Raw genomic sequence first — 57,015 nt, 5'->3', positions numbered from 1 at the left:
GCGTAACATCCGACTCTTGGCAATCGGACGACTTGGGCAATTTGATTAACATGACAACTCCGCAGCATTGGAGGACTGATGCGCCAATAGACTGCGGAGTATGGGGGAAATTACATCACTCGACGTTTTTGTGACGGCGAAGACGTAACAAATATTGCACCGGGCCGGAGGCGGCATAGGCGAGGAAAACCAGCAGCAGAATGCGCGGCGGGTCACTGAAAACTACAGCGAACACCAGCACCACCGCCAGAATCGCAACAAAAGGCACTCGCCCTTTCAGATCCAGCTCCTTGAAGCTGTTGTACTTGATGTTGCTGACCATCAGCATGCCAGCGGCAGCAACCATCAGAGCAACAAGGAAGGACATTTTGGAGCCCTGGATGCCGTAATCGCTGAACGCCCAGACAATCCCGGCTACCACACCTGCCGCGGCCGGACTGGCCAGACCGATGAAATAACGTTTGTCTGCAGTACCCACCTGAGTATTGAAACGCGCCAAACGCAATGCCGCGCCCGCTACATAGACGAATGCGACCATCCAGCCTACCTTGCCCATATCACCCAAGGCCCAGCCAAATGCCAGTAACGCGGGCGCGACGCCAAAGGCGACCATATCGGACAACGAGTCATATTCAGCGCCGAAAGCACTCTGGGTGTTGGTCATCCGGGCAACGCGACCATCAAGGCCGTCGAGCACCATGGCGACGAAGATCGCGATCGCGGCAAAAGCAAAATACTTGCTCGCGCTTATCGCGTCACCAGCACTCAAAGCGCTCTGTGCGCTCATGGAATTAATAATGGAGTAAAACCCCGCAAACAGGTTCGCGGTGGTGAACAGATTCGGCAGAAGATAGATACCACGATGCCGGACTTTACGGCCTTCAGCGTCATGTCCTTCTTCGACATGCTCATCGATCGGTAGCAGGCTTTCGGCGTCAGAGGCCTGGTTTGGCTCTTCGGGACGTTCGCTCATGGACATTACCTTACAACGGTGTGGAAAGTTTCGACAGGTGTCTGCGACAACGGTTCGCACGCAGATCCAGCTTTATACCAGAACCTGTCTACACAAACGAAAAAACGCGGCCTAAGCCGCGTTTTCTCTTCAAGGCTAGAACTTAGTTCTTGGCTTTGTCGACGATCTTGTTGGCACCGATCCACGGCATCATCGAGCGCAGTTGCTCGCCGATGATTTCGATACCGTGAGCGGCGTTGTTACGACGCTTGGCGGTCATCGATGGGTAGCCGGTAGCGCCTTCACTGATGAACATCTTGGCATACTCGCCGTCCTGAATGCGTTTCAGGGCGTTGCGCATGGCCTGACGGGATTCGGCGTTGATCACTTCAGGACCCGTCACGTATTCGCCGTATTCAGCGTTGTTGGAGATCGAGTAGTTCATGTTGGCGATACCGCCTTCGTACATGAGGTCAACGATCAGCTTCAGTTCGTGCAGGCACTCGAAGTAGGCCATTTCTGGCGCGTAGCCAGCTTCAACCAGCGTTTCGAAACCAGCTTTAACCAGTTCAACAGTACCGCCACACAGAACAGCCTGTTCGCCGAACAGGTCGGTTTCGGTTTCGTCTTTGAACGTGGTTTCGATGATGCCGGTACGACCGCCGCCAACGCCAGCAGCGTAGGACAGAGCAACGTTTTTGGCGTTGCCGGAAGCATCCTGATAAATAGCGATCAGGTCAGGGATACCGCCGCCCTTGACGAACTCGGAACGCACGGTGTGGCCCGGAGCTTTCGGCGCGATCATGATCACGTCGAGGTCAGCGCGTGGCACAACCTGGTTGTAGTGGATCGCGAAGCCGTGGGAGAAGGCCAGGGTTGCGCCCTGCTTGATGTTCGGCTCGATTTCGTTCTTGTACAGAGCGGACTGGAACTCGTCCGGGGTCAGGATCATGACCAGGTCGGCAGCGGCGACAGCGCTGGCAACGTCGGTCACTTTCAGGCCGTGAGCTTCCGCCTTGGCAACGGTTGCCGAGCCTTTGCGCAGACCAACAGTCACGTCAACGCCAGAGTCTTTCAGGTTGCAAGCTTGTGCGTGGCCTTGGGAGCCGTAACCGATGATGGCTACTTTCTTGCCCTGGATGATCGACAGGTCACAGTCTTTATCGTAATAAACTTTCATGAATTTCCCCTATATATCCAGGCCGTTCAGGCCATTCGCTAATTTGAGTTAGATGCTCAGCACTTTGTCGCCACGGGCAATCCCGGTGACGCCACTGCGTACGGTTTCCAGAATCGCGGCAGTGCCGATCGACTGAATGAAGCTGTCGAGCTTGTCGCTGGTACCGGTCAATTGAACGGTATACACGCTAGCGCTGACATCGACTATCTGCCCACGATAAATGTCGGTAGTACGCTTGATCTCGGCGCGCTGGGCACCGGTGGCTTTGACCTTGACCAGCATCAGTTCACGCTCGATGTGAGCACTTTCCGACAGGTCGACCAGTTTGACCACTTCGATCAGCTTGTTGAGGTTCTTGGTGATTTGTTCAATCACTTCATCATGGCCAACAGTGGTCAGCGTCAAACGCGACAGAGTCGGGTCTTCAGTCGGTGCCACGGTCAGGCTTTCGATGTTGTAGTTACGCTGGGAAAACAGGCCAACAACGCGAGACAAGGCGCCCGGTTCGTTTTCCAGAAGCAAGGAGATAATGTGCCGCATGATTAAGTACGCTCCGTCTTGCTCAGCCACATATCGCGCATGGAGCCGTCTTTGATCTGCATCGGGTAGACGTGTTCGCTGGTATCGACCTGAATATCGAGGAACACCAGGCGATCTTTCATGGCGAACGCTTCTTCCATCTTCGGCTTCAAATCCTTCAGATCAGTGATGCGTATGCCCACGTGACCATAGGCCTCGACCAGCTTGACGAAGTCAGGCAGCGATTCCATATAAGAGTGCGAGTGACGACTGCCGTAGCTCATGTCCTGCCACTGACGAACCATACCCAGCACGCCGTTGTTCAGGTTGACGATTTTTACCGGCAAACCATATTGCAGGCAGGTCGACAGTTCCTGAATGTTCATCTGAATACTGCCTTCACCGGTGACACAGGCAACATCAGCATCAGGGAAGCTCAACTTGACGCCCATGGCAGCAGGGAAACCGAAGCCCATCGTCCCCAGGCCACCGGAGTTGATCCAGCGGTTAGGCTTGTTGAACCGGTAGTACTGCGCCGCGAACATCTGGTGTTGGCCCACGTCGGAGGTCACATAGGCATCGCCCTTGGTCACTTCGCAGAGGGTTTCGATCACGGTCTGCGGCTTGATGATGCTGCCGTCGCCCTTGTCATAAGGGAACAGGCCGCGATCACCGCGCCATTCCTCGACTTGCTTCCACCAACTGGCAACGGAGTCCTTGTTCGGGGTCTCGCCGATTTCCTTGAGGGTCGCAACCATTTCGGTCAGGACGCTCTCGACCGGACCAACGATAGGCACGTCTGCCTTGATGGTCTTGGAAATCGAAGCCGGGTCGATGTCGATGTGAATGATCTTGGCATTCGGGCAAAACTTGGCCGGGCCGTTGATCACGCGATCGTCGAAACGCGCACCGACTGCGAGGATCACGTCGGCGTGGTGCATCGCCAGGTTGGCGGTGTAGCTACCGTGCATGCCAAGCATGCCGATGAACTGACGATCAGTGCCAGGGTATGAACCCAGGCCCATCAATGTATTGGTCACCGGCAGGTTGAGCATTTGCGCCAGTTCAGTCAGCGGTGCGGAGCCGCCACCGAGGATCACGCCGCCGCCCGCATAAAGAACTGGACGCTTGGCCGCCAGCAGCATTTCTGCCGCTTTGCGGATTTGGCCGGAGTGACCACGAACAGCCGGGCTATAGGAACGCAGCTTGGCTTTCTTCGGGAAGATGTATTCGAACTTCTCGGCCGGGTTGGTCATGTCTTTCGGGATATCGACCACGACCGGACCAGGACGACCGGATTGCGCCAGGTAGAACGCCTTCTTCATGACTTCCGGAATTTCCGACGCATGCTTGATCATGAAGCTGTGCTTCACGATCGGCCGGGAGATACCGATCATGTCGGTTTCCTGGAACGCATCGGTGCCAACCATGGTGCTAGGCACCTGACCAGAAATGATCACCATCGGAATGGAGTCCATGTAGGCCGTGGCAATACCGGTGATGGCATTGGTTGCGCCCGGGCCGGAGGTCACCAGTACCACACCGGCTTTACCGGTGGCACGAGCGTAGCCGTCAGCCATATGGGTCGCGGCCTGTTCATGACGAACCAGAATGTGGGTCACTTCCGGTTCTTTGAACAGGGCATCGTAAACATGAAGGAGAGCACCACCCGGGTACCCGTAAATATATTTGACGCCTTCGTCACGCAAAAAGCGGACGAGCATCTCACCGCCAGATAAAAGCTCCACGTTGTTCACCTCTAAAACGCCAGAATACCGTCCACTAAAAAGGGAACGGGTCTTAATAGGTTTACTGCTTAGCAGAGCATGAGCGACGGTGGTCGCCGACTACGTCAGCACTGACTGAGCAAGTATTGGGAGCTCCCCAAGTGTTGCGGGGTTTTCCCACCCAGCGCGAGGTAACGCGTTGCGGGTGTAACAGGTCGGCGCGGATGTGCGCCTCATGATCTACTGAGCGGGTCTGCTTCTGGCAGTCCCTCTACAGCGGACTTTGGATTGTTCTGATTCGCCCTCTCCAAGTCAAGTCGTCAATGTGCTTTATTCAAACCAAGTACATGAGAAAGCAAGAAAAAACCTTTAAACAGCAGCTGTGTTAGCTTCAATTGCGCAACACATGACCAGGAAATGGGTCGACGGTGAGATGCGCCGCCTGACCGACCAACAACGTCAGGAACGCATCACCGAAGCACAGAAACAGATTGCAGATATCTGCCAGCAGGTACTGGCAGCCTCCAATTCAGCGAGAGGCGGTGATCAGCAGATCGAATTCTTTGAGCAAGACCTGCAGTTGCCGATCCTTGCCCTGGACATTTCGGGCAGCGAAGACCATTTCGGCCATCTCCTGAATACCCGAGACATTGGGCAGCGGTAGATCGCTTTCCAAAATCGTTTTCATCCGCGGCAGGAAGATCCATTGCAGCCATTGCTCGAAGTCCAGGGTATCGATCGAGAACGGTTCGACACTGAGCAGAGCTTCTGCCGATGGCGAGACTTCACCCCACCACCCCTGAACCCGCAGCTCACGCTCGATCAACAGGAGTTGTTCGGCAATTTTCGGAAAGCGTGCATCCATCAGAGAGAAACCTTGGCCTTCTGACGAGCCAGTGCCGCGCCTGCGGGGTCACCCTGTTTCTCACGCGCCTGAGCGATCAGCTCCCACAGGTTCGCCTGAAGAGCCGGACGACCATTGGCGAAGGTCAGGCCCCGACGAGCGAACTGCTCGGCTTGCGCCGCATCACCCTGAGCCATGCGCACCTGCGCCAAACGGTAGAGCACTTGCGGTTCGCGCGGGGCGACACGCTGGGCGCGCTCCAGACTGGAGGAGGCACCGTTCAGGTCACCGCTCGCCTGTTGCTGCTGGGCGGTGGTCAGCAAGGCCAGCACAGGACCATCCAACTGCTCGTCAGCGGACAAACCACCAGTGCTGGCGGAAGGAATCCCGCTCGGCGTCGACGGCATACTGTAATTGCCCTGATTGATCGGTGCCGACTGAACAGGCGATGTATCGATCGGTCCTGGAGTGATCGGCCCCGGGGTAATCGGCGCACTGCTGATCGGCGCCGAAGTGGTCGCGCCACCGCCCGGAATCATCACCACCACGCCCGAGTCTTGCGGGACGGCCTGAGTCTGAGCTTGCGTCGGGCGCTTGACAGTCGTCTGACGGAAGCCGCCATTGGCCGAAATCCTCTCGCTGTTGGAAACGGCGCTGCCGGAATCCACCACCGGAATCGCGCCGCGCTGCACGCTGGAGCAACCGTTGAGCAAAGCCAGAGCTGTAATAGCTGGAATCCACCACTTGTTCACTTAAATCCCTCTTCGCTTAATTCATCCAGCCTTTGACCCAATCCATAACCGACTCAACGGAAGCCGGGCTTGCGCCACCGCAAGCGGCACCGGGAGGCGGTTCACTGCCGCGAATATACGGCATCTGCACCGCGCCCGGGCAGCTCGCTTCGGAACCCTGCCCGGTACGGGAGTCGACCCAAGCCTGAACAACGTTTTCCGGCTGCGGCATATCCAGCGGCAACGGGTCAGCCTTGCGCATGAAACTGGTCCAGACCTGCAGGGCGCCAGTGGCACCGGTGAAGGGTGTTTTACCGTTGTCATCGCGACCGAGCCAGACCACTGCCAGCAAATCCTGGCTAAAACCGGCGAACCAACTGTCTCGTGAATCGTTACTGGTGCCGGTCTTGCCCGCCAGCGCCAGGGTTTTCGGCAGGACGTTGTAGACCGAACTGCCGGTACCTTCGCGCATCACCCGCTGCATGGCGCTCTGGATCAAGTAGATCGAACCCGGATCGAAACGCTGCTGAATCTGGAACGGATAACGCTTGAGCGGCTGGCCTTCGGCGGTCAACACGCTACGAATCCCACGCATCGGCGTATTGAAACCGCCGTTGGCCAGGGTCTGATACATAGTCGCCACTTCCATCGGACTCAAGCCACCAGCCCCCAGCAACATCGACGGGAAGGCTGGAAACTCGCGGGTAATACCCAGGCGCGCCAGTGTCTTGAGGACATTTGGCACGCCGACTGCCAGGCCCAGACGTGCGGTCGACAGGTTGTAGGAATGCGCCAACCCCTGGTACAGGAAGACCGTGCCGTGGGAACGGCGATCATAGTTCTGCGGCTTCCAGATCTGACCGTCAGCCCCCTTCACCGAGAAAACATCATCGGAGAGCCAGCTGGTCAATGTGTATTGGCTCGGTTTCTCAAGTGCAGTCAGGTAAACCGCAGGCTTGACCAACGAGCCGATTGGCCGCACGGCATCCAGTGCCCGGTTGAAACCGGCAAAGCTTGCCTGACGGCTGCCGATCATGGCCTGGACCTCCCCCGTTTCCGGGTTGGTCACCACCATCGCGGCTTCGACCTCATCCGACCCCTTGCGGCCGGCAAGACGCTTGAAGGTATCGTTGACCGAGGCCTCTGCCTTCATCTGCAGAATCGGATCGAAACTGGTGAAAATCCGCAGCCCTTCTTCGGTCAAGTCTTCGTCGCGGTAGTCTTCGCGCAACTGACGTTTGACCAGATCAAGGAAACCCGGGAACGAGCTGTCAGCCAGACTGCCGCGCGTGGTTACGCCCAACGGCATCTTCTTGGCTGCTGCCACTTGCTCGGCAGTCGCAACGCCTTGCTGCTCCAGCAGATCGAGTACCAGGTTACGACGCTCAAGCGCATGTTCAGGGTAACGACGCGGGTTATAAAAGGACGGCCCCTTGACCATGCCCACCAGCAACGCGACCTGATGCAGTTTGAGTTCGGACAGCGGCTGGCTGAAGAAGAACTGACTGGCCAGCCCAAAACCGTGCACCGCCCGCTGACCGTCCTGACCGATGAAAACTTCGTTGAGGTAAGCCTCAAGGATTTCGCGCTTGTCGTAATGCATCTCAAGCAGCAGGGCCATCATCGCTTCGGTCAGCTTACGCGACAGGCTGCGCTCGTTGGTCAGGAAGAAGTTTTTGACCAGTTGCTGAGTCAACGTACTGCCGCCCTGACGCATTTGCCCCGAAGAGGTGTTGACCCAAACGGCCCGGGCAATCGACTTCGGAGAAACCCCGAAGTGGTGATAGAAGTCCCGGTCTTCCACGGCTACCAACGTATCAAGCAGGTACGGTGGCACCTGATCGATCTTGATCAGGATGCGATCTTCGAGGTTTTTCGGGTAAAGACCGCCGATCAATAGCGGTTCCAGACGCACGACCGAGACTTTCGAGCCATTGATCGCCGAAAGCTCGGCCACATAGTCTCCGGAGAAACGCACCCGCACCGGCTGGGCCTGCTCCAGACCTTCATAGAACTGGAAACCGCGAGTATTCAAATCGACCGTGTTGCCATTGACCGATGCTGCGCCGGGACCATTGGCGACGCTTTCGCGCCGGTAACCCAGAGCATCGAGTTCAGTCAGGAAATCTTCCTTGCTGAGCTTTTGTCCGACGAACAGCTCCAGCGGCCGGGCATAAACCTTGGCCGGGATGGTCCAGCGCTTGCCGGAGAACTTCTCCTGAACCACTGCATCGAGATAAACCGCAAAGCCGGCGAGCACCACCAGGCCGACCAGGCTGAGCTTCAGAGCCCAGCCTAACCAGGGGCGCAGGCCACCAGAGGGACGTTTTTTAGCGGAACGGGGGGATCGAGTACGAGTCATGGCGGCGGATTATACGCACTTTATTGAGACTCAACAGGAGCCCTCCCAGGTTTGCACTCCCGCCGCTTGCAGCCATAATGACGCCCTTGAATTTTTCCCGACTCCAAAGGATCGCCTGTGAGCCAGTCCCTGATCGCCGCCCTGCAAAATCCGGCCCTCTATCCTCATCCCGTAGAAGGGTTTCAGGTCATCGAGACGCATATCTCCTGGGTGCTGCTCACCGGCCCCTACGCCTATAAAGTGAAGAAGCCAGTCAACTTCGGCTTCCTGGACTTCACTGGCCTGGAGGCTCGCGAACACTTCTGCGGCGAAGAGCTACGCCTGAACCAGCGCCTGACCCATGATTTGTACCTGGAAGTGTTGCCGATTACCGGCAGCGCCGAAGCTCCGCAATTGGCTGGCAGTGGTCCGGTGATCGACTACGCGCTGAAAATGCGTCAGTTCCCGCAAAGCCAATTGCTTAGCACCCTGCAAGCCAATGGCGAGCTGACGACTGCGCACATCGATGCGATGGCCAAACAGATCGCTCAGTTCCACCTCAGTGCACCAGTGGTTCCGGCAACCCACGAGGCCGGCACTCCCGAAAGCGTCATGGCACCGGTTCGGCAGAACTTCGAACAAATTCGCCCATTTCTCAGCGACAAGGCTGACCTGCTGCAACTCGACGCCCTGCAAGCCTGGGCAGAAAGCAGCTTCGAGCGTCTCAAGGCACTGCTCGCCCAGCGCAAGGTCGAGGGGTTTATCCGTGAGTGTCACGGTGACATCCATTTGGGCAACGCCACCGTCATTGACGACAACGTAGTGATCTTTGACTGCATTGAGTTCAACGAACCGTTCCGCTTCACCGACGTATACGCCGACACCGCGTTCCTCGCGATGGACCTGGAAGATCGCGGCCTTAAAAGCCTGGCGCGGCGCTTCATCAGCCAGTACCTGGAGCTGACCGGCGATTACCAGGGACTTGAACTGCTGAACTTCTACAAGGCCTATCGCGCGCTGGTTCGCGCCAAAGTCAGCCTGTTCAGCATGCCGGCCGAAGCCGACCCGGTACAGCGAGCGGCCACGCTGAAGCAATACCACAACTACGCCAATCTGGCAGAAAGCTACAGCACCATTCCTTCACGTTTCATGGCGATCACCTGCGGCGTTTCGGCTGTCGGCAAAAGTCATGTAGCCATGCGCCTGGTGGAAGCATTGGGCGCGATCCGCCTACGCTCCGATGTCGAACGCAAGCGGTTGTTTGGCGAGCAACAGGTGCAAAACAACGTTGAGGCGGGCATTTATAGCGCCGAATCCAGTGTTGCCACCTACGCCCGCCTGCATCAGATTGCCGATGTAATTCTGCGTGCCGGTTTCCCCGTAGTGATTGACGCCACATACCTCAAGCGCGAGCAACGCGATGCCGCTTCGAAAATCGCCGAAGCCACCGGCGCGCCGTTCCTGATCCTTGACTGCAATGCTCCGCAAGCGGTCATCGAGAGCTGGCTCGCACAGCGTCAGGCGGAAAAAAATGATCCGTCCGACGCAACCATGGCAGTTATCGAAGCTCAGCAAGCTACTCGTGAGCCCCTGACCGCTGCGGAAATTCTGTGCAGCAAACGTGTCGAGACCAATGAAAGTGGCACGCTCGACAGCTTGGTCGCACACATTCGCCAACGCTTGCCGGGCCTGTAAGCAACTATTTCAGCCGTGAAACCGGTATCGGCTTCACGGCTGCAAAATAGTGGCACTATAATGGCGCCATAAATCCAACAGGTGACGCCCCATGAGCCAGCCGAAATTTCTAGACACGCCGCTTTACACGTTGCTGCACAAAGACGACATCGAAGGTTTCAATAGAGAAAGGCCTAACGGCGGACCTATCGACATGCGTGGCGGTGATTTCCGCGGGCTCGACCTACGTGATCTGAACGCCGAAGGTATCGATTTCACTGACGCCTATTTCCGCTCAGCTGATTTGCGCGGCCTGGATTTGCGCAGTTCTTCCATGGAAGGCGCGAGCCTGGCACATGCACAAATCTCTGGCGCTTACTTCCCACCAGAGCTGACAGCCGATGAGATTCTCATGTCGGTGAATTTCGGCACGCGCTTGCGCTACCGCACCAGGTAATTCACTCACCTGAAGTCCGGCGCCCCCTTACTATGCGCTGGACTGTGCATCGTGATTTCCGCTGTCAACCAGCGTGCCCGCTCTCAACCTCCTTCCCACTGCGTTTGCAGCCCTTTCTATAGTTCTCTGACCTCCCGGCTTAGAAGCTTTTCATCGAAACCTACCAAACAATCACGCTTTTCCTACTGACCGCTACACTCCTTTGAAGCTCGCCCACGCACCGCTCGGCCGTCGCAAGGAGGCTTGATGAATGATGAACTGCAGCACCTGAAAAACCTTGGCAAGACGTCGGCGCAATGGTTACACGCCGTGGGCATCCACAGCGCTTCTGACTTACGCCGCCTGGGGGCGGTGGATGCATATCGGGCCGTGCGAACCCGGGGGTTTCGTGCATCGAAGGTGTTGCTCTATGCAATCGAAGGCGCGCTGATGGACGTGCACTGGAACGACATCCCGGCAGAGCGCAAAGAGGCATTAAACAAACAGCTGGATGCCATATCGTCACGCCATAAGATTTGAGCGGGCAGGATTTTCATGTATTTACTCGGGAAGCAACCGGCCTGCGCCGACGTACTGATCGTTCGACTACAACGGATTCGAAATCCGTTGCTGAAGGACCTTATGCCATGCAGTGAGGTGCTCCGGTTTGAATCGACCGAAGACCTCTCGACGTCATTTCCGGGCAATCAAAGAAGTCATCCGCTTCTATTCGCTCAAAGAGAAGAGCTTGAAGCCCCTGCATATAGGCGATCAGAAAGAGCGCTTGGCTCAATTCACAGAAATGAGAAAACAGCTGTTGACACAGAAATGAGAATCGTTATGATTACCACAACTGATCGCGAGATCAGTCGATAACCTGGAAGACCAGTGGTTCGGACTCTCAGCTTATCTCCTCATCAGGCTAATCACGGTTATTTGACCCGGCTTTTGCCGGGTCTTTTTTTACCTGTCGAAAAGTGGCCAAAATCCGTGCTGAACGGCTTTTCAATTCGCGCTACTGGATCAAGGGAGGATTCCTGGCCCGTCCGTGGGCACACCACAAGCCCCGGCGAAGCATTTGGGTGAGTTCTATGGCCAGTCAGGATTTTACTGACGCAACTGAGCGCAATAATCCCGTTCCGGCATGGCGGCGGTATACCAGACATAGTCCGCCGTTTCCGGAGCAACCTCGACACCTTCCTGTGCCAGCATCAATACGACCGTCCCGCTCGCCGCCCCAAGGTCAAGCAGATGGACCGGTACTCCAACATCCTTGCGCGCGTGGTAAGCACCGGCAAATAGCAGCGAGGGTATGGGGGCCGCCAGCAGGCGCTCAGCCATCCGCCGATCACGTTGCTGCTGGACAGCCAGCATCGCGGGCATTTGCGCTTCCGGTAGCAGACCACAATGAGATTCGCGTACTTGTGCCAGCAGTTCGTCCTTTACCGAAGCCGAGTTCGAACGAACACCACTCAACGCAGGCGCCTGAGTATAAATTCGCCGTACTTCACTTCTGTCCAGATTGGCCGCCAACAACGGATAAGGCTGAGCCAGGGCAAAGCGCACGACAGGACCGTACAGCGTCCAGTCCCAACCGGATTGCCACGCCAACGCCCCAGGTAGATCGCCGGGCCAGCCAGACGCCTTCAACCCCATGCGGACCTTGTCGACGCGTGACTGCTGATCCGGCATCAACATCTCCAGAAGAAGACTGCCTTGAACACGACGATCAGCCAACGCCTTTAACAACTGCAATTGCAGTGCATGGTGATCGGGATTGTCGTGCTGCTCACCGACGACGACCCGCGAAGCCTTGGCCAAGTGACCGACCAGTTCATCCACCGTCAGCACCTGTCCATTATTGAGATCACGGATCACACCGGCAGTTGGCTCTTTCGAACTGTTTGAAACCGGTGTGTCCGGCAATATCGCCGCGTTATGACATGCACCGAGGAGCATCAGAGCCAGTATCAGAATTGCGCGCATGCTCTCACTCCGAGGGTGCTCTTAACGGGCGATGATCAACGGGTGCCCGCGCTCCGGATGCTGCTGCACCAGCACATCCAGCCCAAAAACGGCTTTCAGGGGTTCCGGTCGCAGCACCCGCGCCGGGCTGTCCAGCACATGAGGGCGTCCGCCCTCAAGCAACAATAGACGATCACAATAGCGCGCTGCCAGGTTCAGATCATGCAGGATCACCAACACTGCCGCGCCGTGGTCGGCAAACTCGCGAATCGCCTGCAACGTGGTGTGTTGATGCAGCGGATCGAGCATCGACGTCGGCTCGTCGAGCAGCAGGGTTTGCCCGACTTGCCCCGGCCACAGCTGCGCCAGCACTCGCGCCAGGTGCACCCGTTGCCGCTCACCACCGGACAACGCCAGGTAACTGCGCCCGCTCAGATGTCCGGCGTCGGCTGCATGCAAGGCGGCGGCAATAATTTCGTCGTCGCGGACTCGACCGCTTTGGTGGGGCAAACGCCCCATACCGACCACCTCTTCGACCCGAAAGGCAAAATCCAATGTCGAGGTCTGTGGCAATACCGCCACGCGTTGTGCCCTTTGCGCACCATCCCAGTGTCCCAACTCACGCTCATCCAGCCAGACCTTTCCCTGAGCGGGACGCAACTCACCGCACAATGCACCGAGCAAGGTGCTCTTGCCCGCACCGTTCGGCCCGAGCACGCCGAGCACTTCGCCCGGTTTGAGCTCCAGGTTGATATCCGCCAACACCGTCTGCTTGCCGCGGTGGATCTGCAGGTTTTCCGCTCGCAGCATCAGGCGCGCCCTCGTAACAACAAATACAGAAAAAACGGTGCACCGATAAACGCCGTGACTATCCCGATCGGTAGCTCGGCGGGCGCCAAGGCCAAACGCGCCACCAGATCGGCAAACAGCAGCAGACTCGCCCCCGCCAACACCGAGGCAGGCAACAAAACCCGGTGATCCGGCCCGACCAACAACCGCACCAGATGCGGCACCACCAACCCGACAAAGCCAATCATCCCGGCCGCCGCAACCGCCGCGCCGACTCCGAGCGCCGTGCAGAACACCAATTCACGCTTGAGCCTTTCAACGTCGATGCCCAAATGGCTGGCCTCCGATTCGCCCAGCAACAGTGCATTCAGCGCCTTGGCCCGACGCGGAAGCCACAGCGCCACCGCTGCGCTCACCAGCAGTAACGGCCACAGTCGCGAATAACTGGCGCCGTTAAGGCTGCCCAGATTCCAGAAAGCCAGCGTACGCAATGTGGCGTCATCCGCCAGATAAGTGAACAAACCGACTGCCGAGCCGGCCAGCGCGGTCAGGGCGATCCCCGCCAACAACATGGTCGCCACGCTGGTTTGACCATTACGACGGCCGAGGCGATAAACCAGCGCCGTCACCCCCAGCCCGCCGAGAAAGGCACACAGCGAAAGCAGGTAAGGACCTATCGCCTCAGGCAGCCCGCCAAGCGCCGCGCCACCAACAATCGCGATCGCAGCGCCCAACGCGGCACCACTGGATACGCCGACCAGCCCTGGGTCGGCCAACGGATTGCGGAATAAACCCTGCATCGCCACGCCGGACAACGCCAGTACCCCGCCCACTGCCAGGCCGAGCAACGTCCGTGGCAGACGGATCTGGCCGAGGATCAGTTCGGCCTGCTCCAGCCCCTCTGCCGGAATTGGCAACCCGCTCAAGCGCAATGCTGCGCGCAACGTATCCAGCAACGGCAAACTGACCGGCCCCAGCGCCAATGACAGCCAAATCGCCAATACACACAACAGGCTCAAGCTGATAAACAACGCTCGCGGCTTTACCAGAGTGCTCATAGGGCAGTTTTAGCCTTGGCTGATTCAATGGAATAGAAGCTGGCCGACAATTTCACCAGACTTTCCGGCAACCGTGGACCGAGACCGCCTACCAACAAGCTCGGATCGAGCTCAAACACTTGCCCGCCCTTGGCTGCACGGGTTGAGGCAAGGATCGGGTTCTCCTTGAACAGTGCGGCGCGCGCAGCTTCGCCGGTCAAGCTGCGGTCAGCGAAGACCAGTACTTCGGGATTCAGGCCGGCCAGAGACTCGACTGAAAAGGGTTTGTAGCCGCTATGAGTCGCCAGATTCTGGCCGCCCGCCTCCTGCAGCAACCAGTCAGCTGCCGTGTCCTTGCCGGCAACCAAGGGCTTGCCACCCGCATGCCCCAGTAACAACAGCACACCCGGTGCTTTTTGCCGGGTCTGCAGCTGGCTGACCCAGGCCCTCTGCTGTTCCAGTTGCTGCTGATAGTTCCGGAACAATTGCGCGGCCTTGTCTTCGGTGCCCAACAGCTTGCCCAGATGCTGCAAGTTACCCTGCAAGGTCGGCAAATCAGGTTGCGCCGAGAACAGCTCGACCTGCACGCCTGCGCTACGAATCTGCGACAGCGTCGGCGGTGGGCCCATTTCTTCGGTGCCGACGAGAATCTGCGGGCGCAAACTCAAAATGCCCTCAGCTGACAACTGCCGCTGATAACCGATACTGGGCAGTGCCTTGAGTGATTCCGGGTGCTGGCTTGTAGTATCTACACCAACCAGCTTCGACTCGCCCCCCAATGCGCTGACCCACTCCGACAACGCTCCACCGGCACTGACCCAACGTTGCGGCAATTGAGCCGCTACGGCGCCATGGGCAAGCAAAAGTCCGACACAGAACACAATAGCGCTGGAATTCAGGCGCATAAGAGGTTTTCCTTTGAGGGGCTGCCCCACTGGATTACGCGTCAATGTGACATGCCGAGGACCCTCGGCATCGTAATCAGCGAGTGCATGCACAACGAGCGAAGCGCGCATTTGATAATTGCTTGCATTTGAGCGTCAAGCACAGACATGTTTCGTCACATCACACCATGGCAGCCCGAGCATAGAGCCTTCGGCATTTGAGGATAGACATGAAGTTTCTTTGCACCCACGCCGAACTGGGCGATGCCAGCAGCCGCGGTTTTGATATCGACGGCCAGAAGCTGTTCGCCGTACGCCGTGACGGCCAGGTCTACGTCTATGTAAACCGCTGTCCGCACCGGGGCGTTGCGCTGGAATGGCAGCCCGATCAGTTTCTCGACCAGAGCGCCAGCTTGATCCAGTGCGCCACCCACGGCGCACTGTTCCTGATCGAAAGCGGTGAATGCATCGCTGGCCCTTGTGCCGGGCAATCCTTGACCACCGTCCCCTGCAAGGAAGATAGCCATGGGATCTGGGTGCAACTCTAGCCGTTCAGGATGACCTCCAGACGCCGGTCGATGCAAACCTCTTCTGCGCTCAGCCGCACGCCGTAAGCCAACACCTCGACCCCGGACGCAATCGCCTCACGCAGCGCCGCGGCATAACCCGGATCGATCTCCTCGGCCGGACGCACTGCCTCGATGCCGGTCAGGTTGACGCAATACAACTGCACCGCACGAATACCGTCCCGCGCCAGACAGGCCAACTCCCGCAGATGCTTGGCGCCGCGTACGGTCACGGCGTCGGGAAACGCGGCGATCGGTGAACCATTGAAGCCTAGCGTGACACTTTTGACCTCGACAAACGCCGGGCCACTTGGGTAATCCAGGCGGAAATCGATACGGCTGTTTTCCTGACCGTAAGCCACTTCGCGCTTCAGCCCGGTGAAGCCATTGAGCTCAGCGATCAAACCGGCGCGCAAAGCCTCCTCGATCAAGCCATTGGCCCGTGCCGTATTGACGCACGCCAGCCGCCCCTGTGGGGTTTCGCTGATTTCCCAGGTACCGGGCAATTTGCGTTTAGGGTCATTGGAACGACTGAACCAGACCTGCCCGCCTTCCACCATGCAGTTCAACATCGAGCCGGTATTGGGGCAGTGAATGGTCAGCAACTCGCCGCCAATGGTTTCGATATCCGCCAAAAACCGTTTATAGCGACGTAGCAAACGACCTTCTTCGAGTGGAGGATGAAAGCGCATCAGCCTTGCCAGTTCCGCAAACCGCGAGCAATCCGCTCGACTGCTTCCTGCAAACGATCCAGGTTCTGGGTATAGGCAAAGCGCACGTGATGGCCGGCCTGATGACGGCCGAAGTCCAGCCCCGGCGTAAAGGCGACGTGCTCGGTTTCAAGGAAATGCCGGCAGAAAGCAAAGGCATCGCCACCAAACGCGCTGATATCCGCGTATAGGTAAAACGCACCTTCCGGTTCCACGGCAATACCGAACCCCAGCTCCCGCAGGGCTGGCAACAGGAAGTCACGACGACGGCCAAACTCGGCGCGCCGCTCTTCAAGAATGCTCAGCGTGTCGGGCTCGAAGCAGGCTAATGCGGCGTGCTGGGCCATGCTTGGTGCACTGATATAGAGATTCTGCGCAAGTTTTTCCAGTTCACCGATGGCCGCTTGCGGCGCCACCAACCAACCCAGGCGCCAGCCCGTCATGCCGAAATATTTCGAGAAACTATTGAGGACAAACGCGCTGTCATCGACTTCCAGCACGCTGGCCGCGTCAGTGCCATAGGTCAGACCGTGATAGATCTCGTCCACCACCAGATGACCGTTACGCGCCTTGATCGCAGCAGACAACCCGGCCAATTCGTCACGACTCAAAATGGTCCCGGTCGGATTGGCCGGTGAAGCCACCAGCGCACCGACGCTATCCTGATCCCAATGATGCTCGACCAGCTGCGGGGTGAGTTGATAACGCGTGTGCGGACCCACCGGCACCAGCTGCGCTGCACCTTCCACCAATCGCAGAAAGTGCCGGTTGCACGGGTAACCCGGGTCCGCCAGCAGCCAGTGTTTACCCGGATCGACCAGTAAACTGCTGGCCAGCAGCAGCGCACCCGAGCCACCGGGGGTGATCAGAATACGCTCGGGATCGATGTCCAGGCCGTAACGCTGCCGGTAAAAACCAGAGATGGCGGCTCGCAACTCCGGGATTCCACGGGCGGCGGTGTAACGGGTTTTCCCCGCTGTCAGCGCAGCCTGGCCAGCCTTGATAATCGGCTCAGCCGTGGTGAAGTCCGGCTCACCGATTTCCAGGTGAATGACATCGTGGCCGGCCGCCTGCAACTCGTTGGCGCGTGCCAGCAACGCCATGACGTGGAAAGGTTCGATAGCGCGGCTGCGCGCACTGTAGGGCTGAGCCATTAGCCATTCCTTCAATGGGGAGCAAAAAACTGATTCTACCCAACGACTGGATCGAGGGAGAGCTTAAAGCAGTTTGAACCATCAGATCGCAAGATCAAACAACTCGAACGTCTGGCTCAAGTTTGACTAAAATCATTAATTGAGCAGGCTCCAGACCTACCAGGCCAGACTTTTCAACCTTTTGCAAACATCACGGACCGCAGGCTCGACAACCGGGAGTAGCGCGGCCCGTTTTGATCTGGTAAGTTCGCCCGCTTGCAGCCGCAGGGCCGGCAGGTGTCGGTATGGAACATTCCTGCGCAATGGATTACAAGAGTAGAGGCGGTCCATTCATGCCCACCCAAGCAAAGCAAAAGCAGAGCCAGTCGATCAGCGGCTTCGAACCCTACGTTGAAACCAAGGGTGAGGAGTACATGGGCGAGCCCATGCGCAAGCACTTCACCAAGATCCTGAACAAGTGGAAACAGGACTTGATGCAGGAAGTCGACCGCACTGTTGATCACATGAAAGACGAAGCGGCCAACTTCCCTGACCCGGCCGACCGTGCCAGTCAGGAAGAAGAATTCAGCCTTGAACTGCGTGCCCGCGATCGCGAGCGCAAGTTGATCAAGAAAATCGACAAGACCCTGCAGCTGATCGAAGACGAAGAGTACGGCTGGTGCGAGTCCTGCGGCGTCGAAATCGGCGTCAAGCGACTGGAAGCCCGCCCTACCGCCGACATGTGTGTCGATTGCAAAACGCTGGCGGAAATCAAGGAAAAGCAGGTCGGCAAGTAACAGTCGACTTGAACGAAGAACGGAGCGTGCAAACGCTCCGTTTTTGTTTCTGGCGCCTGAGCGCCCGCAGGAGCAGCCGGTCGACGCTCGATTGGTCCGGGCGGCGTTCCGACGATGTCGATTTCAAGGACACCATCGCCGGCAAGCCGTGCGCCTACCGGAACAGACAACGTAACATCGCACCCATGACTACCATTAAATCCCCCGCGTACATCGGGCGCTTCGCCCCCACTCCCAGTGGTTACCTGCACTTCGGCTCGCTGGTCGCTGCCCTGGCCTCGTACCTCGATGCCCGCTCGGTAGGCGGACACTGGTTGGTACGCATGGAGGATCTTGACCCACCACGGGAAGAACCCGGCGCCCAAGTTGCGATCCTTGCTGCTCTGGAGCACTACGGCTTCGAATGGGATGGCGAAATGGTCCGACAGAGTGACCGTCACGACGCTTACGCCGAAGTGCTCAATCGCCTGTTCAACCATGGTTTGGCCTACGCTTGCACCTGCTCACGCAAACAGCTTGAGCCCTATCACGGCGTCTATCCCGGCCTGTGTCGCAATGCTGGCCACGCCAGTGACAACGCCGCAATCCGCTTGCGGGTGCCCGAGCTTGAATACCATTTTGAAGATCGGGTGCAGGGAGAGTTTCGTCAACATCTGGGGCGCGACGTCGGTGACTTCGTCATTCGCCGCCGCGACGGGCTTTACGCCTATCAACTGGCCGTAGTGCTCGATGACGCCTGGCAAGGTGTGACGGATATTGTCCGCGGCGCCGACCTGCTGGACTCCACACCGCGTCAGCTGTACCTGCAAGAATTGCTGGGACTGCCGCAACCGCGCTACCTGCACGTGCCGCTGATAACACAACCGGACGGCCACAAGCTGGGAAAATCCTACCGTTCAGCACCGCTGGCCGACGATCAAGCCACGCCACTGTTACTCCGAGCACTGCGTGCCCTGGGCCAGAAACCCGCTAGCGAACTCGACTACGCCAGCCCCCGGGAAGTGCTGAACTGGGGCATTAAGCACTGGGATGCTTTGCAGATCCCGCGCACACTGACCCTGCCCGAAGCGCAAATACGCTGACGGCGCTTGCAGCTTGGCGCCCATCCGTTACCATCGCCGCACGTTTTCGGGCACGCGCACAATAAAGAGAGGCCAGGATGTACATCTATCGTTTGGTCCTGCTCCTGGTAGTCGGGATCTATCTGTTCTCCCCGGCCATCATGGATTGGTGGATCGACGCCACTGGCGCCTGGTATCGCCCTTATCTGCTCTGGCTGATTCTGATCGTCGTGACCTTCATCCTGCAGAGTCAAAAAGATGCCGATGAGCTTTAGCCTGACCCAGATGATCCTGATCAGCGCCGCCTACCTGGCGGTGCTGTTCGCAGTGGCCTGGATCAGTGAGCGCGGGATGATCCCGCGCTCGATCATTCGCCACCCACTGACCTACACCTTGTCGCTGGGTGTGTATGCCAGCGCCTGGGCGTTTTACGGCACTGTCGGCCTGGCCTATCAGTACGGCTATGGCTTTTTGTCCAGTTACCTCGGAGTTTCCGGGGCCTTCCTGCTGGCGCCAGTGTTGCTGTATCCGATTCTGAAAATCACCCGCACCTACCAGCTATCGTCGCTGGCCGACCTGTTCGCATTCCGTTTCCGCAGCACCTGGGCCGGCGCGTTGACGACGATTTTCATGCTGATCGGCGTCTTGCCATTGCTGGCGCTGCAGATTCAGGCAGTCGCCGACTCCATCAGCATCCTCACCCGCGAGCCGGTACAGCATCGCGTGGCCCTGAGTTTCTGTGCGCTGATCACCCTGTTCACGATCTTCTTCGGCTCCCGGCATATCGCTACCCGGGAAAAGCACGAAGGGCTGGTGTTCGCGATCGCTTTTGAGTCTGTGATCAAGCTGATCGCCATCGGCGGCGTCGGTCTGTATGCCCTGTACGGTGTGTTCGACGGTCCGCAACAGCTTGAGCTATGGCTGCTGCAGAACCAGACCGCCCTCGCCGCCTTGCACACACCTCTGCAAGAAGGCCCATGGCGCACGCTGTTGCTGGTTTTCTTCGCCTCGGCAATCGTCATGCCGCACATGTACCACATGACCTTCACCGAAAACCTCAACCCGCGCGCTTTAGTGAGCGCAAGCTGGGGCCTACCGCTTTTCCTGCTGCTGATGAGCCTGGCGGTGCCACTGATTCTCTGGGCCGGCCTGAAACTGGGTGCCACCACCCATCCGGAATACTTCACCCTGGGTGTCGGCATTGCCGCCAACAGCAAGGCACTGGCGCTATTGGCTTATGTCGGCGGGCTGTCGGCCGCCAGCGGGCTGATCATCGTCACCACCCTGGCGCTGTCCGGGATGGCCTTGAACCACCTGGTGCTGCCGCTCTATCAGCCGCCCGCCGAAGGCAACATCTATCGCTGGTTGAAGTGGACCCGCCGGGCACTGATCGTCGCGATCATCATGGCCGGCTACGCGTTCTATCTATTGCTGGGAGCCGAGCAGGATCTGGCCAACCTCGGCATCGTCGCCTTCGTCGCGACGTTGCAATTCTTGCCCGGCGTGCTGTCGGTGCTGTATTGGCCTACGGCCAACCGCCGCGGCTTCATTGCCGGGTTGCTGGCGGGGACGCTGGTGTGGCTGGTGACGATGCTGTTGCCGTTGATCGGCAATCTGCAGGGCTTCTATATTCCGCTGCTGAACATGATCTACGTGCTGGATGACACCAGTTGGCACATGGCGGCCATCGCCTCGCTGGCCGCCAACGTGCTGATGTTCACCCTGATCTCGCTGTTCACCAATGCCAGCACCGAAGAAGCCAGCGCCGCTGAAGCCTGTGCAGTGGATAACGTCCGTCGCCCGCAACGCCGAGAACTTCACGCGGCCTCGCCACAGGAGTTCGCCACGCAACTGGCCAAACCGCTGGGGGCCAAAGCCGCACAGAAAGAAGTCGAACAGGCGTTGCGCGACCTTTATCTGCCCTTCGATGAGCGTCGTCCTTACGCCTTGCGCCGGTTGCGCGATCGTATCGAGGCCAACCTCTCCGGCTTGATGGGGCCGAGCGTGGCCCAGGATATGGTCGAGACTTTCCTGCCATACAAGGCCGGCGGTGAGAACTATGTCACTGAAGATATCCACTTCATCGAAAGCCGCCTCGAGGACTACCACTCGCGCCTGACCGGCCTGGCGGCCGAGCTCGACGCCTTGCGTCGATATCACAGACAAACCTTGCAGGAACTGCCGATGGGCGTCTGCTCGCTGGCCAAGGACCAGGAAATCCTCATGTGGAACAAAGCCATGGAAGAGCTGACCGGCATCGCCGCCCAGCGTGTGGTGGGTTCGCGTCTGAGCACCATTAACGATCCGTGGAAAGAATTGCTGCAAGGCTTCATCAACCTGCCGGACGAGCATTTGCACAAGCATCACCTGGCCCTCGACGGCCAGACCCGCTGGTTGAACCTGCACAAAGCCGCCATCGACGAGCCGCTGGCGCCCGGCAACAGCGGCCTGGTGCTGCTGGTCGAAGACCTGACCGAAACCCAGATGCTTGAGGACAAACTGGTGCATTCCGAGCGGCTGGCCAGCATCGGCCGACTGGCTGCCGGCGTGGCACATGAAATCGGCAACCCGATCACCGGTATCGCCTGCCTGGCGCAAAACCTGCGTGAAGAGCGCGAAGAAGACAGCGAACTGACCGAAATCAGCGGCCAGATCCTTGAACAGACCAAGCGCGTCTCACGCATCGTCCAGTCGCTGATGAGCTTCGCCCACGCTGGCAGCCATCAGCACAGCGACGAGCCCGTGTGCCTGGCCGAAGTGGCGCAGGACGCCATTGGCTTGCTGGCACTGAACCGACGCAACTTCGAAGTGCAATTTTTCAACCTGTGCGACCCCGAGCACTGGGTCGACGGCGACCCACAGCGGCTCGCCCAGGTACTGATCAACCTGCTGTCCAATGCCCGCGACGCCTCACCGGCCGGCAGTGCAGTACGGGTCAAAAGCGAAGCCGGCGAACACACGGTCGATTTGATCGTCGAAGACGAAGGCAGTGGTATCCCGAAGAACATCATGGACCGATTGTTCGAACCCTTCTTCACCACCAAGGATCCTGGTGAAGGCACCGGTCTGGGCCTTGCACTGGTCTATTCCATCGTTGAAGAGCATTATGGACAAATCACCATCGACAGCCCGGCTGACTCCGAAAGCCAACGCGGCACCCGTATCAGGGTGACCTTACCGCGTCATGTCGAAGCGACGTCCGCTGTGAACTGAGACCGTCGAGAGAATCGAATCAATGCCGCACATTTTGATCGTCGAAGACGAAACAATTATCCGCTCCGCCTTGCGCCGCCTGCTGGAACGTAACCAGTACCAGGTCAGCGAAGCCGGTTCCGTGCAGGAAGCACAAGAGCGTTTCAGCATTCCCACGTTTGACCTGATCGTCAGTGACCTGCGTCTACCGGGCGCACCTGGCACCGAGCTGATCAAGCTCGGCCAGGGCACTCCAGTGCTGATCATGACCAGCTACGCCAGCCTGCGCTCGGCAGTCGACTCGATGAAGATGGGCGCGGTGGACTACATCGCCAAGCCTTTCGATCACGACGAAATGCTTCAGGCCGTCGCACGCATTCTGCGTGACCGGCAATCGGCACAGAGCGCTGCGGGTGAACGTCCTGCCGGCAAAGCGGCCAATGGCGCAGAGAAAGCCGGTGTTGATAACAGCAACGGCGAAATCGGCATCATCGGTTCCTGTCCGCCCATGCAGGATCTTTACAGCAAGATCCGCAAAGTCTCGCCTACCGATTCCAATGTGCTGATCCAGGGTGAGTCCGGTACAGGTAAAGAGCTGGTCGCTCGCGCCCTGCACAACCTGTCCAGACGCGCCAAAGCGCCGATGATTTCGGTGAACTGTGCGGCCATTCCGGAAAGCCTGATCGAGTCCGAACTGTTCGGCCACGAGAAAGGCGCCTTTACTGGCGCCAGCGCTGGCCGTGCGGGCTTGGTCGAAGCCGCTGACGGCGGCACTTTGTTCCTCGATGAAATCGGCGAGTTGCCGCTGGAAGCTCAGGCTCGTTTGCTGCGCGTGTTGCAGGAAGGCGAAATCCGCCGGGTCGGCTCGGTGCAATCGCAGAAGGTCGACGTACGCCTGATCGCCGCGACTCACCGTGATCTCAAGAGTCTGGCCAAAATAGGCCAGTTCCGTGAGGACTTGTATTACCGTCTTCACGTAATTGCCCTGAAGTTGCCAGCCCTGCGTGAGCGTGGAGCCGACGTCAACGAAATCGCCAACGCCTTCCTCGCCCGGCAAAGCGCCCGGGTCAACCGCACTGACCTGAAGTTCGCCCCGGATGCCGAGCAAGCGATTCGTCATTACTCCTGGCCGGGTAACGTTCGCGAACTGGAAAATGCGGTCGAACGTGCGGTGATTCTGTGCGAGAGCCCACAGATTTCCGCCGAGCTACTGGGAATCGATATCGAGCTTAGCGACCTGGAAGATGACGATTTCATCGGTTTGGCGCCGCAACAGGGCAGCGCCAACAACACCAGCCACGAGCCCACGGAAGACTTGTCACTGGAGGACTACTTCCAGCATTTCGTCCTTGAGCATCAGGATCACATGACCGAGACCGAACTGGCCCGCAAGCTCGGGGTCAGCCGCAAATGCTTGTGGGAACGGCGCCAGCGCCTGGGTATTCCGCGGCGCAAGACCGGGGTTGCCAGCGAGAGCTGAGTCCGCTCAGCCACACGGGTAACACCCTCATACGTAAAAAAACTGTTACCTAAGCTTTTTCACGTAACAAAAGCCGGGGCTTACGGTAACGAAGCCCCGGCTTTTTTACGCCCTGAAAAACCTCCGCCTACCGGCTAACCCCTTGTTTTACTGAGCCTCTCAAAAGTTGGCACGACACCTGCTATATGCTTAGTACAAAAACAATAACAAGCAACGTAAAAGACAATAAAAATAAGACGAATCGGCTCACGCACAATAAAAACAACACGGCGGAGGCGCAGCTAACTGATTCTTTTGGAGAGGCGTTGTATTTGGGGCTTGCCCCGCAACCAGGCCGAGAACAACAAAAAACTGTCCTAAGACAGAGCCTGAACTGGTTGGATCACTGGATCATGCAACACAGCGACCAAAGCAATCCGTTTGCTCTTGGCTCCCGATTGGGAGGGTCACGAAGGCAAAACCTCGTGGCAAGGGCGATCAACAAAAACAAAAAGCCCAACACCAATAATAAAAATAGAGCATGCAACTACTTCTTGGGGAGCTTCGGCTCCCCTTGTAGTTTCTGCGATTCCTGACACCGCGATCAGAACCCGCCGCCTCAGCTCTTAAGAGTTATCCGTATCAGCGTGGCGCAGCTTCCTACACCATCCCCCGACTAAATGCTAGAATCCCCGCCCATCATGCGGTCATTCTTCGTTATGGCCGAACATTCCTTCAAACAGTGCATCCCATGCTGAAGAAGTTGTTCCAGTCATTCCGTTCTCCCTTGCGTCGTACGCAACACATTCGCAGCACGCCTGAAGTGCTCAACAGCAGCCAGCATTCGCTGCAACGCGCCCAGTTCAGCCGTTATGCGGTAAACATCGTCGAACGCCTGCAGAACGCCGGCTACCAGGCTTATCTGGTCGGCGGCTGTGTGCGCGACATGTTGCTTAACATCACCCCCAAAGACTTCGACGTTGCCACCAGCGCCACACCGGAACAGGTTCGCGCCGAATTTCGTAATGCGCGGATCATCGGCCGTCGCTTCAAACTGGTGCACATCCACTTTGGCCGCGAAATCATTGAAGTCGCGACCTTCCGCGCCAATCACCCGCAAAACGACGACGAGGAAGACAGTAACCAGTCCTCTCGTAACGAAAGCGGGCGCATTCTGCGGGACAACGTCTATGGCACACTGGAAGAAGACGCTCAACGTCGCGACTTCACCATCAATGCCCTGTATTACGATCCGGTCAGCGAACGCATTCTCGACTACGCCAACGGCGTACACGACATCCGCAACCACCTGATCCGTCTGATCGGCGATCCACGACAACGTTACCAAGAAGATCCGGTACGGATGCTGCGGGCCGTGCGTTTCGCCGCAAAACTGGACTTTGGCATCGAGAAGCACAGCGCCGCGCCTATTCGTGAGCTGGCGCCGATGCTGCGGGAAATCCCGTCGGCCCGACTGTTCGAAGAAGTGCTCAAGCTGTTCCTCTCCGGGCATGCCGCCGACACCTTCGAAATGCTGGTGGACCTTCAGCTGTTCGATCCATTGTTCCCGGCCAGCGCCGAAGCACTGGAACACAACCCGACGTACACCCACACCCTGATCAGCGAAGCCTTGATCAACACCGACCTGCGCATCAAGCAGAACAAGCCGGTCACCCCAGCGTTCCTGTTCGCCGCCCTGCTCTGGCCTGCCCTGCCGGCCCGCGTGCTGCGTCTGCAGGACCGTGGCATGCCGCCGATTCCGGCGATGCAGGAAGCCGCTCACGAGCTGATCAGCGAGCAGTGCCAGCGCATCGCGATTCCGAAACGCTTCACCATGCCGATCCGCGAGATCTGGGACATGCAGGAACGCCTGCCTCGGCGCAGCGGCAAACGGGCCGATCTACTGCTGGACAACCCGCGCTTCCGTGCCGGTTACGACTTCTTGCTGCTGCGCGAAAGTGCCGGCGAACAGACCCATGGCCTGGGCGATTGGTGGACCGATTATCAGGACGGCAACGACAGCGAGCGGCGCGACATGATCCGCGACCTCAGCAGCAAGGACGATAGCGCCAGCGGTGCCCCGCGCAAACGGCGCCGCAGCGGTGCCAGCAAGCGCAAGCGCAGTGCCACTGCCGGTACACCGAGCGCGTCGGGCGAGTAAGTTCATGGAACGCATCTACATAGGTATGGGCAGCAACCTGGCAGCCCCGGTGGAGCAATTGCGTAACGCCGTCGATGCGTTGGCGCAGTTGCCGCAGTCCGAACTGGTCGGCGTGTCAGCCTTCTTCCAGAGCGACTCTCTGCTCCCCGGTCAACCGCGTTACACCAACGCCGTGGCCGCGCTGGACTGCAGACTCGCGCCACTGGAGCTGCTCGATGCGCTGCAAGCCATCGAAAACGATCAGGGCCGCGAGCGCAATGAACGCTGGGGACCACGCACGCTGGACCTGGACATCCTGCTGTTCGGTAACCGACTGATTGACGAACCGCGCCTTAAAGTCCCCCACTACCACATGCAGGCCCGAGCCTTCGTGCTCTACCCCTTGGCCGAACTGGCCCCCTCAGGCCTGCAACTGGCTGATGGCCGACTTCTCAGTGAATTGCTCGCCAACTGTCCATTTATCGGACTCGAACGTCTGGCGTAGCTTTGATTTTTTGCAGGAGCGAGGTGCTGAATCGCATCAGTAACGTCGGTAACACCACCGCCGTAACAATGCGGTAACACACACAATTGACTTCCAGAGTTCTCCTCACGACTATAGGCGTCCCGCTGCCGCCAACCCGGCGCTAAAGGGCGCAATCCAGGCCATATAAGCACCACGAAAGAGGGTGCGCCTGTATAAATGACGAATCACGCGCGTTACTCGCAGTAGTTTCCACAGCGCCTGAATGAGGACTTTTTTCATGCCAGACATCACCCTGACCACCCTGCAAAGCCTCAAGCAAAAAGGTGAAAAAATCACCATGCTGACTTGCTATGACGCAACCTTCGCCCACGCCTGCTGCCAGGCTGGCGTCGAAGTGCTGCTGGTGGGCGATTCCCTCGGCATGGTGTTGCAAGGGCATGACAGCACACTGCCAGTGACCACCGCTGACATGGCATACCACGTTGCAGCCGTCAAACGCGGTAACACCGGAGCACTGATCCTCGCGGACCTGCCGTTCATGGCCTACGCGACCACCGAACAGGCCCTGACCAACAGCGCACAGCTGATGCAGGCCGGGGCCCATATGGTCAAGGTCGAAGGTGCGGTCTGGCTGGCGGAGTCGATCCGCCTGCTGGCTGAACGCGGCGTACCGGTATGTGCACACATGGGGTTGACGCCGCAGTCGGTGAACATCCTCGGTGGCTATAAAGTCCAGGGCCGCAATGAGAACCAGGCCCGGCAGATGCGCGCCGACGCCATTGCCCTGGAGCAGGCGGGTGCCGCCATGTTGCTGCTTGAGTGTGTACCGAGCGAACTGGCACAAGAGATCACCCAGGCAGTGAGGATTCCGGTAATCGGGATCGGCGCCGGTAGCGCCACCGACGGCCAGGTGCTGGTTCTGCACGACATGCTCGGCCTGTCCCTCACTGGCCGCGCACCGAAGTTCGTGAAGAACTTCATGGCGGGTCAAGATAACATTCAGGCGGCCTTGAACGCATACGTCACTGAAGTCAAAGCCGTAACTTTCCCTGGCGCTGAACACGGATTCTCTGCATGAACACTGTCAAGACCGTGCGCGAGTTGCGCGCCGCTGTAGCCCGCGCCCGCAGCGAAGGCAAGCGTATCGGCTTCGTGCCGACCATGGGCAACCTGCACAGCGGCCATGTGGCGCTGGTGACCAAGGCGGCCCAGCGAGTGGATTTCGTGGTGGCGAGCATTTTCGTCAACCCGCTGCAATTCGGCGCGGGTGAAGACCTCGACAAGTACCCGCGGACCCTGGCTGCCGATCAGGAGAAACTGCTCCAGGCCGGCTGCCATCTGCTATTTGCCCCAGGTGTTGAAGAAATGTACCCGGACGGCATGGCCGGCCAGACTCGGGTCAGCGTCCCGCAACTGTCCGAAGGTCTGTGCGGCGCCAGCCGTCCCGGTCATTTCGAGGGCGTGGCGACGGTGGTCTGCAAGTTGTTCAATATGGTCCAGCCAGATCTGGCGATCTTCGGCCAGAAAGACTTCCAGCAACTGGCGGTCATTCGCGCCCTGGTCCACGACCTGAACCTGCCGATCCAGATTATTGGCGAGCCGACCGTCCGCGCCGCTGATGGTCTGGCGCTATCCTCGCGCAACGGCTACCTCACGGAGGAACAACGCGCCATCGCACCGGCCTTGTACCGCAGCCTGAGCCAGATTGCCGAAGCCATCGAACAAGGCGAGCGCAATTACCCCAAGCTCCTCTCAATGCATAACCAAAAGCTCGAAGCGGCCGGCTTTCGCCCCGACTACCTGGAAATCCGCCAGGCACTGAGCCTGCGTCCGGCCACCGCGGATGACCGCGACCTGGTGATCCTCGCCGCAGCCTATCTGGGCGCCACCCGGCTGATCGACAACCTGCATTTGAACCTCGACGCGTAAAAGAAAGCGGCTCCGCCACATACTTGTGGGAGCGGGCCGGGCGACGTTCGCTTGCTCGCGATGACGGCTTAACATTCAACAAAGATGTTGACTGCCAGACCGCTATCGCGAGCAAGCGAACGTCGCCCGGCCCTTCCCACATATTGCCCGCCTCAAAGGCTTCGGGCAAACTCCCCGCCGTTCGGATCTGACCAAGGAAACATTCATGCACGCCATCATGCTCAAAGCCAAGTTGCATCGCGCCGAAGTCACCCATGCTGTGCTCGACTACGAAGGCTCTTGCGCCATCGATGGCGAATGGCTGGACTTGTCCGGAATCCGCGAGTACGAACAGATCCAGATCTACAACGTCGACAACGGCGAGCGCTTCACCACTTATGCGATCCGTGGCGAAGAAGGCTCACGCATGATTTCGGTCAACGGCGCCGCAGCACACAAAGCCAAGGTCGGTGATCGGGTAATCATCTGCGCCTATGCCCACTACAGCGAAGCTGAACTGCTCAACTTCAAGCCGCGCATGCTCTACATGGCGCCGGGCAATGAACTGAGCCACACCAGCAATGCCATCCCGGTTCAGGTCGCCTGACCAACCGCGCATTTCTCCACACTGAAAGCCTGGCGGTCATGTCCGCCGGTCGCGATGTTATAAAAAAGTACCGTTCACCGGTCAGACAAAGCCAAGACAGATCAAGACGCGAGGTTTACTGTATTCGCCCTGCGCTTTTCAATCGTGTTAACGCAGGTTGACTGGACATTGTCTTGTGACTGAGCAGGACATTCCGGGCTTTTTAGTGTCCAAAAGGCAGTTCAAGTAAAAGGAAACCCGCTGCGATGGCGTACTACCGCACTCCTCACGACGTTACCGCTCTGCCCGCCTGGCAAGCGTTGAATCAACACCGCGAAGCCATGCAGGATTTCAGCATGCGCGAAGCGTTCAATGCCGACCCCCAGCGCTTCAATGAATTCACCTTGAGCGGCTGTGGGCTTTTTCTCGATTACTCGAAAAACCTGATCAACAAAGAAACCCGCGACCTGCTGGTGGGCCTGGGTAACGAAGCCGGTCTGCAGGACGCGATCAAGGCGCTGTTCGCTGGCGAGCTGGTCAACTCTTCTGAAGGCCGCCCTGCCCTGCACACCGCACTGCGCCGCCCGGTAGGCGACAAGCTGTCGGTGAACGGCGTCAACGTGATGCCGGAAGTGCACAAGGTTCTGAACCAGATCACTGAGTTGGTCGGCCGGATCCACGACGGTCTGTGGCGCGGTTACACCGAGAAGCCGATCACCGACGTGGTGAACATTGGTATCGGTGGCTCGTTCCTCGGTCCGGAGCTGGTCTCCGAAGCGCTACTGTCCTACGCCCAGAAAGGCGTGCGCTGCCATTACCTGGCGAACATCGACGGCAGCGAGTTCCACGAGCTGTCGGCGAAGATTCGTGCAGAGACCACGCTGTTCATCGTTTCCTCGAAATCCTTCAACACCCTGGAAACCCTGAAAAACGCTCAGGCCGCTCGTGCCTGGTATCTGGCCCAGGGTGGCTCTGAAGCCGAACTGTATCGTCACTTCATCGCAGTCTCCAGCAACAATGCCGCCGCCGTGGCGTTCGGTATTCGCGAAGAGAACATCTTCCCGATGTGGGACTGGGTTGGCGGGCGTTACTCGCTGTGGTCGGCCATCGGCTTGCCGATCGCCCTGGCCATCGGCATGTCCAACTTCAAGGAGTTGCTGTCCGGCGCCTACACCATGGACCAGCACTTCCAGAGCGCGCCATTCGAAAAGAACATGCCGGTGCTGCTGGCGTTGCTCGGCGTCTGGTACGGCAATTTCTGGGGCGCGCAAAGCCACGCGATCCTGCCGTACGACCACTACCTGCGCAACATCACCAAGCACTTGCAGCAACTGGACATGGAATCCAACGGCAAGAGCGTGCGCCAGGACGGAACACCGGTGTCCACCGACACCGGCCCGGTCATCTGGGGTGGCGTAGGTTGCAACGGTCAGCATGCATACCATCAGTTGCTGCACCAGGGCACCCAGTTGATTCCGGCCGACTTCATCGTGCCGATCGTCAGCTTCAACCCGGTGGCCGACCATCACCAATGGCTGTACGCCAACTGCCTGTCGCAAAGCCAGGCGCTGATGCTCGGCAAGACTCGCGCCGAGGCCGAAGCCGAACTGCGTGACAAGGGCATGAGCGAGGACGAGGTGCAGAAGCTTGCGCCGCACAAGGTGATCCCGGGCAACCGTCCAAGCAACACGCTGGTCGTCGAACGCATCAGCCCGCGTCGCCTCGGCGCACTGGTGGCAATGTACGAACACAAAGTCTTCGTGCAAAGCGTGATCTGGGGCATCAACGCCTTCGACCAATGGGGTGTGGAGCTGGGTAAAGAGCTGGGCAAAGGCGTCTACAACCGTCTGGTCGGCAGCGAAGAAACCCTGGCCGAAGACGCATCCACCCAGGGCCTGATCAACTACTTCCGCGGTCGTCACCGCGGGTAATCTGAAACTTGCTCCCGTAGGAGCCGAGCTTGCTCGCGATGCAGACGCCGCGGTGTATCAGGTACACCGCGTTATCGTTCATCGCGAGCAAGCTCGGCTCCTACAGAGTCGCTTCTTCCCCCTCTTGAACCCACCTGCTACTCGGCGCATCTTTATCACTTGTCGCAAAACAAGAATAAGGAACCGTCATGTTCGATATCAGCACTTTCCCCAAAGCCGATGCCGTCCGCCGGGCTGCGCAACTGAGTCAGGACGACTACCAGCGCCTGTACCGCCAATCCATCGAGCAACCCGACATCTTCTGGGCTGATCAGGCCAAGCGTTTCCTCGACTGGTCAACACCGTGGCAAAGCGTTCACCACGCGGATCTGAAAACCGGCGCGGCGAGCTGGTTCGCGGGCGGCCAACTGAACGTCAGTTACAACTGCATCGACCGCCATCTTGAACAGCGCGGCGACCAGATCGCGATCATCTGGGAAGGCGACGACCCCGCCGAATCGGCGCAGATCACCTATAAAAAACTTCATCACAACGTCTGCCGCCTGGCCAACGTACTGAAAAGTCGTGGCGTTAAAAAAGGCGACCGGGTCTGTATCTACATGCCGATGATTCCCGAAGCCGCCTACGCCATGCTCGCCTGCACACGCATTGGCGCGGTGCACTCGGTGGTCTTCGGTGGTTTTTCCCCGGACGCCCTGCGTGACCGGATTCTCGACGCCGACTGTCGCACTGTGATCACCGCCGATGAAGGCGTGCGCGGCAGTAAGCTTGTCCCACTGAAAAAGAACGTCGACAAAGCCCTGCTCAGCTGTCCGGACGTCAGCACGGTGCTGGTGGTCGAGCACACCCAAAATGAGGTCAACTGGGTCGAAGGCCGTGACCTCTGGTATCACCAGGCCCTACGCAGCATGAGTGACGACTGCCCCCCCGAACCAATGGGCGCTGAAGACCCACTGTTCATCCTTTACACCTCTGGCAGCACCGGCAAACCCAAAGGTGTACTGCACACCACTGGCGGCTACCTGCTGCAAGCGGCGATGACCTTCAAGTACGTATTCGACTACCGTGACGGCGAAGTCTTCTGGTGCACCGCCGATGTCGGCTGGGTCACCGGCCACAGCTACATCGTCTACGGGCCGTTGGCCAATGGCGCGACCACACTGATCTTCGAGGGCGTGCCGAACTACCCGACCAGCTCGCGGTTCTGGCAGGTCATCGACAAACATCACGTCAACATCTTCTACACTGCGCCCACCGCATTGCGCGCGCTGATGCGTGAAGGCACAGAGCCGTTGCAAGAGACATCGCGCAGCAGCCTGCGGTTGTTGGGCACTGTCGGTGAACCCATCAACCCGGAAGCCTGGGAATGGTATTTCAATGCCGTCGGCGAGCAACGGTGTCCGATCGTCGATACCTGGTGGCAGACCGAAACCGGCGGCATCATGCTCAGCCCGCTGGTCAGCACCCGCCGAATCAAACCCGGCTGCGCCACCCAGCCAATGTTCGGCGTACAACCGGTGTTGCTGGACGAACAAGGCAAGGAAATCAGCGGCGCCGGTAGCGGCATACTGGTGATCAAGGCCAGCTGGCCGGCGCAGATCCGCAGCGTCTACGGCGACCCGAAACGCATGCTTGAAACCTACTTCAAACCCTACCCGGGCTATTACTTCACTGGCGACGGCGCCCGTCGCGACGACGACGGCGATTACTGGATCACCGGGCGTATCGATGACGTGATCAACGTGTCCGGGCACCGCATCGGCACCGCTGAAGTAGAAAGCGCGCTGGTTCTGCACGACAGCATCGCCGAGGCCGCAGTCGTCGGTTACCCCCACGACGTCAAAGGCCAGGGGATCTATGCCTTTGTCACACCGATGAATGGCATCGAACCCAGTGACGCACTGAAGAAAGAACTACTGGCGCATGTCAGCAAAGAAATCGGCAGCTTCGCCAAACCGGATTTGATCCAGTGGGCACCGGCCTTGCCGAAAACCCGTTCGGGCAAGATCATGCGACGGATTCTGCGCAAGATTGCCTGCAATGAACTGGACAGCCTGGGCGATACTTCGACCCTGGCCGACCCGAGCGTGGTCGAGGGTCTGATCGACAAACGCCTGAACCAATAAACCTGCGCGGCCAACGCCGCGCCTTGCTTAGCGCTGTAACAACCGAGCAGTCATGGAATTCATTCGTAGTCGTATCGAAACCCAGATCATGAGCCTGAGCGGCCTGTCCCTCGGCAAGCTTGATCTGGAGAACCCCAAGGGCGATCCCGGTCTGTTCGGCCCGGATTCGGTCAGTTGGCAAGTGCATGGTGACTTCAGCAGCATGTTGATCGGCGGCATCAGCGCCTTGATGCTGCAAGCCCTGCATCCACTGGCGCTGGCCGGGGTCTGGGATCACTCGAACTTCCGTGAGGACATGCTCGGCCGACTGCGCCGTACCGGGCAGTTTATTTCCGGCACTACCTTCGGCTCTCGACAGGACGCCGAGTGGCTGATCGACAAGGTTCGCACCATCCACCTGCAAGTGGTCGGCACCGCGCCCGATGGCCAGCCTTATGCGGCCAGCGACCCGCAGCTGCTGACCTGGGTGCACGTGGCTGAGGTGAGCAACTTCCTCACCGCTCACCTGCGCTACCGCAACCCGAATCTGTCGCCGGCCGATCAGGATCGTTACTACGCGGAAATCGCCGTGGTCGCCGAGCGCCTTGGTGCCCAGGATGTACCGCGTTCACGCCAGGAAATTGCCGACTACCTTGTACGAATCCGCCCACAGTTGGTGTGCGATGAGCGCAGCCACGAAGTGCTGCGCCTACTGCTGGACGCCCCGGCACCGAGCCGTTTGGCCAAGCCCTTCGGTGCGCTGATGATGCAGGCCGGTATCGATTTGTTACCAGACTGGGCGAGCGACATGCTGGGTGTCAGCCAAGGCTCGCTGCAACGCCAATTGATCCGCGCCAGCGTCAACCGCAGTGCGCCGTTGCTGCGCTGGGCGGTGCGCAACGGCTCGGTGCATCGTGCCCGGCGCCGCATGGGTTTGCAGACCTGAGACGGCATGAACAAAACGCGACCGGCCGGTTCGCGATTGGAACCGCTCAGGTTTTGTGTGCAACCATGCGGTCTTGATCGTCAACGCCTCAGGCACGAGCTCCCCGCTTCACAAGGTCGGCCGCGAACCGAGGTGACATCCAACAATAAAGAGGACCTGTGCCATGCAAGACGTCGTAATCGTTGCCGCCACCCGGACCGCTGTGGGTAGTTTCCAGGGTTCGTTGGCGAATATTTCTGCCGTTGATCTGGGCGCTGCGGTGATCGTTCAGTTGCTGGCGCAAACCGGTCTGGACGGTGCGCAGGTCGACGAAGTGATCATGGGCCAGGTCCTCACCGCTGGCGCCGGGCAAAACCCTGCCCGTCAGGCCGCGATCAAGGCCGGCCTGCCTCACGCCGTTCCCGCCATGACCCTGAACAAGGTCTGCGGTTCGGGCCTCAAGGCGCTGCATCTGGCGACCCAGGCCATTCGCTGCGGCGATGCCGAAGTGATCATTGCCGGCGGTCAGGAGAACATGAGCCTGTCCAACTATGTCATGCCCGGCGCACGCACCGGTTTGCGCATGGGCCACGGCCAGATCGTCGACACCATGATCAGCGACGGCTTGTGGGATGCCTTCAACGATTACCACATGGGGATCACCGCGGAAAACCTGGTGGCCAAGTACGACATCAGCCGTGAAGCACAGGATGCGTTCGCCGCAGCCTCGCAACAGAAAGCTGTGGCGGCCATCGAAGCCGGGCGTTTCGTCGATGAAATCACTCCGATCCTGATCCCCCAGCGCAAAGGTGACCCGCTCGCCTTCACCACCGATGAGCAGCCACGGGCCCATACCACGGCGCAATCCCTGAGCAAGCTCAAACCCGCCTTCAAGAAAGACGGCTCGGTCACCGCCGGCAACGCCTCGTCACTGAACGATGGTGCCGCCGCAGTGATTCTGATGAGCGCCGCCAAAGCCCGCGCTCTCGGACTGCCAGTGCTGGCGAAAGTCAGCGCTTATGCCAACGCAGGCGTTGACCCGGCAATCATGGGCATCGGCCCCGTCAGCGCCACACGTCGCTGCCTGGACAAGGCCGGCTGGACGCTGGATCAACTGGACCTGATCGAAGCCAACGAAGCCTTTGCCGCACAAGCATTGGCGGTCGGCAAGGAACTGGGTTGGGATACCAGCAAGGTCAACGTCAATGGCGGCGCCATTGCCCTCGGCCACCCGATCGGTGCCTCAGGCTGCCGTGTGCTGGTGACCCTGCTCCACGAGATGATCAAACGCGATGCGAAAAAAGGCCTCGCAACCTTGTGCATCGGTGGCGGTCAGGGTGTGGCATTGGCGATCGAGCGCTAGTTCTCCCCGCCTTGCAGGAGCGTCGACCGGCTGCTCCTACAGGGGCTGCGGTGAAACTGATAGACTGCCGCGCCCAATCACCTTGCAAGGCGCCCGGCATGTCTTCCTTGAATCAGGCGCTGCGCGCCGCCCTCGATCATCGCAAAGACCTGCTCGCTGAACTGCATCAGCAAGGCACCGACTGCTATCGGTTGTTCCATGGCAGCCAGGAAGGTGCCGGCGGCCTGACCATTGACCGTTACGGCCCGCAACTGCTGGTGCAAAGCTTTCACCAGCCGTTGGAACGCGACGCACTGCTGCAACTGCATGAAACCATCAATCAGCATCTGGACCTGAACACCCTGCTGGTCTACAACGACCGCTCCCGGGGCAATTCGCGCATCGATCGGGAAGACTCGGTCTACCGTGCCGAAGACGCCGCCCTGGAAGATATGATCGGCCACGAATGGGGTTTGAATTACCGCGTCCGCGGCCGTCATGCCGGACAGGACCCTTTGTTGTTTCTTGATCTGCGTAATGCTCGTGGCTGGGTCAAAGACCACAGCGCCGGTAAAAGCGTACTGAACCTGTTCGCCTACACCTGCGGCGTCGGCTTGAGCGCAGCCGCTGGCGGCGCCAGCGAGGTGTGCAATCTGGACTTTGCCGAGGGCAATCTGGCGGTCGGCCGTGAGAACGGCCAGCTCAATCCACAATTGCCGAAAATGCAGTTCATTCAGTCCGACTATTTTGCAGCGATCCGTCAACTGGCCGGTTTGCCAATCATTCAGCGCCGTCACAAATTGCCGAGCTATCCACGCCTGGAACAGCGCCAATACGACCTGGTCCTGCTCGACCCACCCGCCTGGGCCAAAAGTGCTTTTGGCACCGTTGACCTGTTGCGCGACTATCAAAGCCTGCTCAAACCGGCCCTGCTGAGCACCGCAGAAAATGGCGTACTGATCTGCTGCAACAATCTGGCAAAGGTCAGCATGGACGACTGGCGAGAACAGGTACTGCGCTGTGCTGAAAAGGCCGGGCGTCCGGTGCGCGACTGGCAGGTACTGATCCCGGGCAGCGACTTCCCTTCCATGGATCAGCAACCACCCTTGAAAACGCTGATTCTGCAACTTTGAGTCGCCTGTCAAAATCAGAAAAAATCCTGATAACGGCGATTGCTTTGGAACCGGAAACGCGTGCCATACTCCAACGCACTTCCGATTCAGATAGATGACACCCCAGATGCCCAAAGGATTGATTCGCGCTATTGGCGCCTTGCTGACCGCTCTCGCCCTTTATAGCTTGCTGGGGTTTCTGATATTGCCGGGCATCGCCTTGCGAGTCGTCAATCAACAATTGGCCAACTACGCAACAGTCCCGGCACACATCAATCGGATCGAGCTCAACCCCTTCAGTCTGGAGCTGACCTTGTGGGGTCTGAATATCGGTGAGCCGGGGAAGGAGCAAATCGGCTTCGAACGGTTGTACGCCAATCTGCAGATCGACAGCCTCTGGACCCGTGCACTGCACTTGGCCGATGTCGAGTTGGACAAGCCCAAGACCGAAATCCTGTTCGGCAAAGACGGCAAGCTCAATCTGCTGGGACTGTTCAAACTGCCCGCCAGCGAGCCGACACCTGTCGATCCTCAAGCCAAACCATTCCCGCTGCGCATTGAGCGCATCAAGCTGGCAGGTGGCTATGTGCATTTCCAGGATGCGCGCCCAAGCGAGCCCATCGAATTTCTTTACAACACGCTCGACCTCGAACTGAAAAACCTCAGCACCTTGCCCAATGACAATGCCGACATGACCCTGGTCGCGGCAGGTCCCGAAGGTGGGCATCTCGACTGGACCGGCAATTTCAGCCTGGTGCCGATCGCCTCCGAAGGCACACTGAAAGTCACCGACGGCAAAATGAAAGTCTGGTGGCCGTACGTGCGCGATGCCGTGCCGCTGGTGCTCGAAGACGGAATCCTGAACCTCAGCACTCATTACAAACTCAACCTGGCCAAAGAAACCGAATTGCTGCTCAGCGACACCTCGCTAAGCGTGGCGCCATTTGCAATCAAAGCGCCCGACGGCCGGCCACTGGCACGCCTGGAGCGGCTGGATGTCAGCGAGACCTCGGTCGATCTGCTCAAGCAGCAAGTAATCGTCGGCAAGATCCGCAGCCAGAAACTGGAAACCTGGGCTGCCCGCGAAGCCGATGGTCAACTCGATTGGCAGAAACTCTTTGCCAGCCAACCGGCCAAGCCCGCTACGAAACCGGAGCCTGCCAGTGCTCCGGCAGCAGCCGACTCGCCCAAGCCGGCACCGAGCGCCCCAAACAAACCCTGGAAGGTCCTGTTGAAGGACGTGCAACTACGTAACTACCAGGTCCATTTGGCGGATCGCCAGGCACAACCAGCGGTGGAGCTGGAACTCGGCCCGCTGAATCTGGACCTGCAAAACTTCGACAGCCTCAATCAGTCGCCTTTCACCCTCAAGCTCGATACCGGGCTGGGCAAGCAGGGCAAGATCCAGGCAAGCGGCGAAGTCAATCTGAGCCCGGTCAGTGCCAGGCTGCAGGTGCAGACCAAAGACATCGACCTGCGCGTCGCCCAGTCCTATATCAGTCCATTCATTCGCCTGGAGCTGCGCAGCGGCATGCTTGGCAGTGATCTGGCAGTCAATCTCAAAAGCACCGAGCCGTTGGCGTTCAACGTCACCGGTCGGGCTCAGGTCGATCAGTTGCACACCCTGGATACCTTGAAGACCCGCGACTTCCTCAAGTGGCAGCAATTGGTGCTCGAAGGGTTGAATTACCAACACGGCGACAGCCTGTCGATCACCAAGGTCAACCTGTTACAGCCATACGTGCGCTTCATGATCAACGATGACCGCACCACCAATATCGATGATCTGTTGATCCCGCAGCCAGCTGACAACGGCAGCAAAAGCGCCATTAAACCGGCCGCCACCAGCAACGAAAAACCGCTGGGTATCCATATTGGTGAAATCGCCATCAACGACGGCTCGGCCAACTTCGCCGACTTGAGCCTGACACCAAACTTCGCCACCGCCATTCAACAGCTCAATGGTCAGATCGGCACCATCGACAGCCGCCAGGCAAAGCCGGCGAGCGTCGATATCAAAGGCAAGGTCGACCGTTACGCCCCGGTCACCATCAAAGGCAGCGTGAACCCCTTCGACCCAATGGCGGCGCTGAATATCGCCACCAGCTTCAAACGTGTCGAGCTGACAACCCTGACGCCCTACTCCGGCAAGTTCGCCGGTTTCCGCATTCGCAAGGGCCGACTCAATCTCGACTTGCATTACCTGATCAGCAAAGGTCAGTTGAAAGCCGAAAACAAAATGGTGGTCGAGCAACTGCAACTGGGTGAAAAAGTCGACAGCCCGGATGCCGTAGACCTGCCGATTCGCCTGGCAATCGCACTGCTCAAAGACTCGGACGGAAAAATTTCCATCGAGCTCCCGATAAGCGGTGACTTGAACAATCCCCAGTTCAGCGTGATGCCGGTCATCTGGCAGACCCTGCGCAATCTGGTGCTGCGAGCGGTTGAAGCTCCGTTCAAGTTTATTGGCGGTCTGGTCAGCGGCGGCGGCGGCTCGGAAGATCTCGGCAGCGTGTTGTTCGCTCCAGGCTCCAGTGACCTGAGTAAGGACTCCGAATCGACGTTGACCAAACTGGCCAACGCCCTGAAAGAGCGCCCGGCCCTGAAACTGGAGATTGAAGGCACCAGCGCCCAGAGCAGTGACGGCCCACCGATCGCCGAACAGCGGCTAGAGCGTGAATATCAATACAACTACTACAAAATGCTTCAACGCCGCGGTGAGAAGGTCCCTGCGCAAGCCTCGCTGTTAGAGGTGCCGGACAGCGAAAAGGCGCCGTTGCTCGAAGGCATCTATCGCACCCGCCTGAAAACACAGCCACCGGCCGAATGGACGCAACTGAGCCGCGACGAACGCACGGCAAAGCTGCGTGAGGGTTTGATTAAATTCTGGAGCGAAAGCGACGTTCTCCTACGTCAACTGGGACAAGATCGGGCCAGCAGCATCAAGGACTTTCTGGTGGACAAAGGGCAGTTGGCTGACGATCGGGTTTACTTCATCGACGCTAATCTTGGGCAAGCTCAAAGTGATGGTCGGGTAATCACGCCGCTGCATCTGGACAGCGAGTAAACATGCAAACACGCTTCTTGCTCAGCCTGGCATTGGCCTCTGCCGCCAGCCAGGCTCAAGCCGATACGCTGCGCTTCAAATAAAACAAGCTCCGACACTCAGTGCCGGATTCTGTAATGACCACGTCTGCATGGCCTTTGGCATGAACCTTGGAGGAATGACAGGCGTACTGCTGGAGCGCCTGTCGTCCCCTTCTCCCAGCCCAGGCGAGAAGCTTGAACCCTACTCGGCTTTCAGACCGTCAGCCGATACGGCTTTTACGCCTTTGATTTTCCTGGTGATATCCACTGCCATTTTTTTCTGTGCGTCGGTTACAAGAACAGTCGAGGACAAAGAAACCACGCCTTTGTTGGTTTCAACTTTGATGTCAGTGCCAGGAATACCTTTCTCGGTTACCAGATCGCTTTTCACTTTAGTCGTGATCCAGGTGTCAGAAGTGACTTCCTTGACCTTGGCCATTTCACCTGCAGCCACAAGCATTGGCGACTGGGTGGTTTGAGTGGTCTGGGCAAATGCAGCGTTGGCCATGGTCAGGGTCAGAGTGGTTGCCGTAGCGGCGGCGATAGCGAACCTCTTCATACGAGTAACTCCTGTTTTTCCAGAAAGCCTGCGCCGTGCTTTGGCGACAGGGTCTAGCAGAGATATAGCAGGCGTTGTGCCAACTCCAGGATGAAAATAAATGCTTAAAAATCAATGTATTGAGATATAAGCAAAGTTCCTGAATCGTGCAGATTGCATGACCTGTATGTAATCTGCATGCAAGTTGCGAGTATCACAAAAGTTCCTGACACCCTGAGTTTCTGGCCATTTACAGTTTGATCTAACCTGCTATGAATAGACTGAAACGACGCCGCTGATCACCCTCGGTTCATCTTCGATTTTCCCCATAAGAAGTGCCCTGACTTCACTAGCCGGGGCATTTCTTACTGGTATTACCGGCTTGCGAGAACGCTACGTACCGCTGGCAGCACAACCTTTTGGAGAGTACTCAGGCTCCACAGTGGTAGAGCAGGTCCAGCCCTCGTCGTGTGTGCGGGTGAGAGTGATGGTTTTGCTCAGCACAGGGCCCGGAGCATTCAGAATCGTGCAAGCAATTGTGCCTGCACCCGTCGAGGCGGTACCTGATGCGGTCATTGTGCAGTTAGACGTAGTAGCGGTGCCGCCCACCAAGGCTAATGTCGGATCGGTGCCCTGATTGATGATGTCTTCAAATGAAACTTTCAGCGCGGATATCTCTGCCAGACCGGCCGTACTCTTGGCCCGCGCCTGATATTTCGTATAAAGCGGCAACGCAAAGGTGGCCAAAATGCCGATGATCGCGACCACGATCAACAGCTCGATCAAGGTAAACCCTTTTTGACTATTCATAGACGAGCTCCAGGCATTAAGTGAAGTCTGATGACCTATACAGGTCAATGCACAGTGCATGCCAAACACGTTGGGCCTTTGTCTGCGGGTGCGCGAGGCTGCTGGCGCATCGCCCTTATCCCCAGAAACTGCACAAAATGACACTTTTTGTCACTCGCCTGCCGCTGGCTTGCTGATCTGACCGACTACGCTATAAATCAAATCCATCGACTTGCGGGTCAACACCCTGCCAACACGGTGGGGCGAGCCGGGATCGATAAAGTGGTGAGACTGAACGATGGCAGTCAAAGCAGTAAAAGTCAGTGTTTACGCGTGGGAAGGTACCGATAGAAAAGGCACCAAAATGACCGGCGAACTGAGCGGCCATAATCCGCTGCTGATCAAGGCGCAGTTACGCAAGCAAGGCATTAGCCCGGGCAAAGTACGAAAAAAAAACGGCTCGATCTTTAACGCCGGCAAACGCATCAAACCCGTGGATATCGCTCTGTTCACCCGTCAGATGGCGACCATGATGAAAGCCGGAGTACCGTTGCTGCAGTCCTTCGACATCATCGGTGAAGGTTTCGATAACCCCAACATGCGCAAATTGGTGAGCGAGGTGAAACAGGAAGTCGCGGCCGGCAACAGTTTTGCCGCAGCGCTGCGCAAAAAACCGCGGTATTTCGATGACCTGTACTGCAACCTGGTGGACGCCGGTGAGCAGGCCGGAGCTCTGGAAACCTTGTTGGAGCGGGTGGCAACCTACAAGGAAAAGAGTGAAACCCTCAAAGCCAGGATCAAGAAAGCCATGACCTACCCCTTGGCCGTGATCTTCGTCGCGAGCATTGTGACTGGCATTCTGCTGGTCAAGGTGGTCCCGCAATTCCAGACGGTATTTTCAGGTTTAGGTGCGCAACTCCCGGCCTTCACCCTGATGGTCATCGCCCTCTCGGAGTTCATGCAGCAGTGGTGGCTACTGGTGCTGGTCGGGATTGTCGCTGTGGTATTTGGTTTCCGGCATACGCGCAAACGTTCACAACGCTTGCGTGACTGGCTGGACGTCAGCCTGCTGAAACTGCCGCTGGTGGGCACGCTGATGTACAAATCAGCCGTGGCTCGTTATGCCCGCACACTCTCCACCACCTTTGCTGCCGGCGTACCACTGGTGCAAGCTCTGGATTCGGTGGCTGGCGTCACAGGCAATATCGTGTTCACGAATGCGGTCAATCGCATCAGGCAGGATGTCTCGAACGGCATACAGCTGAATTTCTCCATGCGCACTTGCGGCGTCTTCCCGAACATGGCGATCCAGATGACCGCCATTGGCGAAGAATCGGGTGCACTGGACGACATGCTGGAAAAGGTCGCAACTTACTATGAGGGTGAAGTCGACAATATGGTCGATAACCTGACCAGTCTGATGGAGCCGTTCATCATGGTGACTCTTGGCGTTATCGTCGGCGGTCTGGTGGTAGCCATGTACCTGCCCATCTTCCAACTCGGCTCAGCGATCTGAATATGCCCTTGAACGATTTTTTGGCCAAACATCCGCTGGCCTTTGTTGTATCAGTGCTGGTCCTGGGACTGATTATCGGCAGCTTCCTCAACGTGCTGGTCTGGCGCCTGCCAAAAATGCTCGAACGCGAATGGAGGGAGCAAGCCCATGATGTGTTGGGCTTACCGCCAGAGGTGCCAGGCCCGACCTACAACCTGCTGCTGCCCCACTCTCAATGCCCGCACTGCGCTCAGCCGATTCGGGTCTGGGAAAACATCCCCGTCCTCAGCTATCTGCTATTGAGAGGCCGCTGTGCGAAGTGCAAAGCCCCTATCAGCAAACGCTACCCGGTCACCGAACTGGCCTGCGGACTGCTTTCTGCCTTCGTCGCCTGGCATTTCGGTTTTGGCTGGCAGGCGGGGCTGGTATTGATCTTGAGCTGGGGCTTGCTGGCGATGAGCTTGATCGATGCCGACCATCAACTGCTGCCAGATGCCTTGGTTCTACCGATACTTTGGCTGGGCTTGATCGTCAACAGCTTCGGCCTGTTCGTGTCCTTGCACGACGCTTTGTGGGGCGCGGTGGCCGGCTACATGAGCCTGTGGTCGGTGTATTGGCTGTTCAAGCTGCTCACTGGCAAGGACGGTATGGGTTTTGGTGACTTCAAGCTCCTGGCGATGCTCGGTGCCTGGGGCGGCTGGCAAATTCTGCCGCTGACGATTCTGCTGTCATCCTTGGTCGGCGCCGTTCTGGGCCTGATTTTGCTGCGCGTGCGTAACGCGCAAACTTCGACGCCAATTCCTTTCGGCCCTTATCTGGCAATTGCCGGCTGGATTGCGTTGCTCTGGGGTGGTCAAATAACCGACTCCTACTTGCAGTCTGTCGGTTTCAAATGACTACCTCTGTTATCAAACCCTGGATTCTTGGCCTGACCGGCGGGATCGGCAGCGGCAAAAGTGCCGCGGCTCAGCACTTCATTGACCTCGGTGTGCATCTGGTCGATGCCGATCATGCCGCTCGTTGGGTTGTCGAGCCGGGGCGTCCGGCACTGGCGAAAATCGCCGAGCACTTCGGTGCGGGCGTGCTGCAAGCGGATGGTCAACTGGATCGTGCGGCGTTGCGCAGGCTGATTTTCGAAGTTCCTGAAGAGCGGCGCTGGCTCGAATCCCTGTTGCACCCACTGATCGGTCAGGAAATCGCCAGTCATTTGGCCAAGGCCCAGTCGCCTTACGCGATTCTGGTGTCGCCGCTATTGGTCGAATCCGGACAGTACGCGCTGGCTCAACGTGTCCTGGTGATCGATGCGCCAGAGCAACTGCAAATCGAGCGAACCCTGCTGCGCGACCAGACCAGCGAGCAACAGGTCCAGGCGATTCTCAAAGTCCAGGCCAGCCGTGAAGAACGCTTGCGCCATGCCGACGATGTACTGGTCAATGACCGCGATCTAAACTGGCTGCACAGCGAGGTCGAACGCCTGCATCACTTTTATCTTACTTTGCGTGGAGGCCAGTCATGAGCCAAACCCTGACCGTCGAATGCCCAACCTGCGGTGCCCCTGTGGAATGGAGCGCAACCAATCTCAACCGGCCGTTCTGCTCGGACCGCTGCAAACTGATCGACCTGGGTGCCTGGGCCGCCGAAGAACACAAGATCCCGGTCAGCCCGGATGCCGAAGACGAGATGTTCTCCGAGGACTTCGATCCTCGTACGCACTAATTAGAAAATCACGGCCGCATAAAACCATAATCCTGCCCCTCGTCGAGGTTCTCGGCCAGAAACTGCAACTCATCCGCCAGATCCTCGACGCTGCGTATGCCCTTGCTCTGCTGCACCACAGCACTGAGCAAGGCGCGCAGACTCAACCCCGGATCAAAACCCACTTCTTGCGCCGTATCCAGACTCCTGCGCAGTTCCTGCCTTGCCCATTCGTAGACACTCATGACCGTGCTCCTGAAGATTTTCCAGAGCATGCCGGGCGCCATGATTTGAGTCCTTGATCCGGATCAAGGTTCTTACTCCCGTGGCCCGTCGTCTTTCCACGGTGCCGACAGGTAGCGCGTGCGATTGAAAGTCTCCAGCCACTCAGGGCAGAACACCACCAGGGCACTCACCACCATGCCGTTGATAAAGGCCTCGGGGAAAATGATCAGCCACAGATAGCCGACAAAATCCTCCAGCCATTCGGGCATGGCGAAGCGCTCGTCGAACCACAGCAAGCCGAGCGCCAGCAACAGACACAACAACGCCGAGAGTGCCGCCGCAAAAAAGCCGGAGCAAAAGATATACACAAAGGGACTACGCGGCTGCGCTCGCTCCACCAGGATCGCACAGCATTCGGTGACCAGCACCGGCAGCAGGATCAACAAAGTGCCGTTGACCCCAACCGCCGCCAGATCCTGACGGCCCAACGCGACCAGCCCGAGTTGCGCGATCAAGCCACCGACGATTGCCAATGGCCAGTCCAGCAACAAGGTCACCGCGGTCATGCCGATAAAGTGGTAAGACACGCCAGTATCGAAGTCCCGTCGCACCAGCCACAAAATGAACAGCGCGAACACCGTACCAAACAGCAAATGCTGACGGCGGCTATCAGTGAACAGCTCGACCCACGGCGAGCGCAGAATCGCCCAGACCAGCATCGGCACGTACAACAACCAGCCGACAGTAAGGGTTTGCGGCGAAAGTAGCCCGGCGCTGATCATGGCCGGGCTCGCGGCAAAGCATCACGCAATAGCGCGGCGCCGGCGTAGCTGCCCTGCTGAACTGACAAAAACTGCACCCGATACTCCTTGATGAAAGATGAGGACCTGACAGACACCCCACTTTACGATCTCTCCATACTTGAGTGCACCTATACGTACAACGCGGCCTGCGGCTTTAACCGCCGTTTGCTCTTTGACCTGGGGGAACAGCCGCAAAAGTCAGGCTTGGCGAACCTGTCAAAAAATTCATGTGGCGGGGAACGGGCTGAAATACGGGCGCCACTAGGATGAGCTCAAGCCTAAAGCTTAAGCCAACAAACATTCTTGCTGGCAGAACCCGAGTATTGGAGATCCCCCATGAAAACCCTTAAAGCGTTGTTGATCGTTACCCTGATGGGCGCGTCTGTGGCTGCGATGGCCGCAGGTGGCAGCGACCGGGTAATGGCCCGGATGGATGCTGCGCGAGATGCCTCGATGGCGCACTACCAGACGTCTGAACATGCCAAGGCTGTAGCGAGCACTCAGAAAGCCGCCTCCAGCGATGTCGAACGCTCAAACTGACAGTGCTTTACCGGTCAAGTCGACTGGGCAGCCGCGTTAATCGCCATGCGCTTGGGGTGTCATGGGATACAGACGGGCAACTGCGCAAACGATGCTTTAACCGAATCGCTGACTCGCCTTGTGGCAGTGGGATTCGGCGAGGAAGAGGCGGTGAAATATCGCCTCAGGCCGGGACTGCGGGGTACTCCGAGAGTCCTGGCGATTACCGCAAACACCAGCTAGCCACCGAAAACCAGGCTGGCTATCTTTGACTCCTGGCCCCGTCACTGCGTTGTTGGATAAGCAGTAGAATCAGCGCTGCTGCTGAAAATGCCGCCGCCGCGTAGAAAGCTACCGCGGCGCCGTATACCTGCCAGAGTCCGCCGGCGATGACGCTGGCCAACAGCAAAGCAATCCCGCTGACCAGATTGAACAGTCCAAAGGCTGTGCCTTTAAGATTGGGAGGTGTCGTGTCCGCTACCAGCGTCGCCAGAATGCCTTGACTGAAGCCCATGTGCAGCCCCCATAAGGCGACACCGAGTAGAACCATGCTGACGGACCCGGCATAAGCCAACACCACATCTGCAAGAATCAGCAGCACCAGACCGACGCTGAGTAACGCCGTGCGGCTGATACTGTCTGACCATTTTCCAACCGGATAGGCCGACAGCATATAAAACCCCGCCATCACCACCATGACCAGAGGAACCCAGGTAGCAGAGAACCCTAATTGCTGGGCACGCAAGATCAGGAAAGCTTCACTGAAACGCGCAAGGGTGAATGCCGCACCTATGCCCACAACCCACCAATAGTTTTTTGGGAACTGCCTCAATGACCTCATTTGTATGGGCGAGCGGAAATGCCGCGGTACGGCTTCATGCTCCGGCTCATCAATCCCGAAAAAAAGCAGCATGACTGCCAGTACTGCGGGAATCACTGCAAACCACAACACCAGGGAAATATCGTCGGCAAACCAGGCCATCAGAAAAATGGCCAGAATGGGGCCTAAAAAAGCGCCCACGGTATCCATCGACTGACGTAACCCAAAGCACGCACCTCGAATGGCAGGTGGGGCCACATCTGCGACTAACGCATCACGCGGCGCACCGCGGATGCCTTTACCAATCCGGTCGAGGATTCGGGCGGTGAAGACCAGTTCCGCAGAGGCGGCCAGCGGAAATAGCGGTTTTGTAAGCGCCGCAAGACCGTAACCCAAGAGCAACAATTCTTTCCTGCGGCCGATGAAGTCGCTGATTGCTCCAGAAAAGACTTTAACGACCAGTGCTGTAGCCTCCGCCACCCCTTCGATGAGTCCAATAGTCATCACACTGATGCCCAGCGTACCCACCAAAAATACGGGTAAGAGGCTATGCACCAACTCCGACGACAGATCCATGAACAGGCTGACGAATCCCAACGCCCAGATCGTGCGCGGAATGGCTCGGGTCGAGCTACTTGCAAGTTCGCCCATCTCTTTTCCCCCAGGTGATTAGCCTGATTCCTTTCACTATCACTTGAAACCCTGCACGACATTTACCCATACCACAGCTTAAACGTTTCGACGTGGCTCAATGTCGGCGGCAAGACGATCCGTTGAACACTGACTAACAGTAGGCCTGCTCCCCAGCTATCGCGCCACTACCGCAACGTTTTTGAGAGGACGAAAGGAGTTGTGCTGCCCCCGCCTTTCTGTGACCATCGCCGCCATATATAGGTAGGGGGGGTATGGTATGTCTCATGTAATGGCCGGCAAAGACGAGCTTCTCAAGCGCGTCAAGCGAATCGCCGGGCAGATCCAGGCAGTCGAACGCGCACTGGACTCTGACGATGACTGCGCGAAAACCCTGCATCTGGTGGCTGCAACACGGGGTGCCATCAATGGGCTGATGGACGAAATCATTGAGGCTCATGCCCATGAGCACGTTGCAAACCCGCAGTTAAGCGATGAAGAAAGGGCAAAAGGCGTCGAGGAATTACTTGAAGCCATACGCCGGTATTCAAAATAGGGGGTGTTGAGATGGTTGATCCACAGACGAGTTACACCCATGACCATGTATTTCTCGGTGCGTCACATGATGAGAACGCCAAGCGCACCCTCTGGGTCGTCGCGCTGACGGTCGTCATGATGATTGGGGAAATTACCGCGGGCTATCTGACCGGGTCGATGGCGTTGCTTGCGGACGGCTTTCATATGGCCACGCATGCCGGTGCTCTGGGTATTGCAGCGGCGGCTTATGGTTATGCCAAGCGGCATGCTTCAAGTTCTACCTATAGCTTCGGTACGGGAAAAGTAGGTGACTTGGGGGGATTTGCCTCAGCGCTTGTACTAGGCCTGGTATCCGTCGGGATTGGTGTCGAATCAGTGCTGCGTTTATTCGAACCTGCCAACGTCCAATTCGGTACGGCGACGCTTATTGCCATTGTCGGGCTCATCGTCAATATCGTCAGCGCTCTTCTCCTGTCCGGTAGCCATGACCACCACCATGATCATGCACACGACCATAGCCACGGCACCCATGGCCAGGACAACAACCTGCGGTCTGCCTACGTCCATGTTCTTGCTGATGCGCTGACGTCTATCCTTGCCATAGCGGCCTTGTTGGCCGGTCGATACCTGGGCTGGGTCTGGCTTGATCCAGCAATGGGCATTGTCGGTGCGCTGGTGATTGCGCGTTGGGCCTGGACGCTGATGCGCGATACCGCAGGGGTCCTGCTCGATAAAACAGATGATCACGTCGCTCAGGAAATTCGCGACATCCTTGATGGCTCTGATGATGCCAAAATTACCGATCTGCATGTATGGCGTGTGGGCCCGCAGGCTCGGGCCGCGATTGTAAGCGTCCTGGCAAGCCCGGCTATCAACGCAGACATTATTCGAGAGCGACTGGCAGCGGTTCATGAGGTGACTCACCTGACCGTGGAATACCGTAGCTTCTAGAGCATCATGCCACTGGGCTACCCAGTGGCATTCCAATCCTGAATAACCCGCGTGTTAATCAACCGCTTCGTTGCCGGATGCATCGTCACCTGCGTCGAGCCGGTAACCCACGCCTGCAATTGTAATGATCAGAGAGTGATCAAACCCTTCGTCCAGCTTGCGACGCAAGCGATAGATATGTTTATCGATGACGTTGTCATTGGGATCAAACTCATAGTCCCAGGCGCTCTCAAGCAACATCATGCGGGACACGACTTCACCGCTGTGACGCATGAGTTTTTCCAGGATCAAGGTTTCACGATAGGCTAGAGCAATGGTTCGTCCCTGACGCGTTGCCTGGCGCACAGCACAGTCGAGGTACAGGTCACCGACCCTCAGACTGCGCGCAGGCCCTGGTTGCTGATCGCGAGTACGCAGCAAGGCATCCAGCCGAGCCAGGACTTCGACAAAAGCATAAGGTTTAGCCAGATAATCGTCGCAGCCAGCCTGCAAGCCTTCGACTCGCTGTTGAGTCGAGGCCAGCGCACTGAGCATCAGCACCGGCATGGCAATGTGTTGGCGGCGCAACTCCCGGACCACCGCCAAGCCGTCCATACCCGGCAGACGTCTATCGATAATCAACGCATCGTAGATACCTTCCAGCGCCAAGGCCAAACCGGTTGGGCCATCTTCGGCCGCATCAACGATATGCCCGCTCTCACTCAATCCGCGTACCAGATAGCTTGCCGCACGAGCATCGTCTTCAATCACCAGGATGCGCATGCAGACCTCCGCGCCTGCGCAGCTAAACTTTCTTTCATGTTGCCGCGACCTTTGCGTCTATGTCGATTTGGCACACTATGCCATCAACCCGGTCAAGAGCCAGTGCCACGACCTGCAAACATCAACTACAGAGTTGCGCTTAACGCTTATGACCCATGTATTGGTTGTTGAGGATGACCCCGTCACCTCTCGCGAGATAGAAGCAGCCCTCCAGGATCACGGCTTCGACGTGACACTGGTCGACAATGGCCGAGACGGTTTGCTGCAAGCAATCAGCGATACATTCGACATTATCATCCTGGACCGCATGCTACCTGGCGCTCTGGATGGCTTGGGCATGCTCACCGCTTTACGCGCCTCGGGCATTTCCACGCCAGTACTGATTCTGAGCGCCTTAAGCGCACTGGATGATCGGGTCAAAGGCCTTCGCGCAGGGGGTGACGACTATCTGACCAAACCCTTCGAGTTCATCGAGTTGACCGCCCGTCTGGATGCACTGAGCCGACGACGCGTCCTGCAACCGGGTCAGGACCGCGAGAACCGTCTGCGCGTTGGCAATCTTGACCTTGACCTGCTGCGCCGCTCAGTACGGCGTGGGGAACGGCAAATTGATTTGCTGCCCCGTGAATACGCCTTGCTTGAATACCTGGCGCAGCACGCAGGACAAGTTGTGACCCGCACTATGTTGTTCGAGGCGGTGTGGAACTACAGCTACGACGAACGTACCAACGTCATCGAAGTCCATATTGGTCGCCTGCGCCGCAAGATTGATAGCGATGGCGAAGCACCCATGCTCCAAACCATTCGCGGGGCCGGCTATGTTCTCCGTTCACCTGAGTGAAATTCCACGCACCATCAGCTTCCGCACCGCACTGATGTTTCTGGCGCTGTTCGGGTTCTCGTTTTTGGCCTTGTTTGGTTATATTTACTGGCAAACCACTGGGTATCTCATATCCGAAGTGGACACCGCCCTGTATCACGAGATGGATAACCGCAGCCAACAGACGCCCGTCTTGCGCCAGCAGGAAATCCTCAAACATACCGAGCAGGATCCGGACGGGCGACTCCCCTACACATTGTTCAATACCCAAGGCAAGCCCATCGCTGGAGCGTTACAGTCCTTACCTCGATTGCGCGACTATGACAAACCCACTGAATTTGTCTGGGATAAAGTCAAAGGCCACGACCGGCCTGTGCGCTTTATTGCTCATCACCTGGAAGATGGCACAACCTTGCTGATAGGCCAGGACATCCACGACATCCGTGAGTTCGACGAACTATTGATCAAGGCCCTGATCTCCGGGGGAGCACTGTTATTGGTAGTAGGCCTGCTCGGTGCCATTGCGCTGGGTTATTCCGCCCGGCGACGCCTGGATGCGCTCAGTCGGTCCATAAAGAAAATTGTCGAAGGCGATCTAAGCCGACGTCTTCCCACGCGTGGCAACCGCGACGACATCGATCGTATCGCCAGTGTGGTGAACGGCATGCTTGATGCGCTTGAACGATTGATGAGTGAAGTAAAAGGTGTCTGCGATGATATAGCCCATGATTTACGCACACCGCTTACCCGCCTGATCGCTGGACTGGAGCGTGCACAACGACGCAACCTGAGCCAAGAGGAATATGCCAGCGCCATCGATTCCGCCATTGAGGAAGCGAAGGGCTTGATGCAAACCTTCCGCGCCCTGCTGCGTATATCGGAAATCGAAGGCAGTGCCCGTCGTAGCAACTTTACCCAGGTCGATCTCAACAGGATTGGCGCCGATGCCACAGAGCTTTTCGAGCCTCTGGCTGAAGAGCGTGGCATGACCCTGGAATTCATTCCCAGCTCAGTGCCCGCCAACCTGTCGGGTGACCCTCAGCTATTATTCGATGCGGCCTGCAACTTACTCGATAACGCCATCAAGTTCTCTGCGCCTGACGGTCATGTTCGCGTCAATATTATTGCCGATGAGACCCGTAGCGGGCTAAGCGTTAGCGACAATGGTCCGGGCATACCAGAGGCCGAGCGAGAGGCCGTGTTCCGACGCCTTTATCGCTCAGAGTCCAGCCGCCACACGGTAGGAAATGGACTGGGTTTAAGTATGGTTTCGGCAATTGCGCGATTACATGACATGTCGCTCAAAGTTCATGATGCACAACCGGGTTGCCGGATTGATCTGATAGGAAAAGCACTGTCAGCTTGAGTGATCGACATCGATAGAAACGGCGTTATATGTACTGGCTAAACCATTAGCACGATTAGCCATGCTCATCGTGCGTTATTGGGTATCCGTCCAGATCGCCACCCTACACGGCGCATATGCCTGGCTATGTTCAGTGTCGCCCTGCACTTGACCACCGATCACTTTAACACCCGCTGTAGAAGCCTTAGATCTTGCGCAAGACATAGACTCGCCACATGGAGTACAGCGGGATGAAATCCAGTCGTTCCTGAATTCGAAACCCCGCCTTTATGAACTCAGCCTCCGCTACCGCCTTAGGAATAACGAGTCGGTTCTGATGTTCCAGTCCATCTCCTCTGGCGCGCCGCCGCTGCTCATGGTGCTTGCGCCGCCAGGATTTGAAGTTACCGTCTACCCACAAGGAAATAATTACCGCATCCCGGGTAACTCGATAAAACTCGGTAAGCATGCCCAATCGATGTTGCGGTTCACCGACGTGGTGTAATAAACGCATGCTGAAAATACAATCGACCGAATTGTCGGGCAAATCGATATCAACTGCGGATGCTTGTAACGTCCGCACGCGCTTTGCAATGTGCGCAGGTTGAGAGGCGTAAGCGGCCTGAATCATTTCACCCGAGTTGTCCGCTCCAATGATGATCCTGTTCTGTTTCTGCGCAAGCAATGACCAAAATCTTCCGGTGCCACAAGGAAGATCAAGAACGAGTCCGGGTTCGCCAGCCAGCGCCAATGCCTTGCGAGCCAGTTGTTCATCCCGCCAGTGCGACAACCTGCGAGCAAGCCCGGCCTGATACGCCAACAAGTATTGTTGCGCATGTTCCAGGACGTTTTTTTCAAAAAGCTTAAGCTTGATTGGGCTGCTCATAATGCTTTCCGGCCACTCATGAACCGAAGGCTAAGCATTTAAAAGTCTCCAAGAGGTCCATACATTGTGAAAAACTTGTTCACCCTCTGTTTTCAGGCACCTCCTTCACGACACTGCTCGAGCGGGTCGTGCCTGGTACCCGGCTTTTCAAAAACGCGGCGAAGCCAGGCAGCAAGTGCCCGACAGACTTTATTCCTTCGGACCACATTTGGACGCTAAGCTTGGCATATGGATGACTCAGATTATTTGCGCCTGCTCACCATCGCGGCCGAACAAGCCAACGCGTTTCTGTCCAATGCCCGCAAATGGGAGCGTGAGCGTTGGGTCTGCCAGCGCCTGCTGCAAGGCTTGAATATCCCCTATCGTGCCGACGAATTCGCTCCCGCCGGAGAGCCGCCGGACGTGCTGTTTCGTGACGCCAGTTTCGAGGTTTTCTTCGTGCTCGATGAAGGACGACGACTGAACGACGAATGGCGCGACGAACTGCAACGCCGACGCAGTGCGTTTTCCCTGAGCCAGCTGGTGCGCCGCGAAGCCAAACCCCGGCGCATTCCTGCCAACGAGTTCCTGCTGCGACTGGCGCCGACCCTGCGTAAAAAAGCCCATAACTACAAAGAACGCGGCATGGAGCTGGGCGAGCTGGACATCATCGCCTTCGCCAGCCTCAAACGTGAAGTGCTCGACCTCAACAGCCACTTCCCGCCGCCGACCGAATACCTGCGCCAGGGCTGGCGTTCACTGTCGCTGGTCGGTCCGACCTTTGCCCGCGTGCTGTTTGCCCACCCGGATGCCCCCGACTTCCTGCGCAACAACCTGGGACGCAGCATCGTTTTCGACGTCGGTATCAGCCTGTGAGCCCGCAGCAGGAGCTGATCGCCGAGCGAGGGCATGGCGCAATCACTGCCCGAGTGTTACAAAGCGCAATCATTCGCCTGGACGACAGCGTGCGCGTCGAACCCCTGACTGCGAGCGGCTATGCTCCCTTCAATGCCGGATAGCTTGGCAACATGGCTCCGCGTTGTAGCGTCAACACATTTAGCAACGTCTACCTGACGAGGCCCGATATGACCAGCCGCCTGAAACCCGACGACCAGCAGCACGTCGAAGAGTACCTGCAACTGCCCCAGAACCGAGTCGAGCGCCGGCCATTCCGGCCGTGGATGCTCCTGGTGGTGGTACTGGCAGTGACTATTGGCCTGGGCCTGTTGAGCCGACTTGTGAGTTACCTGACGCTATGAGCTGCCTCGCGCTCGCTCGGGTAACTGCACCGATTTCTTTTAGCCTTGCGAGATATCCCCATGACTCATCGTATTGTCATCGTTGGCGGCGGCGCCGGCGGTCTGGAGTTGGCTACCCGTCTGGGTAAGACTCTGGGCAAGCGTGGTACGGCCAGTGTAATGCTGGTCGACGCGAACCTGACCCACATCTGGAAACCGCTGCTGCATGAAGTGGCCGCCGGCTCCCTGAACTCTTCCGAAGACGAACTCAACTATGTCGCCCAGGCAAAATGGAACCACTTCGAGTTCCAGCTAGGGCGCATGAGCGGGCTCGATCGGGCACAGAAGAAAATCCAGCTGGCCGCTACCTACGACGAAAACGGCCTGGAACTGGTGCCGGCCCGCGAGGTGGGTTACGACTCGCTGGTGATCTCGGTCGGCAGCACCACCAACGATTTCGGTACTCAAGGCGCAGCGCAACACTGCCTGTTCCTGGACACCCGAAAACAGGCCGAACGCTTCCATCAGCAATTGCTCAACCACTACCTGCGCGCCCATGCCGGTCAATCCGATACAGTCCAGCAAATCAGCGTGGCCATCGTCGGTGCCGGTGCTACCGGTGTCGAGCTGGCGGCCGAACTGCACAACGCGGCCCATGAACTGGCGGCCTACGGTCTGGACCGCATTCTTCCGGAAAACATGTACATCACCCTGATCGAAGCCGGCCCTCGAGTACTGCCAGCGCTGCCGGAACGGATTGGCGGCCCGGTGCATAAAACCCTGGAGAAACTCGGCGTCACCGTACTGACCAACGCGGCGGTCAGCGAGGTGACTGCCGATACGCTGATCACCAGCAGTGGCCAGGAGATCAAGGCCAGCCTGAAAGTCTGGGCCGCCGGGATTCGCGCGCCGGGTTTCCTCAAGGATATCGACGGCCTGGAAACCAACCGGATCAACCAGCTGCAAGTACTGCCGACCCTGCAAACCACCCGCGACGAAAACATCTTCGCCTTCGGCGACTGTGCGGCCTGCCCGCAACCGGGCACAGACCGCAACGTTCCGCCACGGGCACAGGCTGCGCACCAGCAAGCGTCGTTGCTGGCCAAGTCGCTGAAGCTGCGGATCGAAGGCAAGCCGCTACCGGAGTACAAGTACACCGACTACGGCTCGCTGATCTCGCTGTCGCGCTTTTCGGCTGTGGGTAACCTGATGGGCAACCTGACCGGCACCGTCATGCTCGAAGGCTGGCTGGCACGGATGTTCTACGTGTCGCTATACCGCATGCACCAGGTGGCGCTGTACGGTCCGTTCCGCACGGCAATGCTGATGCTGGGCAGCAAGATTGGCCGTGGGACTGAACCGCGTCTGAAACTGCACTGATAAAGCCAATAAGGTGGGAGCGAGCTTGCTCGCGATGACGGTAGGTCAGTCAACACTTGTGTTAACTGGCAGTCCGCTATCGCGAGCAAGCTCGCTCCCACATTTTTTTATCGCTCAAATTTACACTTGAAAGCGCCGTACCATGCCCTGCAACGCGTTGGCCAGCTGCGACAGTTCATGGCTGGAAGCGCTGGTCTGATCCGCACCCGCCGCAGAACGCATCGACAAATCACGGATGTTCACCAGATTGCGATCCACTTCCCGCGCCACTTGCGCCTGTTCTTCGGCGGCACTGGCGATCACCAGATTGCGCTCGTGAATTTCATGCACCGACGCTGTGATGGTTTGCAGGGCTTCGCCTGCCCGCTCGGCCAGTACCCGCGTACTGGCGGCACGGGAGGCGCTGGCCTGCATGGACTCGAGTGCCAGGCTCGACCCGTTGCGCATGCCCTGCACCATCTGCTCGATTTCCTGAGTCGATTGCTGTGTGCGATGCGCCAGCGCGCGCACTTCATCGGCCACCACCGCAAAACCTCGCCCGCTCTCCCCCGCACGTGCGGCTTCGATCGCGGCATTTAGCGCCAACAGGTTGGTTTGCTCGGCAATGGCGCGAATCACATCCAGCACCTTGCCGATGTCCTGTGATTGGTTGGCCAGCGACTGCACCAGTTCACCGGTGTGCTGCACATCGCTGGCCAAGGCGCTGATGGCACTGGCGGTTTCGCTGACCCGCTCCTGGCCCAGATGCGCCGACTCACTGGACTGGCGAGTCGCATCGGAAGTCGACACCGCATTGCGCGCGACGTCTTCCACGGCGGTGGTCATTTCGTTGACTGCGGTCGCCGCCTGTTCGATCTCGTTGTTCTGCTGTTGCAGTCCCTGAGTGCTGTCGAGGGTCACCGCGTTCAACTCATCCGCCGCCGTGGTCAATTGCGTGGCCGAACTGCTGATGCCTTGCAGGGTTTCCCGCAGGTTCTGCTGCATGGTCGCCAGCGCCTTGAGCAAACGGCTGACTTCGTCGTTGCCATGGGTTTCGATGGGCCGGGTCAGGTCGCCCCGCGCCACGTTTTCGGCTGCATTCAGGGCTTCGGTCAGAGGGCGCACGATGCTGCGGGTCAGCAACATGGCGAGTCCGACGGTGGCCAGAGCGGCCAGACCGATGAACAAGCTGACAATCAGGCGCGAGGTTTCGTAATGCGCTGCGGAGTTCTGGCTTTCAGTGGCGACCTGTTTGGCGAACAGTTCTGCCAGGTCATTGAGCTGCTTGCCGGAACCGTCGACCACGGTTTTCATGTCGACCAGCAGCAGCTTGATCAGCTCGTCACGCCGACCTTGCTCGGCCAGGACGAAGGACTGGGCGATGCCCGAACGATAGGCCAGGAAGGCTTTTTTGAACTGCTCATACAACCCTTTGCCTTCGGCGGTGGTGACCAGCTTATCGTAGGCGGCGATCTTGTCGCTCAGCTCCTTGTCGCGGGTGTCCATCTGGCTGCGGTACTGCGCAATGTTCTTCAGATCCGGATCCAGGGCCATGCGCAGGGAAATGGTACGGATGCGCAACATGATCTCGCGGATCTCGTCGCCGCCACGAATGCTCGGCAGCCATTGGTTCTCTACCGCGACCTCACTGTCGCGAATACTCGACATCTGTCCCAGTGCAAACACGCCGAGCAAGGCGACCAGCACTGCAATAAGGGCAAATCCCAACGCTGCGCGAGGAGCGATATTCAACTGACGAAGCAACATAACGAGCGCCCTTTTTCTTGTCGTGGCTTGAGTAAAGGGGCGTTACTGCGGCAGTCCCCCGTCAACTCGTTATCGGCAAGTTGTACGATGACTGAAGGCGACGGAGATTTTTCAACAGCCAAAAAAAATCCCCGTATCTTTCGATACGAGGATTTTTAATATGGTCGGGGTAAGGGGATTCGAACTCCTGACATCCTGCTCCCAAAGCAGGCGCGCTACCGGACTGCGCTATACCCC

General features: G+C 58.1%; 54 protein-coding genes and 3 pseudogenes (1 of these 57 only partly in view). 34 read left to right on the top strand and 23 right to left on the bottom strand.

All coding sequences use genetic code 11. The features are described 5' to 3' along the window. The 5 genes from msrP to AC07W5_RS29070 form a co-directional block, all read right to left on the bottom strand. Positions 1-52: the start of a protein-methionine-sulfoxide reductase catalytic subunit MsrP gene (gene msrP / locus AC07W5_RS29090; protein WP_495024826.1), read on the bottom strand. The gene continues 962 nt to the left of window position 1, outside the view; 52 of the gene's 1,014 nt are visible here — the first part of the coding sequence; the start codon lies at positions 50-52; its stop codon lies off the left edge, out of view. Between the two features lie 63 nt (positions 53-115). After that, the gene (gene pssA, locus AC07W5_RS29085; RefSeq protein ID WP_494995689.1) at positions 116-973 is read right to left on the bottom strand and encodes a CDP-diacylglycerol--serine O-phosphatidyltransferase; all 858 of its coding nucleotides are present in this window, start codon (positions 971-973) and stop codon (positions 116-118) included. 142 nt (positions 974-1,115) lie between these two features. Then, positions 1,116-2,132 carry a ketol-acid reductoisomerase gene (gene ilvC, locus AC07W5_RS29080; protein WP_057725048.1) on the bottom strand — a complete coding sequence of 339 codons (1,017 nt, stop codon included), beginning with the start codon at positions 2,130-2,132 and terminating at the stop codon, positions 1,116-1,118. A 48-nt stretch (positions 2,133-2,180) separates the two neighbouring features. Further along, positions 2,181-2,672, bottom strand: a complete 492-nt coding sequence (ilvN, locus tag AC07W5_RS29075) for an acetolactate synthase small subunit (RefSeq protein ID WP_150643298.1) — start codon at positions 2,670-2,672, stop codon at positions 2,181-2,183. Between the two features lie 2 nt (positions 2,673-2,674). After that, positions 2,675-4,399 (bottom strand): acetolactate synthase 3 large subunit, encoded by a 1,725-nt coding sequence (locus AC07W5_RS29070; protein WP_494995688.1) that lies wholly within the window; start codon positions 4,397-4,399, stop codon positions 2,675-2,677. Positions 4,400-4,790: 391 nt separating this feature from the next. On the opposite strand from AC07W5_RS29070, the pseudogene AC07W5_RS29065 reads away from it, so the two are divergent. After that, positions 4,791-4,886, top strand: a pseudogene (locus tag AC07W5_RS29065) (DUF4124 domain-containing protein); the annotation flags it as partial. 21 nt (positions 4,887-4,907) lie between these two features. Here the strand turns inward: AC07W5_RS29065 and AC07W5_RS29060 are convergent. Genes AC07W5_RS29060 through mrcB form a run of 3 tightly spaced genes read right to left on the bottom strand, consistent with a single transcriptional unit; the run spans position 4,908 to position 8,315 of the window. After that, positions 4,908-5,243, bottom strand: coding sequence for a YqcC family protein (locus AC07W5_RS29060; RefSeq protein WP_495011339.1), 336 nt, complete (start codon positions 5,241-5,243; stop codon positions 4,908-4,910). After that, entirely contained in the window at positions 5,243-5,974 is a 732-nt protein-coding gene (locus AC07W5_RS29055) for a tetratricopeptide repeat protein (protein ID WP_494995686.1), read from the bottom strand. The genes AC07W5_RS29060 and AC07W5_RS29055 overlap by 1 nt, the downstream gene beginning before the upstream one ends. A 16-nt stretch (positions 5,975-5,990) precedes the next feature. Next, positions 5,991-8,315 carry a penicillin-binding protein 1B gene (mrcB, locus tag AC07W5_RS29050; RefSeq protein ID WP_494995685.1) on the bottom strand — a complete coding sequence of 775 codons (2,325 nt, stop codon included), beginning with the start codon at positions 8,313-8,315 and terminating at the stop codon, positions 5,991-5,993. Positions 8,316-8,432: 117 nt separating this feature from the next. Here mrcB and AC07W5_RS29045 point away from each other — a divergent pair, with 117 nt between their 5' ends. From AC07W5_RS29045 to AC07W5_RS29035, 3 genes are all read left to right on the top strand, one after another. After that, positions 8,433-9,989 (top strand): bifunctional aminoglycoside phosphotransferase/ATP-binding protein, encoded by a 1,557-nt coding sequence (locus tag AC07W5_RS29045; RefSeq protein ID WP_494995684.1) that lies wholly within the window; start codon positions 8,433-8,435, stop codon positions 9,987-9,989. Positions 9,990-10,080: 91 nt separating this feature from the next. Then, positions 10,081-10,425 (top strand): pentapeptide repeat-containing protein, encoded by a 345-nt coding sequence (locus AC07W5_RS29040; protein ID WP_494995683.1) that lies wholly within the window; start codon positions 10,081-10,083, stop codon positions 10,423-10,425. A 246-nt stretch (positions 10,426-10,671) separates the two neighbouring features. Beyond that, on the top strand, positions 10,672-10,944 hold the full coding sequence (locus AC07W5_RS29035; RefSeq protein ID WP_007902045.1) for a TfoX/Sxy family protein: 273 nt from the start codon (positions 10,672-10,674) through the stop codon (positions 10,942-10,944). Between the two features lie 567 nt (positions 10,945-11,511). On the opposite strand, the gene AC07W5_RS29030 is transcribed toward AC07W5_RS29035, so the two are convergent. From AC07W5_RS29030 to AC07W5_RS29015, 4 genes are read right to left on the bottom strand one after another with little or no spacing between them, the layout of a single operon-like run. Beyond that, a complete protein-coding gene (locus AC07W5_RS29030) occupies positions 11,512-12,390 on the bottom strand; it encodes a ChaN family lipoprotein (protein ID WP_494995682.1) in 879 nt (292 codons plus the stop codon). 21 nt (positions 12,391-12,411) lie between these two features. Continuing rightward, complete coding sequence (locus AC07W5_RS29025) at positions 12,412-13,179, bottom strand: heme ABC transporter ATP-binding protein (protein WP_495011335.1); 768 nt, start codon at positions 13,177-13,179, stop codon at positions 12,412-12,414. Continuing rightward, positions 13,179-14,216 (bottom strand): FecCD family ABC transporter permease, encoded by a 1,038-nt coding sequence (locus tag AC07W5_RS29020; protein WP_494995680.1) that lies wholly within the window; start codon positions 14,214-14,216, stop codon positions 13,179-13,181. The genes AC07W5_RS29025 and AC07W5_RS29020 overlap by 1 nt, the downstream gene beginning before the upstream one ends. Further along, a complete protein-coding gene (locus AC07W5_RS29015; protein WP_495024825.1) occupies positions 14,213-15,100 on the bottom strand; it encodes a heme/hemin ABC transporter substrate-binding protein in 888 nt (295 codons plus the stop codon). Before AC07W5_RS29015 ends, AC07W5_RS29020 begins: the two co-directional genes overlap by 4 nt. A gap of 209 nt (positions 15,101-15,309) precedes the next feature. Between AC07W5_RS29015 and AC07W5_RS29010 the strand changes: the two genes are divergently transcribed. Beyond that, positions 15,310-15,627, top strand: coding sequence for a Rieske (2Fe-2S) protein (locus AC07W5_RS29010; RefSeq protein WP_494995678.1), 318 nt, complete (start codon positions 15,310-15,312; stop codon positions 15,625-15,627). Here the strand turns inward: AC07W5_RS29010 and sfsA are convergent. Both sfsA and AC07W5_RS29000 read right to left on the bottom strand, forming a co-directional pair. Next, entirely contained in the window at positions 15,624-16,337 is a 714-nt protein-coding gene (gene sfsA / locus AC07W5_RS29005) for a DNA/RNA nuclease SfsA (RefSeq protein ID WP_495011333.1), read from the bottom strand. The genes AC07W5_RS29010 and sfsA overlap by 4 nt on opposite strands. Further along, positions 16,337-17,509, bottom strand: a complete 1,173-nt coding sequence (locus tag AC07W5_RS29000; RefSeq protein ID WP_494995676.1) for a pyridoxal phosphate-dependent aminotransferase — start codon at positions 17,507-17,509, stop codon at positions 16,337-16,339. Before AC07W5_RS29000 ends, sfsA begins: the two co-directional genes overlap by 1 nt. Before the next feature lie 332 nt (positions 17,510-17,841). Between AC07W5_RS29000 and dksA the strand changes: the two genes are divergently transcribed. From dksA to AC07W5_RS28920, 16 genes are all read left to right on the top strand, one after another. Then, positions 17,842-18,285, top strand: coding sequence for an RNA polymerase-binding protein DksA (dksA, locus tag AC07W5_RS28995; protein ID WP_494995675.1), 444 nt, complete (start codon positions 17,842-17,844; stop codon positions 18,283-18,285). A 185-nt stretch (positions 18,286-18,470) separates the two neighbouring features. Further along, positions 18,471-19,367, top strand: coding sequence for a tRNA glutamyl-Q(34) synthetase GluQRS (gene gluQRS / locus AC07W5_RS28990; RefSeq protein ID WP_494995674.1), 897 nt, complete (start codon positions 18,471-18,473; stop codon positions 19,365-19,367). A gap of 77 nt (positions 19,368-19,444) precedes the next feature. Further along, positions 19,445-19,621: a hypothetical protein gene (locus tag AC07W5_RS28985; protein ID WP_003176118.1), complete on the top strand. Its 177-nt coding sequence runs from the start codon at positions 19,445-19,447 to the stop codon at positions 19,619-19,621. Beyond that, positions 19,605-22,559, top strand: a complete 2,955-nt coding sequence (locus tag AC07W5_RS28980) for a sensor histidine kinase (protein ID WP_494995673.1) — start codon at positions 19,605-19,607, stop codon at positions 22,557-22,559. Before AC07W5_RS28985 ends, AC07W5_RS28980 begins: the two co-directional genes overlap by 17 nt. Before the next feature lie 22 nt (positions 22,560-22,581). Continuing rightward, positions 22,582-24,018: a sigma-54-dependent transcriptional regulator gene (locus AC07W5_RS28975; RefSeq protein ID WP_494995672.1), complete on the top strand. Its 1,437-nt coding sequence runs from the start codon at positions 22,582-22,584 to the stop codon at positions 24,016-24,018. Between the two features lie 730 nt (positions 24,019-24,748). Then, positions 24,749-26,158, top strand: coding sequence for a polynucleotide adenylyltransferase PcnB (locus tag AC07W5_RS28970; protein ID WP_494995670.1), 1,410 nt, complete (start codon positions 24,749-24,751; stop codon positions 26,156-26,158). A gap of 4 nt (positions 26,159-26,162) precedes the next feature. Then, positions 26,163-26,642 (top strand): 2-amino-4-hydroxy-6-hydroxymethyldihydropteridine diphosphokinase, encoded by a 480-nt coding sequence (folK, locus tag AC07W5_RS28965; protein WP_494995669.1) that lies wholly within the window; start codon positions 26,163-26,165, stop codon positions 26,640-26,642. Between the two features lie 259 nt (positions 26,643-26,901). After that, complete coding sequence (gene panB / locus AC07W5_RS28960) at positions 26,902-27,702, top strand: 3-methyl-2-oxobutanoate hydroxymethyltransferase (protein WP_495024824.1); 801 nt, start codon at positions 26,902-26,904, stop codon at positions 27,700-27,702. After that, positions 27,699-28,553, top strand: coding sequence for a pantoate--beta-alanine ligase (gene panC, locus AC07W5_RS28955; protein WP_495011331.1), 855 nt, complete (start codon positions 27,699-27,701; stop codon positions 28,551-28,553). The genes panB and panC overlap by 4 nt, the downstream gene beginning before the upstream one ends. Positions 28,554-28,758: 205 nt before the next feature. Further along, positions 28,759-29,139 carry an aspartate 1-decarboxylase gene (panD, locus tag AC07W5_RS28950; RefSeq protein ID WP_003228271.1) on the top strand — a complete coding sequence of 127 codons (381 nt, stop codon included), beginning with the start codon at positions 28,759-28,761 and terminating at the stop codon, positions 29,137-29,139. 245 nt (positions 29,140-29,384) lie between these two features. Beyond that, a complete protein-coding gene (gene pgi, locus AC07W5_RS28945) occupies positions 29,385-31,049 on the top strand; it encodes a glucose-6-phosphate isomerase (protein ID WP_494995666.1) in 1,665 nt (554 codons plus the stop codon). A 188-nt stretch (positions 31,050-31,237) separates the two neighbouring features. Continuing rightward, positions 31,238-33,175 (top strand): acetate--CoA ligase, encoded by a 1,938-nt coding sequence (gene acs, locus AC07W5_RS28940; protein ID WP_494995665.1) that lies wholly within the window; start codon positions 31,238-31,240, stop codon positions 33,173-33,175. Positions 33,176-33,227: 52 nt separating this feature from the next. After that, positions 33,228-34,100 carry an oxygenase MpaB family protein gene (locus AC07W5_RS28935; protein WP_494995664.1) on the top strand — a complete coding sequence of 291 codons (873 nt, stop codon included), beginning with the start codon at positions 33,228-33,230 and terminating at the stop codon, positions 34,098-34,100. Between the two features lie 163 nt (positions 34,101-34,263). Continuing rightward, positions 34,264-35,442, top strand: coding sequence for an acetyl-CoA C-acetyltransferase (locus AC07W5_RS28930; RefSeq protein ID WP_494995663.1), 1,179 nt, complete (start codon positions 34,264-34,266; stop codon positions 35,440-35,442). Between the two features lie 98 nt (positions 35,443-35,540). Further along, positions 35,541-36,554 (top strand): class I SAM-dependent rRNA methyltransferase, encoded by a 1,014-nt coding sequence (locus AC07W5_RS28925; RefSeq protein WP_494995662.1) that lies wholly within the window; start codon positions 35,541-35,543, stop codon positions 36,552-36,554. A 106-nt stretch (positions 36,555-36,660) separates the two neighbouring features. Then, on the top strand, positions 36,661-39,600 hold the full coding sequence (locus tag AC07W5_RS28920) for a DUF748 domain-containing protein (RefSeq protein ID WP_495024823.1): 2,940 nt from the start codon (positions 36,661-36,663) through the stop codon (positions 39,598-39,600). Between the two features lie 222 nt (positions 39,601-39,822). On the opposite strand, the gene AC07W5_RS28915 is transcribed toward AC07W5_RS28920, so the two are convergent. Together AC07W5_RS28915 and AC07W5_RS28910 are read right to left on the bottom strand one after the other, a co-directional pair. Then, positions 39,823-40,179: a BON domain-containing protein gene (locus AC07W5_RS28915; protein ID WP_495024822.1), complete on the bottom strand. Its 357-nt coding sequence runs from the start codon at positions 40,177-40,179 to the stop codon at positions 39,823-39,825. A 372-nt stretch (positions 40,180-40,551) separates the two neighbouring features. Then, positions 40,552-40,968, bottom strand: coding sequence for a pilin (locus tag AC07W5_RS28910; protein WP_495011327.1), 417 nt, complete (start codon positions 40,966-40,968; stop codon positions 40,552-40,554). A 277-nt stretch (positions 40,969-41,245) separates the two neighbouring features. On the opposite strand from AC07W5_RS28910, the gene AC07W5_RS28905 reads away from it, so the two are divergent. From AC07W5_RS28905 to yacG, 4 genes are read left to right on the top strand one after another with little or no spacing between them, the layout of a single operon-like run. Further along, complete coding sequence (locus tag AC07W5_RS28905; RefSeq protein ID WP_495024821.1) at positions 41,246-42,463, top strand: type II secretion system F family protein; 1,218 nt, start codon at positions 41,246-41,248, stop codon at positions 42,461-42,463. Between the two features lie 2 nt (positions 42,464-42,465). After that, a complete protein-coding gene (locus AC07W5_RS28900; RefSeq protein WP_495024820.1) occupies positions 42,466-43,338 on the top strand; it encodes a prepilin peptidase in 873 nt (290 codons plus the stop codon). Next, positions 43,335-43,958, top strand: a complete 624-nt coding sequence (coaE, locus tag AC07W5_RS28895) for a dephospho-CoA kinase (protein WP_494995656.1) — start codon at positions 43,335-43,337, stop codon at positions 43,956-43,958. The genes AC07W5_RS28900 and coaE overlap by 4 nt, the downstream gene beginning before the upstream one ends. Continuing rightward, positions 43,955-44,158: a DNA gyrase inhibitor YacG gene (yacG, locus tag AC07W5_RS28890; RefSeq protein WP_494995655.1), complete on the top strand. Its 204-nt coding sequence runs from the start codon at positions 43,955-43,957 to the stop codon at positions 44,156-44,158. Before coaE ends, yacG begins: the two co-directional genes overlap by 4 nt. Positions 44,159-44,166: 8 nt before the next feature. Here the strand turns inward: yacG and AC07W5_RS28885 are convergent, their stop codons facing one another. Together AC07W5_RS28885 and AC07W5_RS28880 are read right to left on the bottom strand one after the other, a co-directional pair. Continuing rightward, on the bottom strand, positions 44,167-44,382 hold the full coding sequence (locus tag AC07W5_RS28885) for a hypothetical protein (protein ID WP_494995654.1): 216 nt from the start codon (positions 44,380-44,382) through the stop codon (positions 44,167-44,169). Between the two features lie 72 nt (positions 44,383-44,454). Then, entirely contained in the window at positions 44,455-45,144 is a 690-nt protein-coding gene (locus tag AC07W5_RS28880) for an energy-coupling factor ABC transporter permease (protein ID WP_495024819.1), read from the bottom strand. Positions 45,145-45,501: 357 nt separating this feature from the next. On the opposite strand from AC07W5_RS28880, the gene AC07W5_RS28875 reads away from it, so the two are divergent. Beyond that, on the top strand, positions 45,502-45,705 hold the full coding sequence (locus tag AC07W5_RS28875) for a co-regulatory protein PtrA N-terminal domain-containing protein (protein WP_494995652.1): 204 nt from the start codon (positions 45,502-45,504) through the stop codon (positions 45,703-45,705). 241 nt (positions 45,706-45,946) lie between these two features. On the opposite strand, the gene AC07W5_RS28870 is transcribed toward AC07W5_RS28875, so the two are convergent. Further along, entirely contained in the window at positions 45,947-47,155 is a 1,209-nt protein-coding gene (locus tag AC07W5_RS28870) for an MFS transporter (protein WP_495024818.1), read from the bottom strand. Between the two features lie 259 nt (positions 47,156-47,414). Between AC07W5_RS28870 and AC07W5_RS28865 the strand changes: the two genes are divergently transcribed. Together AC07W5_RS28865 and dmeF are read left to right on the top strand one after the other, a co-directional pair. Further along, on the top strand, positions 47,415-47,690 hold the full coding sequence (locus AC07W5_RS28865; RefSeq protein WP_494995650.1) for a metal/formaldehyde-sensitive transcriptional repressor: 276 nt from the start codon (positions 47,415-47,417) through the stop codon (positions 47,688-47,690). 11 nt (positions 47,691-47,701) lie between these two features. Beyond that, complete coding sequence (gene dmeF, locus AC07W5_RS28860; RefSeq protein WP_495024817.1) at positions 47,702-48,622, top strand: CDF family Co(II)/Ni(II) efflux transporter DmeF; 921 nt, start codon at positions 47,702-47,704, stop codon at positions 48,620-48,622. Between the two features lie 54 nt (positions 48,623-48,676). Here the strand turns inward: dmeF and AC07W5_RS28855 are convergent, their stop codons facing one another. After that, positions 48,677-49,384: a response regulator transcription factor gene (locus tag AC07W5_RS28855; RefSeq protein WP_494995648.1), complete on the bottom strand. Its 708-nt coding sequence runs from the start codon at positions 49,382-49,384 to the stop codon at positions 48,677-48,679. A 148-nt stretch (positions 49,385-49,532) separates the two neighbouring features. Here AC07W5_RS28855 and AC07W5_RS28850 point away from each other — a divergent pair, with 148 nt between their 5' ends. Next, positions 49,533-50,225: a response regulator transcription factor gene (locus AC07W5_RS28850; RefSeq protein ID WP_494995693.1), complete on the top strand. Its 693-nt coding sequence runs from the start codon at positions 49,533-49,535 to the stop codon at positions 50,223-50,225. Then, complete coding sequence (locus tag AC07W5_RS28845) at positions 50,203-51,570, top strand: sensor histidine kinase (protein ID WP_494995647.1); 1,368 nt, start codon at positions 50,203-50,205, stop codon at positions 51,568-51,570. Before AC07W5_RS28850 ends, AC07W5_RS28845 begins: the two co-directional genes overlap by 23 nt. Before the next feature lie 184 nt (positions 51,571-51,754). On the opposite strand, the gene AC07W5_RS28840 is transcribed toward AC07W5_RS28845, so the two are convergent. Beyond that, positions 51,755-52,435, bottom strand: coding sequence for a class I SAM-dependent methyltransferase (locus tag AC07W5_RS28840; protein ID WP_494995646.1), 681 nt, complete (start codon positions 52,433-52,435; stop codon positions 51,755-51,757). Positions 52,436-52,663: 228 nt separating this feature from the next. On the opposite strand from AC07W5_RS28840, the gene AC07W5_RS28835 reads away from it, so the two are divergent. The 4 genes and pseudogenes from AC07W5_RS28835 (at position 52,664) to AC07W5_RS28820 (ending at position 55,032) form a co-directional block, all read left to right on the top strand. Beyond that, positions 52,664-53,290 carry a DUF1780 domain-containing protein gene (locus AC07W5_RS28835; RefSeq protein ID WP_494995645.1) on the top strand — a complete coding sequence of 209 codons (627 nt, stop codon included), beginning with the start codon at positions 52,664-52,666 and terminating at the stop codon, positions 53,288-53,290. A gap of 20 nt (positions 53,291-53,310) precedes the next feature. Then, a pseudogene (locus AC07W5_RS28830) lies at positions 53,311-53,433 on the top strand (MOSC domain-containing protein); the annotation flags it as partial. Between the two features lie 66 nt (positions 53,434-53,499). Next, entirely contained in the window at positions 53,500-53,673 is a 174-nt protein-coding gene (locus tag AC07W5_RS28825) for a DUF3094 family protein (RefSeq protein ID WP_494995644.1), read from the top strand. Between the two features lie 60 nt (positions 53,674-53,733). Next, on the top strand, positions 53,734-55,032 hold the full coding sequence (locus AC07W5_RS28820) for an NAD(P)/FAD-dependent oxidoreductase (protein ID WP_494995643.1): 1,299 nt from the start codon (positions 53,734-53,736) through the stop codon (positions 55,030-55,032). A 120-nt stretch (positions 55,033-55,152) separates the two neighbouring features. Here the strand turns inward: AC07W5_RS28820 and AC07W5_RS28815 are convergent, their stop codons facing one another. Continuing rightward, entirely contained in the window at positions 55,153-56,016 is an 864-nt protein-coding gene (locus AC07W5_RS28815) for a methyl-accepting chemotaxis protein (RefSeq protein ID WP_495024827.1), read from the bottom strand. Continuing rightward, positions 56,008-56,778, bottom strand: a pseudogene (locus AC07W5_RS28810) (MCP four helix bundle domain-containing protein); the annotation flags it as partial. The pseudogene AC07W5_RS28810 and the gene AC07W5_RS28815, both read right to left, overlap by 9 nt. Positions 56,779-57,015 lie beyond the last annotated feature (237 nt).

The sequence above is a fragment of the Pseudomonas sp. GW821-FHT01E05 genome, from assembly GCF_059422425.1.
The sequence above is the reverse complement of the archived record's forward strand: the minus strand, read 5'-3'. Positions and strand labels throughout refer to the sequence as shown.

Coding starts and splice junctions, on each gene's coding strand:
- pssA (WP_494995689.1), bottom strand. CDS start 973: ATGAGCGAACGTCCCGAAGAGCCAAACCAGGCCTCTGACGCCGAAAGC.
- ilvC (WP_057725048.1), bottom strand. CDS start 2,132: ATGAAAGTTTATTACGATAAAGACTGTGACCTGTCGATCATCCAGGGC.
- ilvN (WP_150643298.1), bottom strand. CDS start 2,672: ATGCGGCACATTATCTCCTTGCTTCTGGAAAACGAACCGGGCGCCTTG.
- AC07W5_RS29060 (WP_495011339.1), bottom strand. CDS start 5,243: ATGGATGCACGCTTTCCGAAAATTGCCGAACAACTCCTGTTGATCGAG.
- mrcB (WP_494995685.1), bottom strand. CDS start 8,315: ATGACTCGTACTCGATCCCCCCGTTCCGCTAAAAAACGTCCCTCTGGT.
- AC07W5_RS29040 (WP_494995683.1), top strand. CDS start 10,081: ATGAGCCAGCCGAAATTTCTAGACACGCCGCTTTACACGTTGCTGCAC.
- AC07W5_RS29035 (WP_007902045.1), top strand. CDS start 10,672: ATGAATGATGAACTGCAGCACCTGAAAAACCTTGGCAAGACGTCGGCG.
- AC07W5_RS29030 (WP_494995682.1), bottom strand. CDS start 12,390: ATGCGCGCAATTCTGATACTGGCTCTGATGCTCCTCGGTGCATGTCAT.
- AC07W5_RS29025 (WP_495011335.1), bottom strand. CDS start 13,179: ATGCTGCGAGCGGAAAACCTGCAGATCCACCGCGGCAAGCAGACGGTG.
- AC07W5_RS29020 (WP_494995680.1), bottom strand. CDS start 14,216: ATGAGCACTCTGGTAAAGCCGCGAGCGTTGTTTATCAGCTTGAGCCTG.
- AC07W5_RS29015 (WP_495024825.1), bottom strand. CDS start 15,100: ATGCGCCTGAATTCCAGCGCTATTGTGTTCTGTGTCGGACTTTTGCTT.
- AC07W5_RS29010 (WP_494995678.1), top strand. CDS start 15,310: ATGAAGTTTCTTTGCACCCACGCCGAACTGGGCGATGCCAGCAGCCGC.
- sfsA (WP_495011333.1), bottom strand. CDS start 16,337: ATGCGCTTTCATCCTCCACTCGAAGAAGGTCGTTTGCTACGTCGCTAT.
- AC07W5_RS29000 (WP_494995676.1), bottom strand. CDS start 17,509: ATGGCTCAGCCCTACAGTGCGCGCAGCCGCGCTATCGAACCTTTCCAC.
- dksA (WP_494995675.1), top strand. CDS start 17,842: ATGCCCACCCAAGCAAAGCAAAAGCAGAGCCAGTCGATCAGCGGCTTC.
- gluQRS (WP_494995674.1), top strand. CDS start 18,471: ATGACTACCATTAAATCCCCCGCGTACATCGGGCGCTTCGCCCCCACT.
- AC07W5_RS28985 (WP_003176118.1), top strand. CDS start 19,445: ATGTACATCTATCGTTTGGTCCTGCTCCTGGTAGTCGGGATCTATCTG.
- AC07W5_RS28980 (WP_494995673.1), top strand. CDS start 19,605: ATGCCGATGAGCTTTAGCCTGACCCAGATGATCCTGATCAGCGCCGCC.
- AC07W5_RS28975 (WP_494995672.1), top strand. CDS start 22,582: ATGCCGCACATTTTGATCGTCGAAGACGAAACAATTATCCGCTCCGCC.
- AC07W5_RS28970 (WP_494995670.1), top strand. CDS start 24,749: ATGCTGAAGAAGTTGTTCCAGTCATTCCGTTCTCCCTTGCGTCGTACG.
- folK (WP_494995669.1), top strand. CDS start 26,163: ATGGAACGCATCTACATAGGTATGGGCAGCAACCTGGCAGCCCCGGTG.
- panB (WP_495024824.1), top strand. CDS start 26,902: ATGCCAGACATCACCCTGACCACCCTGCAAAGCCTCAAGCAAAAAGGT.
- panC (WP_495011331.1), top strand. CDS start 27,699: ATGAACACTGTCAAGACCGTGCGCGAGTTGCGCGCCGCTGTAGCCCGC.
- panD (WP_003228271.1), top strand. CDS start 28,759: ATGCACGCCATCATGCTCAAAGCCAAGTTGCATCGCGCCGAAGTCACC.
- pgi (WP_494995666.1), top strand. CDS start 29,385: ATGGCGTACTACCGCACTCCTCACGACGTTACCGCTCTGCCCGCCTGG.
- acs (WP_494995665.1), top strand. CDS start 31,238: ATGTTCGATATCAGCACTTTCCCCAAAGCCGATGCCGTCCGCCGGGCT.
- AC07W5_RS28935 (WP_494995664.1), top strand. CDS start 33,228: ATGGAATTCATTCGTAGTCGTATCGAAACCCAGATCATGAGCCTGAGC.
- AC07W5_RS28930 (WP_494995663.1), top strand. CDS start 34,264: ATGCAAGACGTCGTAATCGTTGCCGCCACCCGGACCGCTGTGGGTAGT.
- AC07W5_RS28925 (WP_494995662.1), top strand. CDS start 35,541: ATGTCTTCCTTGAATCAGGCGCTGCGCGCCGCCCTCGATCATCGCAAA.
- AC07W5_RS28920 (WP_495024823.1), top strand. CDS start 36,661: ATGCCCAAAGGATTGATTCGCGCTATTGGCGCCTTGCTGACCGCTCTC.
- AC07W5_RS28915 (WP_495024822.1), bottom strand. CDS start 40,179: ATGAAGAGGTTCGCTATCGCCGCCGCTACGGCAACCACTCTGACCCTG.
- AC07W5_RS28910 (WP_495011327.1), bottom strand. CDS start 40,968: ATGAATAGTCAAAAAGGGTTTACCTTGATCGAGCTGTTGATCGTGGTC.
- AC07W5_RS28905 (WP_495024821.1), top strand. CDS start 41,246: ATGGCAGTCAAAGCAGTAAAAGTCAGTGTTTACGCGTGGGAAGGTACC.
- AC07W5_RS28900 (WP_495024820.1), top strand. CDS start 42,466: ATGCCCTTGAACGATTTTTTGGCCAAACATCCGCTGGCCTTTGTTGTA.
- coaE (WP_494995656.1), top strand. CDS start 43,335: ATGACTACCTCTGTTATCAAACCCTGGATTCTTGGCCTGACCGGCGGG.
- yacG (WP_494995655.1), top strand. CDS start 43,955: ATGAGCCAAACCCTGACCGTCGAATGCCCAACCTGCGGTGCCCCTGTG.
- AC07W5_RS28885 (WP_494995654.1), bottom strand. CDS start 44,382: ATGAGTGTCTACGAATGGGCAAGGCAGGAACTGCGCAGGAGTCTGGAT.
- AC07W5_RS28880 (WP_495024819.1), bottom strand. CDS start 45,144: ATGATCAGCGCCGGGCTACTTTCGCCGCAAACCCTTACTGTCGGCTGG.
- AC07W5_RS28875 (WP_494995652.1), top strand. CDS start 45,502: ATGAAAACCCTTAAAGCGTTGTTGATCGTTACCCTGATGGGCGCGTCT.
- AC07W5_RS28870 (WP_495024818.1), bottom strand. CDS start 47,155: ATGGGCGAACTTGCAAGTAGCTCGACCCGAGCCATTCCGCGCACGATC.
- AC07W5_RS28865 (WP_494995650.1), top strand. CDS start 47,415: ATGTCTCATGTAATGGCCGGCAAAGACGAGCTTCTCAAGCGCGTCAAG.
- dmeF (WP_495024817.1), top strand. CDS start 47,702: ATGGTTGATCCACAGACGAGTTACACCCATGACCATGTATTTCTCGGT.
- AC07W5_RS28855 (WP_494995648.1), bottom strand. CDS start 49,384: ATGCGCATCCTGGTGATTGAAGACGATGCTCGTGCGGCAAGCTATCTG.
- AC07W5_RS28850 (WP_494995693.1), top strand. CDS start 49,533: ATGACCCATGTATTGGTTGTTGAGGATGACCCCGTCACCTCTCGCGAG.
- AC07W5_RS28845 (WP_494995647.1), top strand. CDS start 50,203: ATGTTCTCCGTTCACCTGAGTGAAATTCCACGCACCATCAGCTTCCGC.
- AC07W5_RS28840 (WP_494995646.1), bottom strand. CDS start 52,435: ATGAGCAGCCCAATCAAGCTTAAGCTTTTTGAAAAAAACGTCCTGGAA.
- AC07W5_RS28835 (WP_494995645.1), top strand. CDS start 52,664: ATGGATGACTCAGATTATTTGCGCCTGCTCACCATCGCGGCCGAACAA.
- AC07W5_RS28825 (WP_494995644.1), top strand. CDS start 53,500: ATGACCAGCCGCCTGAAACCCGACGACCAGCAGCACGTCGAAGAGTAC.
- AC07W5_RS28820 (WP_494995643.1), top strand. CDS start 53,734: ATGACTCATCGTATTGTCATCGTTGGCGGCGGCGCCGGCGGTCTGGAG.
- AC07W5_RS28815 (WP_495024827.1), bottom strand. CDS start 56,016: ATGCAGCAGAACCTGCGGGAAACCCTGCAAGGCATCAGCAGTTCGGCC.